This is a genomic window from Pseudomonas sp. NFPP24, assembly GCF_900112095.1.
GTDB classification, from domain to species: Bacteria; Pseudomonadota; Gammaproteobacteria; order Pseudomonadales; family Pseudomonadaceae; genus Aquipseudomonas; species Aquipseudomonas extremorientalis.
In genome coordinates, this window is record NZ_FOKD01000001.1 from 285,851 (window position 1) to 341,847 (window position 55,997).

At 62.7% G+C, this 55,997-nt stretch carries 54 protein-coding genes and 1 pseudogene (2 of these 55 running past the window's edge); 27 read left to right on the forward strand and 28 right to left on the reverse strand.

The window, feature by feature from the left end:
- A protein-coding gene (tssA, locus tag BM026_RS01255; protein ID WP_093527157.1) for a type VI secretion system protein TssA crosses the window boundary here: on the reverse strand, positions 1-500 show its start. 520 nt of this gene lie to the left of the window's left edge; only the first 500 of its 1,020 coding nucleotides appear in the window; the start codon lies at positions 498-500; its stop codon lies beyond the left edge, outside the window.
- Between the two features lie 394 nt (positions 501-894).
- On the opposite strand from tssA, the gene tagH reads away from it, so the two are divergent.
- The 13 genes from tagH (at position 895) to BM026_RS01320 (ending at position 18,364) form a co-directional block, all read left to right on the forward strand.
- Positions 895-2,223 (forward strand): type VI secretion system-associated FHA domain protein TagH, encoded by a 1,329-nt coding sequence (gene tagH / locus BM026_RS01260; protein WP_093120356.1) that lies wholly within the window; start codon positions 895-897, stop codon positions 2,221-2,223.
- A gap of 52 nt (positions 2,224-2,275) precedes the next feature.
- Complete coding sequence (gene tssJ, locus BM026_RS01265; protein WP_092241644.1) at positions 2,276-2,785, forward strand: type VI secretion system lipoprotein TssJ; 510 nt, start codon at positions 2,276-2,278, stop codon at positions 2,783-2,785.
- An 18-nt stretch (positions 2,786-2,803) separates the two neighbouring features.
- Complete coding sequence (tssK, locus tag BM026_RS01270) at positions 2,804-4,138, forward strand: type VI secretion system baseplate subunit TssK (protein WP_071488093.1); 1,335 nt, start codon at positions 2,804-2,806, stop codon at positions 4,136-4,138.
- A gap of 6 nt (positions 4,139-4,144) precedes the next feature.
- Positions 4,145-5,434, forward strand: a complete 1,290-nt coding sequence (locus BM026_RS01275) for a DotU family type VI secretion system protein (protein WP_071494633.1) — start codon at positions 4,145-4,147, stop codon at positions 5,432-5,434.
- On the forward strand, positions 5,431-8,931 hold the full coding sequence (gene tssM, locus BM026_RS01280) for a type VI secretion system membrane subunit TssM (protein WP_092241648.1): 3,501 nt from the start codon (positions 5,431-5,433) through the stop codon (positions 8,929-8,931). The genes BM026_RS01275 and tssM overlap by 4 nt, the downstream gene beginning before the upstream one ends.
- Positions 8,928-9,581, forward strand: a complete 654-nt coding sequence (gene tagF / locus BM026_RS01285) for a type VI secretion system-associated protein TagF (RefSeq protein WP_093120363.1) — start codon at positions 8,928-8,930, stop codon at positions 9,579-9,581. Before tssM ends, tagF begins: the two co-directional genes overlap by 4 nt.
- Positions 9,582-10,301: a PP2C family protein-serine/threonine phosphatase gene (locus BM026_RS01290; RefSeq protein WP_093527159.1), complete on the forward strand. Its 720-nt coding sequence runs from the start codon at positions 9,582-9,584 to the stop codon at positions 10,299-10,301. It abuts the gene before it with no gap.
- Entirely contained in the window at positions 10,298-13,264 is a 2,967-nt protein-coding gene (locus tag BM026_RS01295) for a serine/threonine-protein kinase (RefSeq protein ID WP_093527161.1), read from the forward strand. Before BM026_RS01290 ends, BM026_RS01295 begins: the two co-directional genes overlap by 4 nt.
- Positions 13,264-13,968: an ABC transporter ATP-binding protein gene (locus BM026_RS01300; protein WP_093527163.1), complete on the forward strand. Its 705-nt coding sequence runs from the start codon at positions 13,264-13,266 to the stop codon at positions 13,966-13,968. The genes BM026_RS01295 and BM026_RS01300 overlap by 1 nt, the downstream gene beginning before the upstream one ends.
- Complete coding sequence (locus BM026_RS01305) at positions 13,968-15,152, forward strand: ABC transporter permease family protein (protein ID WP_093527165.1); 1,185 nt, start codon at positions 13,968-13,970, stop codon at positions 15,150-15,152. The genes BM026_RS01300 and BM026_RS01305 overlap by 1 nt, the downstream gene beginning before the upstream one ends.
- Positions 15,145-16,854: a formylglycine-generating enzyme family protein gene (locus BM026_RS01310; protein ID WP_071488085.1), complete on the forward strand. Its 1,710-nt coding sequence runs from the start codon at positions 15,145-15,147 to the stop codon at positions 16,852-16,854. Before BM026_RS01305 ends, BM026_RS01310 begins: the two co-directional genes overlap by 8 nt.
- Before the next feature lie 84 nt (positions 16,855-16,938).
- The gene (tagQ, locus tag BM026_RS01315; RefSeq protein WP_071488084.1) at positions 16,939-17,865 is read left to right on the forward strand and encodes a type VI secretion system-associated lipoprotein TagQ; all 927 of its coding nucleotides are present in this window, start codon (positions 16,939-16,941) and stop codon (positions 17,863-17,865) included.
- A 124-nt stretch (positions 17,866-17,989) separates the two neighbouring features.
- Positions 17,990-18,364 (forward strand): helicase, encoded by a 375-nt coding sequence (locus BM026_RS01320; protein WP_093527359.1) that lies wholly within the window; start codon positions 17,990-17,992, stop codon positions 18,362-18,364.
- 101 nt (positions 18,365-18,465) lie between these two features.
- Here the strand turns inward: BM026_RS01320 and BM026_RS01325 are convergent, their stop codons facing one another.
- The 9 genes from BM026_RS01325 to exbB form a co-directional block, all read right to left on the reverse strand.
- Positions 18,466-19,866, reverse strand: a complete 1,401-nt coding sequence (locus tag BM026_RS01325; protein WP_092241659.1) for an aminoacyl-tRNA deacylase and HDOD domain-containing protein — start codon at positions 19,864-19,866, stop codon at positions 18,466-18,468.
- A 77-nt stretch (positions 19,867-19,943) separates the two neighbouring features.
- Entirely contained in the window at positions 19,944-22,019 is a 2,076-nt protein-coding gene (gene recG / locus BM026_RS01330) for an ATP-dependent DNA helicase RecG (protein WP_092242371.1), read from the reverse strand.
- A gap of 8 nt (positions 22,020-22,027) precedes the next feature.
- Positions 22,028-22,948, reverse strand: coding sequence for a hydrogen peroxide-inducible genes activator (locus tag BM026_RS01335; RefSeq protein ID WP_016975936.1), 921 nt, complete (start codon positions 22,946-22,948; stop codon positions 22,028-22,030).
- Between the two features lie 117 nt (positions 22,949-23,065).
- Positions 23,066-23,596 (reverse strand): iron transporter, encoded by a 531-nt coding sequence (locus BM026_RS01340; protein ID WP_071488082.1) that lies wholly within the window; start codon positions 23,594-23,596, stop codon positions 23,066-23,068.
- The gene (locus tag BM026_RS01345; RefSeq protein ID WP_092241662.1) at positions 23,593-24,435 is read right to left on the reverse strand and encodes an FTR1 family iron permease; all 843 of its coding nucleotides are present in this window, start codon (positions 24,433-24,435) and stop codon (positions 23,593-23,595) included. The genes BM026_RS01340 and BM026_RS01345 overlap by 4 nt, the downstream gene beginning before the upstream one ends.
- A 3-nt stretch (positions 24,436-24,438) precedes the next feature.
- Positions 24,439-24,783 carry a cupredoxin domain-containing protein gene (locus tag BM026_RS01350; protein ID WP_071488080.1) on the reverse strand — a complete coding sequence of 115 codons (345 nt, stop codon included), beginning with the start codon at positions 24,781-24,783 and terminating at the stop codon, positions 24,439-24,441.
- Between the two features lie 182 nt (positions 24,784-24,965).
- Positions 24,966-25,715, reverse strand: a complete 750-nt coding sequence (locus tag BM026_RS01355; protein ID WP_093527167.1) for a TonB family protein — start codon at positions 25,713-25,715, stop codon at positions 24,966-24,968.
- On the reverse strand, positions 25,712-26,137 hold the full coding sequence (gene exbD, locus BM026_RS01360) for a TonB system transport protein ExbD (RefSeq protein ID WP_003195519.1): 426 nt from the start codon (positions 26,135-26,137) through the stop codon (positions 25,712-25,714). Before exbD ends, BM026_RS01355 begins: the two co-directional genes overlap by 4 nt.
- A 6-nt stretch (positions 26,138-26,143) precedes the next feature.
- The gene (gene exbB / locus BM026_RS01365) at positions 26,144-27,124 is read right to left on the reverse strand and encodes a tonB-system energizer ExbB (RefSeq protein ID WP_092241664.1); all 981 of its coding nucleotides are present in this window, start codon (positions 27,122-27,124) and stop codon (positions 26,144-26,146) included.
- A gap of 186 nt (positions 27,125-27,310) precedes the next feature.
- Between exbB and BM026_RS01370 the strand changes: the two genes are divergently transcribed.
- A complete protein-coding gene (locus BM026_RS01370; protein WP_093527169.1) occupies positions 27,311-28,162 on the forward strand; it encodes an SDR family oxidoreductase in 852 nt (283 codons plus the stop codon).
- Between the two features lie 101 nt (positions 28,163-28,263).
- On the opposite strand, the gene BM026_RS01375 is transcribed toward BM026_RS01370, so the two are convergent.
- The 6 genes from BM026_RS01375 to BM026_RS01400 form a co-directional block, all read right to left on the reverse strand.
- Entirely contained in the window at positions 28,264-29,007 is a 744-nt protein-coding gene (locus tag BM026_RS01375) for a hypothetical protein (RefSeq protein WP_093527171.1), read from the reverse strand.
- A 56-nt stretch (positions 29,008-29,063) separates the two neighbouring features.
- Complete coding sequence (locus BM026_RS01380; RefSeq protein WP_003176922.1) at positions 29,064-29,444, reverse strand: RidA family protein; 381 nt, start codon at positions 29,442-29,444, stop codon at positions 29,064-29,066.
- A gap of 22 nt (positions 29,445-29,466) precedes the next feature.
- Complete coding sequence (spoT, locus tag BM026_RS01385) at positions 29,467-31,572, reverse strand: bifunctional GTP diphosphokinase/guanosine-3',5'-bis pyrophosphate 3'-pyrophosphohydrolase (protein ID WP_058424246.1); 2,106 nt, start codon at positions 31,570-31,572, stop codon at positions 29,467-29,469.
- A gap of 60 nt (positions 31,573-31,632) precedes the next feature.
- Positions 31,633-31,896, reverse strand: coding sequence for a DNA-directed RNA polymerase subunit omega (gene rpoZ / locus BM026_RS01390; protein WP_003176920.1), 264 nt, complete (start codon positions 31,894-31,896; stop codon positions 31,633-31,635).
- Positions 31,897-32,063: 167 nt separating this feature from the next.
- Entirely contained in the window at positions 32,064-32,684 is a 621-nt protein-coding gene (gene gmk, locus BM026_RS01395; protein ID WP_003213284.1) for a guanylate kinase, read from the reverse strand.
- 10 nt (positions 32,685-32,694) lie between these two features.
- A complete protein-coding gene (locus tag BM026_RS01400) occupies positions 32,695-33,558 on the reverse strand; it encodes a YicC/YloC family endoribonuclease (protein ID WP_093120383.1) in 864 nt (287 codons plus the stop codon).
- 185 nt (positions 33,559-33,743) lie between these two features.
- Here BM026_RS01400 and rph point away from each other — a divergent pair, with 185 nt between their 5' ends.
- On the forward strand, positions 33,744-34,466 hold the full coding sequence (gene rph / locus BM026_RS01405; protein WP_016975928.1) for a ribonuclease PH: 723 nt from the start codon (positions 33,744-33,746) through the stop codon (positions 34,464-34,466).
- A 22-nt stretch (positions 34,467-34,488) separates the two neighbouring features.
- On the forward strand, positions 34,489-34,860 hold the full coding sequence (locus BM026_RS01410; RefSeq protein ID WP_071488075.1) for a DUF4870 domain-containing protein: 372 nt from the start codon (positions 34,489-34,491) through the stop codon (positions 34,858-34,860).
- Between the two features lie 58 nt (positions 34,861-34,918).
- Here BM026_RS01410 and BM026_RS01415 read toward each other — a convergent pair whose 3' ends face one another.
- Positions 34,919-35,698: an exodeoxyribonuclease III gene (locus BM026_RS01415; protein ID WP_003195493.1), complete on the reverse strand. Its 780-nt coding sequence runs from the start codon at positions 35,696-35,698 to the stop codon at positions 34,919-34,921.
- 82 nt (positions 35,699-35,780) lie between these two features.
- On the opposite strand from BM026_RS01415, the gene pyrE reads away from it, so the two are divergent.
- Positions 35,781-36,425, forward strand: a complete 645-nt coding sequence (pyrE, locus tag BM026_RS01420) for an orotate phosphoribosyltransferase (protein ID WP_028618476.1) — start codon at positions 35,781-35,783, stop codon at positions 36,423-36,425.
- Between the two features lie 100 nt (positions 36,426-36,525).
- Here pyrE and argB read toward each other — a convergent pair whose 3' ends face one another.
- The 5 genes and pseudogenes from argB to coaBC form a co-directional block, all read right to left on the reverse strand.
- Complete coding sequence (gene argB, locus BM026_RS01425; RefSeq protein ID WP_058424243.1) at positions 36,526-37,431, reverse strand: acetylglutamate kinase; 906 nt, start codon at positions 37,429-37,431, stop codon at positions 36,526-36,528.
- A 19-nt stretch (positions 37,432-37,450) separates the two neighbouring features.
- Positions 37,451-38,872: pseudogene (locus tag BM026_RS01430) on the reverse strand (phosphomannomutase/phosphoglucomutase); the annotation flags it as partial.
- Positions 38,845-39,045 carry a hypothetical protein gene (locus tag BM026_RS01435; RefSeq protein WP_093527173.1) on the reverse strand — a complete coding sequence of 67 codons (201 nt, stop codon included), beginning with the start codon at positions 39,043-39,045 and terminating at the stop codon, positions 38,845-38,847. The gene BM026_RS01435 and the pseudogene BM026_RS01430, both read right to left, overlap by 28 nt.
- A 67-nt stretch (positions 39,046-39,112) precedes the next feature.
- Entirely contained in the window at positions 39,113-39,568 is a 456-nt protein-coding gene (gene dut / locus BM026_RS01440) for a dUTP diphosphatase (protein ID WP_093120397.1), read from the reverse strand.
- A gap of 5 nt (positions 39,569-39,573) precedes the next feature.
- Positions 39,574-40,782 carry a bifunctional phosphopantothenoylcysteine decarboxylase/phosphopantothenate--cysteine ligase CoaBC gene (gene coaBC / locus BM026_RS01445; RefSeq protein WP_016970585.1) on the reverse strand — a complete coding sequence of 403 codons (1,209 nt, stop codon included), beginning with the start codon at positions 40,780-40,782 and terminating at the stop codon, positions 39,574-39,576.
- Positions 40,783-40,934: 152 nt separating this feature from the next.
- Between coaBC and radC the strand changes: the two genes are divergently transcribed.
- Positions 40,935-41,609 carry a RadC family protein gene (radC, locus tag BM026_RS01450; RefSeq protein WP_092241676.1) on the forward strand — a complete coding sequence of 225 codons (675 nt, stop codon included), beginning with the start codon at positions 40,935-40,937 and terminating at the stop codon, positions 41,607-41,609.
- A 44-nt stretch (positions 41,610-41,653) separates the two neighbouring features.
- Here radC and BM026_RS01455 read toward each other — a convergent pair whose 3' ends face one another.
- Positions 41,654-43,246 (reverse strand): ABC transporter substrate-binding protein, encoded by a 1,593-nt coding sequence (locus BM026_RS01455; RefSeq protein WP_093514201.1) that lies wholly within the window; start codon positions 43,244-43,246, stop codon positions 41,654-41,656.
- A 458-nt stretch (positions 43,247-43,704) separates the two neighbouring features.
- Here BM026_RS01455 and rpmB point away from each other — a divergent pair, with 458 nt between their 5' ends.
- A complete protein-coding gene (rpmB, locus tag BM026_RS01460; protein WP_010207494.1) occupies positions 43,705-43,938 on the forward strand; it encodes a 50S ribosomal protein L28 in 234 nt (77 codons plus the stop codon).
- 11 nt (positions 43,939-43,949) lie between these two features.
- Entirely contained in the window at positions 43,950-44,105 is a 156-nt protein-coding gene (gene rpmG / locus BM026_RS01465; RefSeq protein ID WP_003176906.1) for a 50S ribosomal protein L33, read from the forward strand.
- Positions 44,106-44,175: 70 nt separating this feature from the next.
- On the opposite strand, the gene BM026_RS01470 is transcribed toward rpmG, so the two are convergent.
- Entirely contained in the window at positions 44,176-44,538 is a 363-nt protein-coding gene (locus BM026_RS01470) for a cupin domain-containing protein (RefSeq protein WP_092241680.1), read from the reverse strand.
- Between the two features lie 229 nt (positions 44,539-44,767).
- On the opposite strand from BM026_RS01470, the gene BM026_RS01475 reads away from it, so the two are divergent.
- A complete protein-coding gene (locus tag BM026_RS01475) occupies positions 44,768-46,261 on the forward strand; it encodes an aldehyde dehydrogenase (RefSeq protein WP_093514200.1) in 1,494 nt (497 codons plus the stop codon).
- A gap of 150 nt (positions 46,262-46,411) precedes the next feature.
- Positions 46,412-47,554 (forward strand): MFS transporter, encoded by a 1,143-nt coding sequence (locus BM026_RS01480; protein ID WP_092241682.1) that lies wholly within the window; start codon positions 46,412-46,414, stop codon positions 47,552-47,554.
- On the opposite strand, the gene BM026_RS01485 is transcribed toward BM026_RS01480, so the two are convergent.
- Both BM026_RS01485 and BM026_RS01490 read right to left on the reverse strand, forming a co-directional pair.
- Positions 47,551-49,116, reverse strand: coding sequence for a phospholipase D family protein (locus BM026_RS01485; RefSeq protein ID WP_092241684.1), 1,566 nt, complete (start codon positions 49,114-49,116; stop codon positions 47,551-47,553). The two genes, BM026_RS01480 and BM026_RS01485, sit on opposite strands and share 4 nt — an antisense overlap.
- 62 nt (positions 49,117-49,178) lie before the next feature.
- The gene (locus BM026_RS01490) at positions 49,179-50,603 is read right to left on the reverse strand and encodes an aminotransferase-like domain-containing protein (RefSeq protein ID WP_092241686.1); all 1,425 of its coding nucleotides are present in this window, start codon (positions 50,601-50,603) and stop codon (positions 49,179-49,181) included.
- 166 nt (positions 50,604-50,769) lie between these two features.
- On the opposite strand from BM026_RS01490, the gene BM026_RS01495 reads away from it, so the two are divergent.
- Positions 50,770-50,994 (forward strand): DUF1127 domain-containing protein, encoded by a 225-nt coding sequence (locus tag BM026_RS01495; RefSeq protein WP_092242375.1) that lies wholly within the window; start codon positions 50,770-50,772, stop codon positions 50,992-50,994.
- Here BM026_RS01495 and BM026_RS01500 read toward each other — a convergent pair whose 3' ends face one another.
- On the reverse strand, positions 50,995-52,287 hold the full coding sequence (locus tag BM026_RS01500; protein ID WP_092241688.1) for an NAD(P)/FAD-dependent oxidoreductase: 1,293 nt from the start codon (positions 52,285-52,287) through the stop codon (positions 50,995-50,997).
- Between the two features lie 115 nt (positions 52,288-52,402).
- On the opposite strand from BM026_RS01500, the gene BM026_RS01505 reads away from it, so the two are divergent.
- A complete protein-coding gene (locus BM026_RS01505; protein WP_092241690.1) occupies positions 52,403-52,756 on the forward strand; it encodes a YkgJ family cysteine cluster protein in 354 nt (117 codons plus the stop codon).
- Between the two features lie 68 nt (positions 52,757-52,824).
- On the opposite strand, the gene BM026_RS01510 is transcribed toward BM026_RS01505, so the two are convergent.
- Positions 52,825-53,313, reverse strand: coding sequence for an Lrp/AsnC ligand binding domain-containing protein (locus BM026_RS01510; protein WP_003176896.1), 489 nt, complete (start codon positions 53,311-53,313; stop codon positions 52,825-52,827).
- A 156-nt stretch (positions 53,314-53,469) separates the two neighbouring features.
- On the opposite strand from BM026_RS01510, the gene dadA reads away from it, so the two are divergent.
- From dadA to alr, 3 genes are all read left to right on the forward strand, one after another.
- A complete protein-coding gene (dadA, locus tag BM026_RS01515) occupies positions 53,470-54,771 on the forward strand; it encodes a D-amino acid dehydrogenase (protein WP_092241692.1) in 1,302 nt (433 codons plus the stop codon).
- Positions 54,743-55,096, forward strand: coding sequence for a RidA family protein (locus tag BM026_RS01520; protein WP_092241694.1), 354 nt, complete (start codon positions 54,743-54,745; stop codon positions 55,094-55,096). The genes dadA and BM026_RS01520 overlap by 29 nt, the downstream gene beginning before the upstream one ends.
- A 79-nt stretch (positions 55,097-55,175) precedes the next feature.
- Positions 55,176-55,997, forward strand: partial view of an alanine racemase gene (alr, locus tag BM026_RS01525; RefSeq protein WP_093120418.1) — the 5' portion only. It continues 252 nt past the right edge of the window; the window shows 822 of its 1,074 coding nt (coding positions 1-822); it begins with the start codon at positions 55,176-55,178; its stop codon lies beyond the right edge, outside the window.

Sequence of the window (55,997 nt, forward strand, 5' to 3'; positions counted from 1 at the left end):
GGGAAGCTCAATAGGCCACTGGCGTTGAGCGCCGCGCGCAGGCTCACGGGGCCGAAGGTGCGCGAGCGCGTGAGGATGCTTTCGCGCAGCAGGCGAATGTTGGTGTCGCAGGTCAGGCCGGTGAGGGCGTTGATGCGTACGGTAGGGTCGTTATCGTCGTCGGCGTCCAGGCGCGGGTGCAGGTCGGCCCAGTAATCGCGCAGCAGCGCATCGATCAGCGTCAGCGCTTCGGCCAGGCCGGCCACGCCTTGGAGGGCGAGGGCGCTTTGCAACAGGAAGTGGGTGATGCGCAGGTCTTTGCTGCGCGCGAGCAAGTCGAGGCTTTGCTGCTGGATGCTGCGCCATTCCGGCGGTTCAGCGGGCAGGATCGAGTCGCCCATGCTGCGCTCGGGTTGGCCCTTGGCATCACGCTCCAATTGCAGAAATTGCGCGTCATATTCCATGTCTTCGCCACAGGGCGAAGTCGCGGAAACGGCGGTGAGCAGCAACGGCACATCCACTGTATTTGATCTCCCTATCAGCCCGTTAGATAGCGGGCAATTCATGCATTAGTTGCGTAAGGAACTTTGCATGTTTTCTTGGTCATATAAGCAAGATGCCACTAATGTGCCATCACTGGTATTCAAGAAGTTGTGCATTTTTGGTGTAGTACTTATGCCTTGTCAAGGTAAGCTATTCGCCCTCTGTGACAGATGTGCGGTGCTTAACAACCTGCGCGACTGGTGGGTCGAACGACGTACCGGGACAGGATTTTTGTCATAGAGCCCAGCTAAGATCAGCGATCATGCTGGTATTGGCAGGTTTTGGTCGGTCGATTGCTCGACCTGATGGGGATATCCCGGGAAGCGCTGTCCCGGGAATCGACCGCGCGCGAAGTATCAGCAAGGAGGCGAGATGTCGCTGTGTTTGACTATCACTAGTTATCACAAGATTACCCCTGGGCAGTGCTCCGAAAAGTCCATGAATCAGGGCTCGATGGCTATCGGCCGCAGCTCGGACAATGACTGGGTATTGCCTGATCCTGAGCGTCTGGTCTCCTCGCAGCACTGCGTTATTCAGTACAAAGATGGCCGTTATTATTTAACTGATAACAGTACCAACGGAGTGGAGTTGGTTAACGCCGGCATTCGTTTGCGCAGGGGTAACAGCGAGCTGTTGCAAGATGGCGAGCTGATCCGCATCGGCGATTACGAGATCCAGGCGCGTATCGATTTCAACGTACAGGCCGTCGACAGCCAGCCGTTTGCCGGCGAGTCGCCGAACAGTTTCGAAGCGCTGATGGGCGCCGTGTCGAATAAGCCCGCGCCTGTTCCGGTGATTGCGCCGCAATTCCAGGGCGCTTCATCGATGGACACGCTGCCGGACCTGTTCGACTTCCTCAGTCCTACCGCCGTACCGCCGCCAACCGTGCCGGACCACGTGCCTTCCGAGCAACATGACTTCCGCCCGCCGACACCGGTGGCTGTGCCGGTAGTGGCACCGCCGGTGGTGTCGGGCGCGGTGATTCCCGAAGACTGGGACCTGTTTGGCGACACGCCAGCACCCGTCGTCAGCGCTGCGCCGCCACCTGCGCCGCCACCGGTCATCCAGCCGCCCCCGGTGGTCGAGCCCCCGCCGCCCGTGGCGGAAAGCCAGCAACCGGACCTTCTGCAAGCCTTCCTGCGTGGTGCGGGCCTGGACCAACTGCGCCTGGACAAAGCCCAGGCCGAGGCCCAGATGGAAAATATCGGCCGCAGCTACCGCCTGATGGTCGAAGGCCTGATCGACGTGCTGCGGGCCCGCGCCAGCCTCAAGGGCGAGTTCCGCATGCAGCAGACCATGATCCAGCCGGCAGAAAACAATCCGTTGAAATTCGCCCCGAATGCCGACGAAGCGTTACTGCTGCTCCTGCGCCACGGCAACCAGGCGTTTATGGCACCCGACCTCGCCGTACGCGACAGTTTCAACGACCTGCGCGCCCACCAGTTGGCGGTGATGGCCGGCGTGGAAGCGGCGATCAAGCACCTGCTCAGCCGCTTTGAACCGACGCAACTGGAAGAACGCATGGGCAAGCCCGGCGGGCTGTCGAGCCTTTTCAACGGTTCGCGCCAGGCCCAGTACTGGCAGCAGTTCACCGAGCTCTACAGCAATATTTCCCGCGAGGCCCAGGAAGATTTCCAGGACCTGTTCGGCCGCGAATTCAGCCGGGCCTACGAAGAACACAGCGCACGACAGCGACGCTGAACCGCAGCACATGGATTTAACGGATAGCTAAGTACGTCATTGAGGACGCAGGATGATTCCCAGGTTTTTACTCGCAGTCGCCACACTGCTTTTGCTGACGGCGTGTGCCAAAGACACCGCCAAGCCCGAAACAGCCGCCGAGGCCGAAGTGGATACGGCCGCCGTCGAGCTGCACTTCCATGCGATCAGCGGGCTCAACCCCGGTGCCAACGGCCAGGCCGCCCCGGTAAGGGTGCGCATCTTCGAACTGAAAAACGCCGCCACCTTCGCCCGCTCCGATTATTTCGCCCTGGCGGACCGTGCGCAATCCACACTGGGCCTGGACCTGCTGGACCAGGACGAAGTGATGGTGCAACCCGGCGAGCAACTGAGCATCCAGCGTGACCTCGACCCGTCCACGCGCCAGATCGGTTTGCTGGTGGGCTATCGCGAGCTGGACCGCGCGCAATGGCGCACGGTGATCAACGTGCCCGCGCGCCAGTACACCGAATACCAGATCAGCCTCGATGTGCGTGCCGTGCGCGCCGACGTCGTGGTCACCCCATCCAGCCCTGCCCAATAAGAAGCAATCGGAGCCCCCATGTCCTGGAACAATCGCGTGGTCTGGTCGGAAGGCATGTTCATCGGAACGCAGCACTTCCAGCAGCATGACCGTTACCTGGAAAACCTGATCGATGCCCGCAGTCGCCCGTTGTCCGCCGGCGCCTGGGGTTTTTCCGAGCTGCTGATCGACCAGGGCCTGCTGGCCCAGGGCAAGCTGGCGATCGTGTCGGCGCGTGGCCTGCTGCCCGACGGCACGCCGTTTAATATCCCCCAGGATGACCTGGCGCCAAGCCCGCTGAATATCGATGACAACCTGCGCGACGGCCTGGTGTACCTGGCCCTGCCGCTCAAGCGCGCCGGCGCCCGCGATACCGTGGATGAAGGCGAAGCCCTGGAGGCTGCGCGTTATGTGAGCCAGGTGCGCGAAGTACGCGATGACAACGCACCTTTCGAAAACCGCGCCCCGGTGGCCGTGGGTTCCCGCGCCCTGCGCCTGCTCACCGCCCAGGATGGCATCAGCGATTACGCCGCCGTGGGCCTGGTGCGCATCAAGGAAAAACGTGCCGACCGCGCATTGGTGCTCGATGACACCTACATCCCGCCGGTATTGGATGTGGCCGCGAGCAAACCGCTCACCGCCTTTCGCAGCGAACTGCTCGGCCTGCTGCACCAGCGCGGCGAAGCCCTGGCGGGGCGGGTGGTGGCATCGGGCGCCGGTGGCGCGTCGGAGATTGCCGACTTCATGCTGCTGCAACTGGTCAACCGCGCCCAACCGCTGGTCCAGCATTTGAGCCAGTTGAGCCCGTTGCACCCGGAGCGCTTCTTCAGCGAGCTGGTCAGCCTGGCCGGCGAGTTCTCGACCTTCTCCACCTCCGGTCGTCGCCCCCAGGAATACCCGCAGTATCAGCACGATGACCTGGCCCTGAGCTTCGCGCCGGTGATGGCGGCATTGCGTGAAGCGTTGTCGATGCTGATCGACAGCAAGGCCACACCGATCCCGATTGTCGAGAAAGCCTATGGCGTGCACGTGGCGATGCTGGCCGACAAGACTCTGCTCGACAACGCCAGTTTCATCCTGGTGGTGCGCGCCGATGTGCCCGGCGAAACCCTGCGCGCACGCTTCGGCCAGCAGAGCAAAGTCGGCTCGGTGGAGCACATCCGCGACCTGGTCAACCTGCAACTGCCGGGTATTGGCCTGTTGCCTCTGCCGGTGGCGCCACGCCAACTGCCGTACCACGCAGGCTCGACGTATTACGAGCTCGATCGCGGCAGCGAGCATTGGCAACAACTGGGCAATTCCGGCGGTTTTGCCTTCCATATCGCCGGGCAGTTCCCGGGCTTGAACCTGGCCTTCTGGGCGATCCGAGGATAATCCGCGATGCATCCCAATGATGATGACCGCACCCAGTTCATGCCGCGTCCGGGTGGCCGGGCGCCGGAGCCTGTGCGTGCCGAACCTTCGCCCCTGGCCATGCCGGCCGCACCGATGCTCACCGGCAAGAGCCACGGCCTCAACCCGCTGGAAAGTGCCGCCGGTCCGCTGTTGGCGCTGCTGACGCGCCTGCGCAACACCATCGCCCACCCGGCGCCAGCCAGCTTGCGCGCACAATTGCTGGCCTACCTGCGCCAGTTCGAAGAGCGTGCCGAAGCCGCTGGCATCGCCCGTAACGAAGTGCTGCTGGCGCGTTACGCGCTGTGCACTGCGCTGGATGAGGCGGTGTTGAGCACGCCCTGGGGCAGCACCAGTGACTGGGGCAAGCAGAGCCTGCTGATCACCGTGCACAACGAGGCCTGGGGCGGCGAAAAAGTCTTCCAACTGTTGGACCACTGCCTGCAAAGTCCACGGGAACGCCTGTACCTGTTGGAGCTGTTGTACCTGTGCATGTGCCTGGGTTTCGAAGGCCGCTACCGCGTAATGAACGACGGTCGCAGCCAGCTGGAGACCCTGCGCGAACGCACCGCCGCGGCCATTCGCAGTGCGCGTGGCGAGCATGAGCGTGAGCTGTCGCCGCACTGGCGCGGCGTGACCGTGGCCCGCGACCGCCTGGCGCAATTCATGCCGCCGTGGATCGCCGTGGCCATCGGCTTGGCGTTGTTACTGGCGTTGCTGTTTGGCTTGCGCATGAAGCTGGCGTCGGATGCCGAGCCGGTGTTCAAGAATATCCATGCCCTGGGCGAGATTCCGGTGCAAGCCATCGACCGTCCGGTGGCGCAGCCCAAAGTCATCGAGCGCCCGCGCCTGGCGGGCTTCCTGGTGGAAGACATCAAGGCCGGCCGCGTGGCGGTGGAGGATGCGGTCGACCGTTCCGTGGTGACCATTCGTGGCGATGAGCTGTTCGCCTCCGCCAGTTCCAGCATCGTCGACGACTACCAGCCGCTGATGCTGCGTATCGCCGACGCCATTCGCAAGGTCAAGGGCCAGGTGCGGGTGACCGGGCACAGTGACAACCGCCCGATTGCCACGCTGCGCTTCCCGTCCAACTGGGCGCTGTCCGAAGCGCGGGCCAAGTCGGTGCTGGAGATCCTGGCGGCCAAGACCGGCCAGGCCGAGCGCTTCAGTGCCGAGGGCCGCAGCGACACCGAGCCGGTGGCGACCAACGCCACTGCCGAAGGCCGTGCCCGCAATCGTCGGGTTGAAATCACCGTATTGGCGGAGGGCGTCGAGTGAAGGCGTTTTTCAGTTTCATGATTCGCTGGGTGATCCCCGTGCTGGGTTTGATTGCCCTGAGCCTGATCATCTGGTTTGTCGGGCCGTTGCTCGACGTGCTGGTACCGGAAGGCCGGCGCTGGGCGCTGATCGTCCTGGTATTCGCGGTATGGCTGGCCTACCGCGTGTTCCGCATCATCCAGGCCCGGCGTCAGGCCGCCGAAGTGATGCGCAGCCTGGCCGCCGAAACCCCGGCCGACCCCAACAGCGTCGCCACCGCCGAAGAACTCACCACCCTGCGCCAGCGCATGGACGAGGCCCTGGCCCTGCTGAAAAAGGCCAAGCTCGGTGGCGATGAGCGCCGCAACCTCTACGAACTGCCGTGGTACGTGATCATCGGCCCGCCGGGTTCGGGCAAGACCACCGCGCTGGTCAATTCCGGCCTGCATTTCCCGTTGGCCGCGCAACTGGGCGCCGGCGCCGTGCGTGGTGTCGGCGGTACGCGCAACTGCGACTGGTGGTTTACCGATCAAGCCGTGCTGCTCGACACCGCCGGCCGCTACACCACTCAGGACAGCAACTCCACGGTGGATAAGGCCGCGTGGCTGGGCTTCCTCGACCTGCTGAAAAAACAGCGCTCACGTCGCCCCATCGATGGTGCGTTTATCGCCATCAGCCTGTCGGACCTGCTGCTGGGCACTGACGCCGAGCGCGCTGCCCATGCCGCTGCCATCCGCCTGCGTATCCAGGAGCTGTACACCCAACTGGGCGTGCGCTTCCCGATCTACCTGATGCTGACCAAGCTCGACCTGGTGCCGGGCTTCATGGAGTTCTTCGACAACCTGAGCAAGGAGGAACGCGCCCAGGTGTGGGGCATGACCTTTGCCCTGGACGATGGCAAAAACAGCGACAGCCCATTGGCACACCTGCAAAGCGAGTTCGCCGGGCTGGAACAGCGCCTCAACGAACGCCTGGTCGAACGCCTGCAACAGGAGCGCGACCCGGCGCGGCGCGACCTGATCTACGGCTTCCCGCAGCAGTTCGGCGCGTTGAAGGACTGCCTGCAAAGCTTCCTCGAAGGCGTGTTCAAACCCAATGCCTTTGAAGAGCGCGTGTTGCTGCGCGGCGTGTACTTCACCAGCGGCACCCAGGAAGGCAGCCCGATTGACCGCCTGATCGGCGCCATGGCCCAGAGCATGAACCTGGACCGCCAGCATTTGGCGCGCCAGAGCGGCACCGGGCGCAGCTACTTCATCGAAAAACTCTTCACCGCCGTGGCGTTTGCCGAGCGTGGCCTGGTGGGGGTGAACCCGAAGGTCGAGCGGCGGCGCAAGTGGATTGCGCGGGGTGTGCTGGCCGCCACTGTGGCATTGGTCGTGGTGGTCAGCGGCCTGTGGTGGGTGAGTTACCGCGCCAACCAGGCCTACATCGCCCAAGTCGACCAGAAAGTCGCGCCGCTGGGCCAGGCCGTACAGAACCTGAGCCCGGCGCAGCGCGAAGTGCTCGCCGTGCTGCCGTTGCTCAACGCCGTGAAAAACCTGGCGGGCGATTCGCCGAGCTGGTCCGAAGGCCTGGGGCTGTATCAGGGCGATATGCTTGAAGCCGAGTCCGCCAGCGTCTACCGCAAGCTGCTGATCGCGGTGTTCGCGCCACGCCTGGTGACGCGCATCGAAGAACAACTGCACGGCGGCGGCAATTCCGACTTCCTCTACGAAGGCCTCAAGGCTTACCTGATGCTGGCTGACGCCGAGCATTACGACCCGGACTTCATCAAGGCGTGGATTGCCCTGGACTGGGACCGCAACCTGCCCCGCGACCTGCCGGCGGATCAGCGCCAGGCATTGGCCGGGCACTTGCAGTCGCTGTTCGAACGCCACCCGCCGAACGCGCGCCTGGATCAACGGCTGATCGACGACCTGCGCCGCCAGTTGCAACAACTTCCAGTGGCCCAGCGCGTATATGACCGGGTCAAGCGCCAGAAACTGCCCGAGGGCATCCCGGACTTTCGCCTCAACGAAGCCGCCGGCCGTGACGCCGCGCTGGTGTTCAGCCGCAAGAGCGGCAAGCCGCTGGGCGAGCCGTTGAGTGGCTTCTTCACCGCCAAGGGCTATCGCCAGGCGTTTCTGCTGAGCAGCCTGAACCAGACCGGCACCCTCGCTGAAGAACAGTGGGTGTTGGGCAACGAACAGGCTGACCAGCAGAACGTAGTGAGCCTGGCCGCCGATGTGCGGCGCCTGTATTTCCAGGATTACCAGCGCCAGTGGGATGCGTTGCTGGCGGACATCGACTTTGTGCCGATCACCAGCGTGGCCCAGGCGGCCGATGTACTGCGGGTGATTTCCGGCCCGACCTCGCCGCTGAAAAAACTGCTGGTGGCGGTGGCCAAGGAAACCGACCTGCAAGCCGAAGAGCGGCAACTGGCCGCCAAAGGCGTGCCGGTAGAAGGGGGCGTCGACAAGCTCAAGGAGCGCCTGGGCAGCCTGCTCGGCCAGGAGCAACCGACGGCCAATGCGCCTGCGGCGGCGGAGGATCCGGTGACCGCGCACTTCGCCCAGCTCAACAGCATTGTCAGCAAGAACGAAGGCGAACCGGCGGCTATCGACGGCCTGCTCACCGACATGAACGCGCTGTATGTGCAGGTCAGCGCCATGGTCGGCGCCAGCGGCGATGCGTTGCTCGGCGAGGCGAAGAACCAGGCGGCGGCTGCGGCGACTCGGGTCAGTCTGAATGCCGAGCGCCAGCCGCCGCTGGTGCAAGGCATGGTCAAGTCGGTGGTCAACTCCACCACCAACAGCATGATGGGCGGCGTGCGCAACCAATTGAACGCAGCCTGGGTCAGCGAAGTGGTCAACGTGTATCGCCAGTCCCTCGCCGGGCGTTACCCGATGTCGCCGGGCAGTGCACGGGACGCCACCCTGGATGACTTCGGCCAGTTCTTCGGCGTGGGCGGAGTGATGGACAACTACTTCCGCAAATACCTGCAGCCTTACGTCGATACGTCCGCGCAGACCTGGCGCTGGCAGCCGGGCGCGGCGCAGAAGCTGGGGATTGCTCCGGGCGTGCTGCAAACCTTCCAGCGTGCCGCGACGATCCGCGATGCGTTCTTCCGCTCCGGTGGCACCCAGCCAATCGTGCGGTTTGAACTCAAGCCAGTGTCGATGGACCCGACCATCACCCAGTTCCTGCTGGACTTGGACGGCCAGCAACTGAGCTACGACCACGGCCCCAGCCGCCCGGTGGCGATGCAATGGCCGAACCCCGGCAGCATTGGCGTGGTGCGGATTTCCATCATGCCGCCCTCGGCCAGTGGCCGTTCCGGCGTGACCCTGGACGGGCCGTGGGCGTGGTTCCGCTTGCTGGAGCAGTCGGATCTTACCGCCGGCAATTCACCGGACCGCTTCAACCTGCGCCTGCGCGTCGACGGTGCGAGCATTGCCTACGAGTTGCGCGCCAACAGTGCCTTCAACCCGTTCAAGAGCCGCGTGCTCAGTGGCTTCAGCCTTCCGGAGCGGCTATGACGACGCTGGGTTTCTACGGCAAGTTGGCCAGCCGTGGCGACTTTGTCAGCCGCGCCTTGCCCCAGAGCTTTATCGGCCCGTGGGACAGCTGGCTGGCGGCGGGTTTGCTGGCCAGTCAGAACAGCCTCGGCGGTGAATGGCTAAATACTTACCTGGTCAGCCCGCTGTGGCGCTTTGTGCTGGCGTCGGGCGTGTGCGGGCCGGATGCGGCGGCGGGCGTGGTGATGCCGAGCATCGATCGGGTGGGGCGCTACTTCCCGCTGGCGGTGGTGGCGTTGCTCGATCACGACACCAATCCGGCCTCCCTGGTGGGCGGGCCGGACACTTGGTTCGAGCAGGCCGAGGCGCTGTTGCTCAGCACCCTGGATACCGGTGCGACCTTTGAAGGTTTCAACGATGGCCTCGATGGCCTGGGCTTGCCGGCGAGTGAGCCGCGTGCCGTGGACAGCCGTTTCGCCGGCCTGCAACGGGTGGCCGCGACCGTGCCGCAGCAGCGCATGACGGCCCTGGCCGAACAGGCCTGCGACGGCGCGAGCCTGTGGTGGGGGCGTGGTTCGCAACGTATTTCCCCTGGTTTGCTGCGGTGTCAGGGCCTGCCTGCCGCCAGCGATTTTGCGCAGTTTTTGCTCGGACAAGAAGGTGTGGTGTAGATGGGGTCGACGTACAAATCCGCGAGCAAAAGCCATGTGGGCATGGTCCGCCAGGTCAACGAAGACGCCTGCCTGGACCTGCCGGAAAACCGCCTGTGGGTAGTGGCCGACGGTATGGGCGGGCATGCGGCGGGCGACTATGTCAGCAGCCTGATCGTCGACAGCCTGCGCAGCGTGCCGGTGGGGCGCTCCCTGGATGAATACACGGCAGCGCTGCGCAATGACCTGCTGCGCATCAACGCAGCCGTGCGCGAAGAAACCGCCAACCGTGGCGTGACCATGATGGGCAGCACCGTGGTGGTGCTGGCCGCCCGTGGCCTGCGCGGTGTGTGCCTGTGGGCCGGCGACAGTCGCTTGTACCGCCTGCGCGACGGCGTGCTCGAAGGCATCTCCCGCGACCACAGCTACGTCCAGGACCTGCAGGACAGCGGCCTGCTCAGCGAGGCCGACGCGCGTGCGCACCCGCGCGCCAACATCGTCACCCGTGCGATTGGTGTGGAAGCCCACTTGGACCTGGCGGTGGTCGACCTGCTGATCGCCCCCGGTGACAGCTACCTGCTGTGCAGCGACGGCCTGAACAAGACCGTCGAAGACCATGAAATCCGCGATGTGCTCAGCCACGACGCGCCGGACGAAATCGTGCGCAGCCTGGTGCACCTGGGGCTCAACCGTGGCGCGCCGGACAACATCACCGCCATTGTCGTGAAGGTATCGCCATGAACATCGTCATCCCCGGTTATGACATCGAAGGCGAGATCGGCGAAGGCGCCATGGCCAGCGTGTACCTGGCGACGCAGCGCTCGCTGGAGCGCAAGGTGGCGTTGAAGGTGATGGCGGCGGCGCTGGCGGCCGATCCAACATTCTGCGAGCGCTTCCTGCGCGAGGGCAAGACCCTGGCGCGCTTGTCGCACCCGCACACGGTGACCATCCATGACATCGGCAATGTCGGTGAGCTGTACTACATGGCCATGGAATACCTGCCCAACGGCACCCTCAAGGAGCGCATCGCCGCCGGCATGACACCGGAGCAGGGTGTGACGCTGATCCGCCAGATCGCCTCGGCGCTGGGCTACGCCCACGCCCAGGGCCTGGTGCACCGCGATGTGAAACCGGCGAACATCCTGTTTCGCGCCGATGGCACGGCGGTGCTGTCCGACTTCGGTATCGCCAAGTCGCTGGATGACCGCACGCAATTCACCCAGGCCGGGTTTGCCGTGGGCACCCCCAGCTACATGAGCCCGGAACAGGCGCGGGGCCAGGAGATCGATGGCCGCGCCGACCTGTATGCGCTGGGCGTGGTGCTGTACGAGATTCTGGTCGGCAAGCTGCCTTACACCGGCACCGATGCACTCTCCACGGCGCTGGCGCACCTGACCGAACCGCTGCCGGAACTGCCGGTGCACCATGGCCGTTATCAGGACGTGCTGCGCAAGCTGTTGGCCAAGGACCCGGCTGAGCGTTTCCCGGATGCGGCGGCGCTGTTGCGCGCCTTGGACAACCTGCCGGCGGACTCTCCGGAAGCCACCCTGGTGCGGCCGTTGCCGATTCCGATGAGTTTCGACCTGGCGGGCATTACCCCGGAGTCCATCGAGATTCCCAGTGATAAACCCCAGCCGGTGCGCCAACCGGTGGTGCCGCCGACCCAGCACAGCGAGCAGCGCCGTGGGCCGGTGTTGGCGCTGGCGGCGGTTGCAGTGGCGGTTGCACTGGCGATTGGCGGTGCGAGCTACTGGTGGTTGAGCGGTAGCGACGAGCCGGTGGTCAAACCGCCCGCTGCCGAGGTGCCGAAAGTCACGCCACCGCCGCCAGTGGTCGCCGAAGCGGATGGCGGCCAACGCCCGTTGCTCATGGCCGGCAAGAAGACCCTGTTCCAGCGCGTGCTCAGCAAGCCGGGCGCAAAGCTTTCGACCGATGCGGGCAGCGCGCCAGGCAAGGCCCTGCCGGCGTTTTCCGTGCTCTATGTGTACCAGCGCAAGGACGTCGACGGCAGCCCGTGGGTGCGTGTCGGCGCGGCCACCGATGGGCGCAGCGACGGTTGGTTGCCTGCGTCTCAAGTCAGCGACTGGAAGCAGAGCCTGGTGCTGAAATTCACCGAGCGCTCGGGCCGGGCGCCGGTGATGTTCCTGCGCCAATCCGGCGAAGTGGAAAAACTGCTGGCTGACCCTTCCGCCGCCAAAGGCGTGCTGGCCAAGGCGCAGAAAAACAGCGAAGACAACAGCCAGATCCTCGCGTTGGAGCCTGCCGCCAGCGCCGTCCCGCAGAACCAGTTCTACCTGTTGCCGATCTTCGACTCCAAAGAGAGCTTCGACGAAAACGGCCAACCGGTGCAGTTACTCAATGTCGCCTCCATCGACCCCGGCAGCAGCGCGGCCGCCAAACCCGCGACGCCGGTGATGAATGCCAACGCCGACGCCTTCCGCACGGCCGTGGTGCTGGTGGTGGACACCACCGTGTCGATGCAGCCCTATATCGACCAGATCCGCGATGTGGTGCACGAGTTGCAAACCCGCATCGCCGAGCGCGGCGAGTTGGACAGTGTCAGCTTCGGCATGGTCGGTTTTCGCAGCAGCATCAAGAAAACCCCGGGCCTGGAATACGTGGCCAAGACTCTGATCAGCCTCGATCAGGGCCGCGATCCGCAACGCTTCCTCGACATGGCGCGCCAGGTCAAGGCGTCCACCGTGTCCAGCCACTCCTTCAACGAAGATGCGTTCGCCGGGGTTATGCAGGCGGTAGACGGCATGGATTGGTCCGGTTATGGCGGGCGCATCATCCTGCTGGTTACCGACGCCGGTGCGCTGCGCAAGAATGACCCGTTCGCCGCCACCCAGATGAACGAAGCCGAAGTGCGCCAGGCCGCGCTGGGCAAGCAGATCAAGATCTACGCCTTGCACCTGCGCACCGACGCCGGCAAGAAAACCCACGCCGGTGCCGAGAGCCAGTACCGCATCCTCACTGCCGACGCCAACCCGCAGATTGGCGACCTGTACACCGCGGTGCCCGGTGGCGATGTGCGCAAGCTCGGCGAGCGGGTGGATGAGATCGGCACGGTGTTCGCCAACCTTGTGCATCAGGTGCGCAGCAACACGCCGCAGCCGGTGCCGTTGCTGAGCAGCGCACCGAGCCTGGCGGATAAGTCCGCAGCGGTCGGCTATGCCATGCACATGGATTTCCTCGGCCGCAAAACCGCGAGCCAGGCGCCGCAACTGGTCAGCGCCTGGACCGCCGACCGCGACCTGACCAACCCGGCACTGCCGGCGTTCCAGGTGTGCGTGATGCTGACCAAGTTGCAGCTCAACGATCTGCAGCAGTCACTGAAACTGATCGTCGACGCGGCGCGCAAGACCCAGACCTCGCCCAAGGACTTCTTCCAGGAAATCGCCAGTGCCTCGGCCTACATGAGCCGGGACCCGCAGGCCCTGCGCAAGGGCGGCAATCTGGCCGACGGCGGCATTCTCGGCGAATACCTCGAAGGCCTGCCGTACCGCAGCAAATCGCTGAACATGACCCAGGACCTGTGGTTGTCGTTGAGCGTGGCCGAGCAGGAAGACTTTATTGACGAGCTGGACTCGAAAATCCGCCTCTACGAAACCTTCCACAATGACCTGGCCAACTGGGTCCGTTTCGGCGATGCCGAGCCGGGCGATGCGTTGTACCGCGTTCCGTTGTCGACGTTGCCGTGATGCTCACCCTGAACGCGGTGCACAAGAGCCGGGGCGTCGGTAGCCAGCGCTATAGCCTGGTGATCCCGGCGCTGGCGCTGCGTGCGGGCGAGCAAGTGGCGATTGTCGGGCCCAGCGGTTGCGGCAAAAGCACCTTGCTCGACCTGCTGGCGCTGGTCTTGGCGCCGGATCAGGTCGGGCAGTTCGAGTTTTATCAGCAGGACATTGCCGGGCTGTGGCGCGCTGATCGGCAATCCGCATTGGCCGCGCTGCGCAGCCAGCACTTGGGCTATGTGCTGCAAACCGGCGGCCTGCTGGGCTTTCTCGATGTGCGCGGCAATATCGCCTTGTCCCGGCAACTGCTGGGCTTGAAGGACGATGGCAGCGTGGCGCGCCTGGCCGAGCAATTGGAGATCAGCGACCAGTTGGCCAAGAAACCGGCGACGCTGTCGGTGGGGCAGCGCCAGCGCGTCAGTTGTGCCCGCGCCCTGGCCCATGCGCCGCAACTGGTGCTGGCGGACGAGCCGACGGCGTCCCTCGACCCCCTGAATGCCGAGCGCGTGATGCACGCATTGCTGGCCCAGGCCCGTGAACACCGTGCAGCCTGTGTGATCGCCACCCACGACGAGCCCCTGGCCCGCGCCAGTGGCTTGCAGGTGCGACGCATCAGTTGCCGTCGCGACACCGATGGCGGCGTCACCGCCACCCTCGGGGAGGTGTGCTGATGCGCATCGGTCTGGTGGCGTCGCTGGCCTGGCAGGATTACCGCAACGATGCCTGGCTGTCGGCCTGTTCGGTGCTGGCGCTGGTGGCGGTGATCGCGCCGCTGCTGGTGTTATTCGGCCTGAAATTTGGACTGGTTAGCAGTTTGACCGAACGTTTGCAGACCGACCCCGCCACCCGTGAAATTATTCCGCTGGGCGGTGGTCGATTCAGCAGTGCGTTTATCGAGCAACTGGGCGAGCGCAGTGAGGTGGCGTTCGCCATACCGCGTACGCGGCAGATTGCGGCGACGGCGCAAGTGGGCACGTTGGCCCTGGAGATGCTGCCGACCGCGTCCGGTGACCCACTGCTGGCCGGCCTGCCGGTGCCCAAGGGCCTGGACCAGATTGTGCTGAGCCACACCGCCGCCGAAAAGCTGGCGGCGCGGCCTGGCGATTGGCTGGAAACCAGCTTTGCACGACAAGTGGCCGGGCGCGTCGAAGCCCAGCGCACGCGCGTGCAGGTGCTGGCGGTGTTGCCGCTGGAAGCCTTTGCTCGTGACGGTTTGTTTGCCGACCTGGGTTTGCTGGAAGCGGCGGAAGATTACCGCGATGGCCGCGCAGTGCCAGCCCTGGGTTGGGACGGGGAGGCTGCAGGCGTCAGTGAGCAGCGCGTGTACCCGGCGTTCCGCCTGTATGCCCGCAACCTTACCGATGTGGAGCCGCTGCGGGTGTACTTCGCGGGGCAGAACCTGTTGGTGTCGACCCAGGCGCAGACCATCGCGCAGGTGCAGTCGTTGAGCCGCAACCTGTCGATCGTGTTCTGGGTAATCTGCGGGCTGGCGTTGGCGGGGGCATTTGCGGCCATTTTTGCCGGTGCCCTGGCCTGCGTCGCGCGCAAGCGGCGTGAGTTATCAGTGTTGCGCCTGTTGGGGTTTTCCACCGGTGGGTTGTTGTTATTCGTGGTGGTGCAGGCGCAGTACAGCGCGGGTTTCGCCGCCGTACTCAGTGCCGGGCTGTATGGCCTGGCCGAGTCGGGCTTGAATGAATTATTCGTGCAGGTGCCGGGCGAATACGCCAGCCACCTGCTGGCGCGCCATTACGGCCTGGCCCTGGTTGCAGTCCTCGGCGTCAGCGCCGTGGCGGCGGCGTGTGGTGGTTGGCGAGTGGCGCGGATCCAGGCTTCTGAAGGAATCAGAGATGTATAAGTTGCTGGGCGCCTGTGTGGCGCTGACCCTGGCCTCGATGGCCTGGGCCGATGAGGCGAGTGACAAGCTCGACAACCCCAAGCCGTTGGAAGGCGACGTCAGCCTGCCGTTGCCTTGTGAAGGCAACATGGTGTTCCGCTACGCCTACGTGTTGGCCCAGGGCACCCTGGATGACCGCGAGATCAGCCTCGGCTACCCCTTTGCCGAAGGCGAGGCGGGTTATCAGCAATCGTTTATTTCCGGCTACCGTCGCGACTTCATCAATGGCCAGTTCACCCTCAAGGACCTGCCCAAGGACTGGAACAAAGTCATCGCGCCGTTGATGCCGAAGACCGACGCCAAGACTCCGCTCAAGCCCATGCTGTACTTCATCGGCAAGTACGAGGTGACCGCGCGCCAGTACGCCCAGGTGATGTCCCAGGCGCAGTCCCTGGCCAGTGGCGAACCGGCGCCGGCGTGCGATGCGCCGACCGGCATGGCCGGGCGCCTGCCCAAGGTGAAACTGTCGCGCTTTGAAGCCGAGCGCTTCTCGGCGGTGTACAGCGCCTGGCTGATGAAATACCACCGCGACTTGCTGCCGGTGAGTGGCCGTGGTTCCTCGGCGGATGACGGCGGACTGGGTTTTGTGCGCCTGCCCACCGAAGTGGAGTGGGAGTTCGCTGCGCGCGGCGGCCATGCGGTGAGCCGCCAGGACCTGGAAGGGCGCCTGTTCCCGCGCCGTGTCGACGGCAGCGACAGCGACGGCCCGCTCAGTGATTACGCGGTGTTCAACCAGGTCGCCGGTGGTACCGGCCAGGCTGCGCGCCTGATGCCCATCGGTACCAAATTGCCCAATCCGATTGGTATGTTCGACGTGATCGGCAACGCTGCGGAAATGGTCCAGGAATCGTTCCAACTGGTCCACGCCGGGCGCCGCCAGGGCACCTACGGTGGCTTTGTGGTCAAGGGCGGCAACTACCTGGAAGGCGAGGGCACGCTGTTCACCGGCATGCGCCGCGAATACCCCCTGTTTGCCGCCGATGGCACCGAGCAGAGCAACGAGACCACTGGTTTCCGCGTGGCGATCGGCGCGCTGTCGGCGCCACGTTCGCGCTACAAGGAGCTGTTCGCCCAATGGCAGAAAGAGGGCCGCCTGGCCTCGCTGACCGACGCCATCGACGACGCCCAGGACCCGACCAAGCGCCTGGACAGCATCATCGCCGCCAGCGTCGATCCCAAACTGCAAGCCGAGCTGGGGCTGGTCAACGAAGAGCTCAAGCGCAACGTCTCGCTGATCGCCCAGCAACGCGAAGAAGCGGCGGGCAACCTGATTCAGTCGGCCGCGTTGGTGGCCGAGACCATCGCCAACTACAACATCCGCCTGGCCAACCTGCAGAAGAGTCGCCAGCAGGCCCTGGACAACAAGGACGCGGCCAGCGCGCAACTGTTCGAGATGGCCATTACCAATGGCCGCAGCGCCCTCGACGGCGCAGTGGCGATCTATATCGACAACCTGGCCACCGGCACGCGCTACACCGATGCGGTGATCCAGGCGCAGTTTCAACGGATCAAGGAAGAGTTGGATCGCAAGCCGGTGCTCGGCAAGAGCCTGGTGACGCGCGCAACACTGTTCGTTCGCCATGTCGGCAACTACCGCAAGCAACAGCGGGCCGACCCGGCAACGATCTTGAAGGAATTGCTCGCAGCGAGCGGTCAGCGATGAGCGCTGGCTGTATAGCGAGCTTGGAAGGGACTCAGGCGGCGGTGGGCCGTGCTGGGCAAGTCAAACTTAAAAGAGAACACACCTATGCTTTTTTCCCGTAAGGCGGTTTCCAAGCGTCACTTGCTGCTGATCGCGGCTGGCTTCAGCACTGTGCTGACCGGTTGCGCCACATCGCCGGCCTCCAAGGTCGCGTCGAGCACCAAGGTCGAGTACTACCCCAACTGCTATGAGCCCGTGCAGCACTTGCGCGCCACCGACTCGAACATGACCAAGTCGGTCGTGACCGGTGCGGCCATCGGCGCTGCCGGCGGTGCCCTGCTCGGCGCCCTGACCGGCGACAAGGAAAAACGTGGCCGTAATGCGGCCATCGGTGCTGCGGGCGGCGCCCTGGCCGGCGGTGCAGCGGGTTACTACACCGAACGTCAGAAGCAGATCGCCGATGACAACCAGCGTATTGCCTCATATGCGGCTGATGTGAACAAAAGCGTCTCCGACATCGACCGCAGCACGGCGTACGCCAAGGCGTCCCAGCAGTGCTACCAGAGCGCGTTCACCAAGTTGGTGGCTGATCGCAAAGCCAAGACCGTCAACGACACCGAAGGCCGCAAGCGCCTGGCGGAAATCGTCTCGGGCCTGAAGGAATCCAATGACCTGATCGTTGCGGTCAACGGTAAAGCCGCCGAAGACCTGAACAACTACACCCAGGCCTACGAGAAAGACCTGCAACAGGTTGGCGTACAGCGTACTGACGTGGTCACCGTGGCCAAGGCCGACACAACACCTGTTGTGACATCGGGCAAGAAGAAAGGCACAGGCACCAAACCGCCGAAAAAGCCGGTTCTGCCAACCGTACCCACAGAAGCGGTGAGCACCGAGAAGACCTTCCAGACTGCCCAGGTCAAGCAAGCTGAAAGCAAGCAGGTCGCCAGCGCCGGTAAAGCTCAGCTCGAAGGCAGCTGCCGCGATCCGAACCTGGCCGACTGGGCGCCGGTTCCTTGCCCAAACGTTTAAGTAATATGCTGCTATAAGCGTCAAACGCCAGCCGATCTTCCGCTAATGCGCAAGATCGGTGGCGTTCTTTTTGCAAATCGTTAAACTGCTGCGGCCACTCAATAATTACACCGAGGCCGTGTGCATGAAATTCCGTCTTCTCCTGTGGGTGCTGGGCCTGATGATGGGCAAAGCCAGCCGCACCAATCCTGCCTTCCAGCAACAGTTGGGCGATAAAGACCTGGCGTTCCAGTTGCAGACCCTCGACGGCAAGGTTGCCCGTCACTTCATCGTCAAAGACCAGCGCATCACCAGCCGCTCGGGTGTTCACCCGGCGCCGGCGTTTGTCATCGCGTTCAAAGACGCCGCCTATGGCTTCGCCACGATGCAGGCGAAGAACAAGCAGCTGGCGTTCATGACGGGGATCCAGGACAAGTCGATCCAGATCAAGGGCAACCCGGCGCTGGTGATCTGGTTCCAGGGGTTGACCAAGTACTTGAAGCCGAAGAAAAAGAAATAGAGCGTGGTGGATTCATCGGGGGCAAGCCCCCTCTCACATGGGCATGCATTTCAAGTGTGGGAGGGGGCTTGCCCCCGATAGCGGTCTGACAGGCGACCGATTCAGCCCTGGCTGAACTGCGAGGCCAGTTCGCGCAACAGCACTTCAGCATCCAGCACTTTACCCACCACTTCTTCAGCCTTGTCACGGCTCAAGCCCAGGCGCTCCAGCAGCGCATCCGGAATCGCTTCATCCGGGCCGGAACCGATCCCGCGGCTACGCAACAAACGTACCGCCAGGCTCACCAGGTTCGGGTACTCGGCGTATTGCCCGTCGTAGGTCGGGTCGTGCTGGAAGCGCAGGGCGGTGGACAGTTCGTCCGGCATGTCCCAGTAGCGCATCAGCCAGGCACCGATCTGCTCGCGGCTGATGCCCAGCAGGTGTTGCTCGACATAGCTGTGGCACAGGTGCGGGTTGACCTCCAGGTGACGGCAGATCAGCGAGAAGTGCGGCGGGAACACGTGGGCCAGCAACAGATAACCGAAGTTGTGCAGCAGGCCGGCAAGGTAGGTGAGGCCGGCTTCCGGACGCTGTGCGCGGGGCATGGCGCGGGTCAGGCCTTCGATCACGGCGGCGGTGTAGATCGACTGGTGCCAGTACGGCGTCGACTGGTGCGGGTGGTCCTTGGGCAGGCTCAGGGTCTTGCCCAGGGCCAGGCCCAGCGCCAGGTTGATCACCAGGTCGAAGCCCAGCACACGCACGATGGCGTCTTCCACTGAACGAATCTTGCCCGGCGAGGCGTAGTACGGCGACGCGGCCCAGCTCACCACTTGGGCGGCCAGGGCCGGGTCGGTCTCGACCACGCCGGTAATGTCGTCGATGGTGGCGTTTGGGTCGACGCGCAGCTTGATGATCTTCTGCGCGGTGTCGGCCAGGGGCGGAATCTCGATGGTCGCTTCCAGGCGCTGCTGGATACGGCGGGCGGTGAACGCCTGCATTGCCTGGGTGATTTCCTCGCGGTCATCGTTGGGGCGGTCGAGGTTGGGGCGGATATTGCTCAACGGCTCGCCGAAGTGGCCGGCGCTGGCCTTGGTGAGCATCGTCTTGAAGGCGTCGCTGGGAATCTCCAGCAACAGGCCTGCTTCACCCGAATGCACCAGCAGGCTCGGCTCGTCGAGCAGGCTGCCTTCGTACAGGCAGGGCGAGCTGGTAAGGGGTGGCAAACCTGGCAACAGGCTCAGGTCATGTTTGTCGAGCATGCGCTTGACGCGATCCGGCGATACAGCGGTCAGGCGGCGGCCGGTGAGTTCGGCGAGGCGGTTGAGGTCGAGCAACTGGTTCTGCGGGAACAGCACCATCAGGGCGCCTACCGCATCTTCCAGCAGCACTGCCTGGACCTTCTGCGCAGGATTCAGGCCCGGGAGGTCGGCGACTTCCGTGTAGGGGATGGCGAGTTTTGCGAGCAGAGCCCGAATGACCGGCGGGGCGGTCAGTGGGGCTGTGGCGAGGGCAACTTCTGACATAGCCTGATCCAATTTCTTACAGTCACCGAAGTATAACCAGCTTGATACAACTGTTGGTCGCTTAAGTGCGTCAGGCGTCACACTTGGCCGTATTGCTGCCCGTGCCTGAGCCAGCGATTGAGCAGCGGGCTGACGTGGTCCGGCCAGCGCTCCAGCAGTGCCTGTGCGGCATCGCGCACGGCAGGCAGCAAGTCGGCGTCGCGCATCAGGTCGGCGACCTTGAATTGCAGCAGGCCGGTCTGGCGCGTGCCGAGCATTTCGCCGGGACCGCGCAGTTCCAGGTCCTTTTCGGCGATGACAAACCCGTCGTTGGTTTCGCGCATGATGCCCAGGCGCTGGCGACCGATCTGCGACAGCGGCGGGTGGTAGAGCAGCACGCAATGGCTGGCGGCGCTGCCCCGGCCCACCCGGCCACGCAACTGGTGGAGTTGCGCCAGGCCCAGGCGCTCGGGGTTTTCGATGATCATCAGGCTGGCGTTGGGCACGTCCACGCCGACTTCGATCACGGTAGTGGCCACCAACAGTTGCAGGTTGCCAGCTTTGAATTCGGCCATGACTGCGGCTTTTTCAGCCGGCTTCATGCGCCCGTGGATCAGGCCGACCTTGAGTTCGCCCAAGGCGCTGGTGAGGTCTTCATAGGTGGTTTCGGCGGCCTGGCAGGTCAGCTCTTCGGACTCTTCGATCAGCGTGCATACCCAGTACGCCTGGCGCCCTTCGGCACAGGCGCTGCGTACGCGTTCGATCACTTCCACACGCCGGGTGTCGGTGACCAGCACGGTGTTGACCGGCGTACGGCCAGGCGGCAGTTCGTCGAGGATCGAGGTGTCGAGGTCGGCGTAGGCGCTCATGGCCAGGGTGCGCGGGATCGGTGTGGCGGTCATGATCAACTGGTGCGGGTTCATCCGCCCGCCGACGCCTTTCTGGCGCAGCGCCAGGCGCTGTTGCACGCCGAAGCGGTGCTGTTCGTCGATGATTACCAGGGCCAGGTTCTTGAACTGCACTTCGTCCTGGAACAGCGCGTGGGTGCCCACCACCATCGGTGCGCCGCCGGCAATCTGTTCCAGTGCCGCCGCGCGGTTCTTGCCCTTGAGCTTACCGGCCAGCCACGCCACTTCCAGGCCCAGCGGTTCGAGCCAGCGCTTGAACGTGATGAAATGCTGCTCGGCGAGGATCTCGGTGGGCGCCATCAGCGCCACCTGGTAGCCGGCCTCCAGCGCTTGCAGGGCGGCGAGGGCGGCGACCACGGTCTTGCCTGCGCCCACATCGCCCTGGATCAGCCGCAGCATGGGCTCCTGCTGGCTCAGGTCATAGGCGATTTCATTGCCGACGCGTTGCTGGGCACCGGTTGGCGCAAAACCCAGGTTGGCCAGGTACTGCGCAGGCAAGCGCGTGGCCTTGGGCATTGCCGGTGCACGCAGGGAGCGCATGCTCTCGCGCAGGCGTTGCTGGGACAGTTGATGGGTCAGCAGTTCTTCGAAGGCCAGGCGATGCTGGGCCCAGTGATGACCGAGCGCGAGTTCGTCGACATCGGCGTCGGCGGGTGGGTGATGCAGGTAGCGGATCGCATCGTCCAGCGGCGCCAGTTGATAGTCGCGGGCCAGTTCCTGGGGCAGCCAATCAGGCAGGCTTTTCGGACCGAGCATGGTCAGCGTCTGCATGCACAGTTGGCGCAGGCGTTGCTGGGTCAGGCCTTCGGTGAGCGGGTAGATCGGCGTGAGCGTGGTGTCGACCGGCGGCGGTTCGTCACCGGTAATGGCGCGGTATTCCGGGTGATAGATCTCAAGGCCGGATGCGCCGGGTCGCGCTTCGCCGTAGCAGCGCACGCGGGTGCCGCGCTTGAGGCCTTCCTTCTGCGCGTTGCTGAAATGGTAGAAGCGCAGGCTCAGGCCGCCAGTGCCATCCTGCAGGCGTACGACCAGACTGCGGCGCTTGCCCATCACCACATCGGCACCGCTGACGGTGCCTTCGACCACTGCGTCCTGCCCAGGGCGCAACTGGCCGATGGGCACTACGCGGGTGCGGTCCTGATAGCGCAGGGGCAGGTGGAACAGCACGTCCTGGAGGTTCTCCAGGCCCACCTTGGCCAGCTTCTCGGCCATGGCTTCACCGACACCCTTGAGTGCCGTCACCGACACCTGCGACAGCTCAGTCATACCCTGGCTTAGCTCGCGGCAGTCGGCTTGGCGACCGAACACAGGCGGATCGAGTCGGCGAGGATCTCAATCGCTTTGGGCCGTGGGAAGCTGGCGCGCCAGGCGATCGCCACGGTGCGGAACGGCACCGGCGGCGTGAGTGGGCGCACTTCGATCACGCCGGGGGCGTAGTGATGGCTGTCCACCGCCGACAGCGGCAGGATCGAAATGCCCAGGCCGGACGCGACCATGTGACGGATGGTTTCCAGGGAGCTGGATTCCACGGTGGTGTGCTTGGCGCCGTCATTGCCCTTGGTCAGGGTCGGGCAGGCTTCCAGGACCTGGTCGCGGAAGCAGTGGCCTTCGCCGAGCAGCAGCAAGCTCTTGTCGTTGAGCAGGCCAGCGTCGATGGTGTCTTTCTGTGTCCACGGGTGCGAGGCCGGCATGAGCACGTAGAACGGCTCGTCGTAGAGCGGCAGGGTCAGCACGTCGGCTTCATTGAACGGCAGGGCAATGATGATAGCGTCCAGCTCGCCGTTGCGCAGTTTGTCGCGCAGCACGTGGGTGAAGTTTTCTTCGATATACAGCGGCATCTGCGGCGCGACGCGGTGCAGTTGCGGGATCAGGTGCGGGAACAGGTAAGGCCCGACGGTGTAGATGGCGCCGACCTTGAGCGGCGCGGTCAGCTGGTTCTTGCCGGCCTGGGCCAGTTCGCGAATGCTCTGCGCCTGCTCCAGTACCTTCTGGGCCTGGGCCACAATGCCTTCGCCCACCGGTGTGAGGCGCACGGCGCTCTTGCTGCGCTCGAAAATCAGCACACCGAGTTCGTCTTCAAGCTTTTTCACGCCCACCGACAGCGTCGGTTGGCTGACATGGCAACGCTCGGCCGCGTGGCCGAAGTGCTGCTCTTGGGCGAGGGTAACGATGTAGCGCAATTCTGTAAGAGTCATAGCGGGCGTCCATGAGGTTGCGGGCCAAGCATACCGGCTGCAATCGATAGACGCACGTTATCAGACACGATGGGGTTTGCGACACCGGCTAATCGGGTGCCGCAGGTGTTTTGCCGGTTATTTCTGCGGGTATTTGAAGGTGAAGGTCTCGGTGAAAGGACCCCACCATTCGGGTACGCCGGTTTCTTTGTCGACGTGGTGGAAGAAACCATTGATCTGCGGGCTCTCGTAGCGCAGCACCACGGTATAGGTGCCTGGGCCGTCCATCTTCACGTTATTCGCATAGTGGGCGCCGTCTTTGGCGACCATCGGCAGGAGCGTGCCGATTTGCTTGTAGTCCGGAGCGCCTTCCTTGACCAGGGAATAGGAGATGCTCAGGTAAGGTACCCATTCACCGTTGGACAGTCCGTACTTGTTGTCAGCGGTGGCATGCACATCGGTTTCAAGGTGCACCGAGTCCTTGTCCATGACCATGCCCGGTGGCATTGGCGCCATCTCGATTCCGGTGAGGTACGAGGAGGCGATTTCCATGTCGTGGGTCTGGACCGGGCCGCCGATGGGGTATTCACGGGCTTGGCTGAAGGCAGAAAAAGCCAGGGTGCTGGTCAGGACCAATGCAGCGGCCACAGGTTTGTGCAGGTGTTTCATGGGTGACGCTCCAGGGTGGGTGACGACGATTGAGTGGTGCGCGACTGCACAAGGCGGCTACCCAGTACCAACAGGGTAAGGGTGGTCACCCAGGCAAACAGTTGAACGCCCAGGGGGCGGTCGGTGTAGCCGGTCAGCGCTTGCAGCGCCCGACCGGTGAGGCTTGCGTCGGACACCAGCCAGGAGGTGTCCCACAACTCGTAGCCCCAGGCCGGGATCAGGTTGATACCGGCCAGGATCGCGGCGGCGCGGCCGGCCATTCCCGCCGCGAGTACGGCGATCATCCACGTGGTGACCGAGAACAGACGCTTGAGGCTGATCACCACCAGCCCGCGATACAGCAGCCACGACAGCACGCCGCCGCCGGCAATCCCGAGCATGCCGCCGATGAGCATCGTCAGGGGTTCGGTGTGGGTGGATGCAGCGATGCCATAGAGGAACAGCACGATTTCCGAGCCTTCGCGCAGCACGGCAACGGTGATCACGATGGCCAGTGCCCACAGGGTCTTCTCGCCGCGTTGCACCGCGGCGCCGCTTTCGCGCAGTTGAGTGGCGAGTTCGCGGCCATGGCTGCTCATCCACAGGTTGTGCCAGCCGAGCATGCACACCGCGACGATAAGGATGGCGGCGTTGAAGATTTCCTGGCCGAAACCGTCCAGGGCCTGGGTAATGGCGCCGGTGAACAGCGCGAGGATCGCCGCGCCGCCAACACCGGCAGCGATGCCGCCGATGATGTAGGTACTGCGCCGCGCCAGCCCCTGGGTGGCGGCCATGACGATACCGATGACGATGCCGGCTTCCAGCACTTCACGAAACACGATCAGCAGACAGGCCAGCATGACTTACTCCTTGGCCGCGACGACGGTGACGGTGCCTTTGGCCTGGTCGGGATGGTAGTCGTCGAAAAAGCTGTAGGTGCCTGGATGCATAGGGCCGGCGAAGACGGTAATAGTGTTGCCGGGCACGACGATCTTTTCGAACTTCATGTCGTAGCTTTCAAATTCGTCGACGGTGTCGTCGTTATTGGTGAGCTGGATGCGAAAGCGCTCGCCGGCCGGCACGGTGAAGCTGGCCGGCGTGAAGGTGTGGTTCTGCACGGTCAGGCTGACCAGTTGATCCGCATGGGCTGCGCAGGGGGCGCCAGCGATTGCGAGCAGGGCAAGCGTCAGGCGGGGAGGGCAGGACATGGCGAAAGGCCTCTCAAATGAGAATTGTTCGCGCATGATTGGTGGTGTATTGAAGTGTTACAAGTGAAGAACCATGACATTGGTTTCACATTCAGTCACGGTTCAGCTTGCGGGTCTGCAAGGCTTGAAATACGGGGGAGGGGAAATGCAATGGGCACCCGAGGGTGCCCATTGGGAGCGGCTCAGCGACGACGTTTCTCGATGTTGTACACGAACGGTGCAACGATCTCGATACTGCCACCCTTGAGCATGTCTGCCGGCGGCTTGGGCAGCGGCTGGGCACGCCGGATCATGTCCAGCGTGGCGCGGTCCAGGTCAGCGTTGCCGGAGCGGCCCACCAACTCGTAGGACAGCACGTTACCCTCGGCATCCACCACGAACTTCAGGCGGTTGAGGCCTTCCTTGCCACGTGCCTGGGCACCTGGCGGGTACTTCTTGTACTTCTGCAGGTGAGCCAGCAGGGTGCCTTCCCAGGACGCTTTGGCGGCGATCTGTTGCGGCGATGGGCCAGGAACGGGCTGGGCTGATTTTTCAGCCGGTGTCTGGGTCGGCGGAGCGTCGCTCGGCGGATCCTCGGAAGGTTTCTCCTTGGGCGGCTCGATTTTCTTCTCCACCGGCTTGGGCGGCTGCGGTTTGGGCTTGGGCTTGACCGGCTTGGGCACCTGGATCGTCGGCTTGGGTGCCTCGGCCAGTTTCGGCAGGGGCAGCTCTTCCACCGGTGCAGGCGGTTGCGGCGGCGTGACCACCTTGGGCGGTGCCGGCGGCGGTGGGGCTGGCATCGGTGCCAGGTCGATGACCATGGCAGCCGGTGGCAACTGCACCGTGCGCGGCGCCGACCAGTGAAGCGCGATAGCGATCGCGATGGCATGCACGCCCAGTACGACGGCGAGGCTGGTGCCATAACGCGTCAGTTTGTGGCGCGTCGTGATCATTTCTTGGCTGCCGTCTCGAGTCCGACCAGGCCTACCTTGAGGTAGCCGGCTGCCCGCAGGGCATCCATCACGCTCATCAGGTCGCCGTAGTCCACGCCTTTGTCAGCCTGGAAGAAGATCGTCGTGTCCTTCTTGCCCTGGGTCTTGGCGTCGAGCACCGGCCCCAGGGTTTCAGCCTTGACTTCTTCTTCACCCAGGAACAGGCGTTGGTCCGCCTTGACGCTGAGGAAGATCGGTTTCTCCGGCCGTGGCGCTGGTTTGGCGCTGGACGCGGGCAGGTCGACCTTGATGTCCACGGTGGCCAGCGGTGCCGCCACCATGAAGATGATCAGCAGCACCAACATCACGTCGATAAACGGCGTGACGTTGATTTCGTGGTTCTCGACGAGTTCGTCGTCGCCTTGATTCAAATGCAGGCCCATGGCCGATTACCCCACTTTCACCATGTGCGGTTGCGAGCTGCGCTCGGTAGGCAGGTGATCGAGGTCGCGGCTGACCAGCAGCAGGACTTCCGCCGACGCGTCCGATACCTGGGCCTTGTAGCCGGCAATCGAACGGGCAAAGACGTTGTAGATCACCACCGCAGGAATCGCGGCAACCAGGCCCAGGGCGGTGGCCAGCAGGGCTTCGGCGATGCCTGGGGCAACGACGGCGAGGTTGGTGGTCTGGGTTTTGGCGATGCCGATGAAGCTGTTCATGATGCCCCACACGGTACCGAACAAACCGACGAAGGGCGCGGTGGAACCGATGGTCGCCAGCACGCCGGTGCCGCTGCTCATGTTACGACCGCAGGCTGCCACCAGGCGCTCCAGGCGGAAGGCCACACGTTCCTTGATGCCTTCTTTTTCGCGGGTGTTGGCCGACAGGCGCATTTCTTCCAGCGCGTCGTGCACCAGGGTGTTGGCCAGGGTGCCTTTCTTGGTCGCGCTTTCGCTGGCTTCCTTGAGGGTGGTGGCCTTTTTCAGGTGGACGATTTCGGTGCGCAGACGACGCTTGGCGCCCAGCAGCTCGAAGCCTTTGGCGATCCAGATGGTCCAGGTGATGATCGAGGCGATGGCCAGGCCGATCATCACGGCTTTTACCACCACGTCAGCGTTCTGATACATGCCCCAGGGCGACAGGTCGTGGGCCATGCCCAGGGTGTTGTCTTCTTCCAGCACTACGCCGGTGTCGTCGGCGGCGGCAGGGTCAGCGGCCTGGGCCGGGTCGGTGGCAGCGGGTGCTGCGGCAGGTGCTGCCGGTGCCGCGGTGTTGTGCTCGGCAGCCGCGGGGGTGGCTGGTGCGGTGGCATCAGCGAAGGCGGCGGTCGGTGCCAGCAGTACGCTGAACAGCAGCGCAGCAATCGCGCGCCAGGCGCGGGATGGGCTGTGAAGCTTGGTTGGCGAAGCGGGGGTTGTATTACGTGTCATGCTGGCCGGACCTGAGTAAAAAAATGAGTGATCGTCCTTCCAGACCCAGGGGTCGAGGACAAATGGGTGGTTATTATTGCAAGTAATTCTTGTTAACAGAAGTAATACAGTAACTTTATTTGTGCTTTTTCTGGCCGTCTGTCATCTGCGAAGGCTAACCTAGACCTTTCTGTGCGGAGTTTTGTGATGTCAGCGCCTTCTGTTGTGATTGCCGGATGTGGCGATGTGGGGAGCCGGCTGGCCAGCCAATTGCTTGCCTCGGAATGGGAGGTATATGGCCTGCGCCGTGATATTTCGCGGCTTCCCGACGGCGTGATCGGCATTGCCGGTGACCTGTTCAAAAAGGATTGCCCCGACACCTGGCCGATTGGCGGGGTGGATTACCTGGTGTACTGCGCGGCTGCGACGGATCACGACGAGGCGGGCTACCGCGCCGCTTATGTAGAAGGGCTGAAACATGTGCTGGAGTGGCTGAGTGACTACGGCCAGGAACCCAAGCACCTGCTGTTCGTATCCAGCAGCAGCGTCTACGGGCAGCAGAATGGCGAGTGGGTCGACGAAACGTCGGAGACTCAAGCGAAAGGATATTCCGGGCAGGTGATGCTGGAAGCCGAGCAAGTGGCGCTCAATAGCGGCATCCCGGCGAGTGTCGTGCGGCTTACCGGCATCTATGGTCCTGGTCGCGAACGGCTGCTGACCCAGGTTCGCCAAGGCTATCGCGTGGCAATCGATCCACCTTTATATGGCAATCGCATTCATGCGGACGACGCGGCGGGGCTACTCGCCTTTTTGTTGCGCCATGTGGAAGAGGGCGGCTCGCTGGACAAGGTCTACATCGGTGTCGACGATGCACCTGCTCCACTGGCCGAAGTGGTGGGCTGGTTGCACGAATACCTGGGTGTGACTGAGTGGGCTGAGGATGCGAGTGTGCGGCGAGCGGGCAGCAAGCAGTGCAGCAATGCTCGGGTGAAGGCGTTGGGTTGGACGCCGACTTACCCGACCTTCCGCGAAGGCTACGCAGCAATTCTCAAAGGCTGAAACTCAAAACCCGATAGCAGCGTGTCAGACACCGTTGTAGTGGCTGATGCGCCGCCATCGGGGACAAGCCCCCTCCCACATTTGGATCTATGTTTGGTTGCTTATTGCTTTTCAAGCAGCCATTGGCGTGGGCCTGGTGTGAACGAGGGCACTTCATCCGCCTGCGCGGTGTTGATCGCCTGGAAGATTTCCAGCTGCTTGCCTTTGCGGGTAAAGATCCACGGGTTGCCCTGGCCGTTGAGCTGCAGCCAGATGCTGTCGTAGCCACCGCTCATTGAGGCGCAATCACCGGCCAGGCACAGCGAATACCGGTCCACATTGGGCAGGCCGGCGACCTTGCCGTCAGCCTGGAACTGCACGATGGCGCCGCTGCCGAAGCCGTCGCTGATCTTCCAGTCGCCGCCCAGGTAGGCTCCGTACAGCGCTCGCTCGAAGTTGGCACCCAAAGGTGCACCTTCCGGGGCCGAGTCTTTGGCGCGGGCAAACAGCTGTTCGGGCTCGTTGTCGTTGGCCACTTGCAGCAGTTGCTTGCCTTTGCGCTTGAGTTCGGTGGCGGAGCTGCCGTAGAAATCCACGCTCCACGCGCCGGACTGTTCACCCAGCAATTTGCCTTCCGCTACTTCAAAACCGTTGTAGTAGCGGGCCTGTGAAGCCTTGGTATTGACCTCCCACTCGAGGTTCGGGCCATAGCTCTGCAGGGCTTCACGCAAAGGGCCGCCCTTGGCTGCCGCATCGATGGCGACCTGGTTGATCCAGGTGCCGCTCACATCCCTGTCGGCAGGGTTACTGGCACAGCCGCCGAGCAACAGGGCGAGCATTGATGAGGCTACAAGCGCTTTGCGCATCATGAAATCCTTCTGAAACGAAGTCGGCGCAGCCTGTGGGGGCTGCGCCGGGTGTTTTACTCGATGACCAGGATCGCGTCCATCTCGACCTGCGCACCCTTTGGCAGGGCGGCAACGCCGATGGCGGCGCGGGCTGGATACGGCTGTTCGAAGTACTTGCCCATGATCTCGTTGACCTTGGCGAAGTGGCTCAGGTCGGTGAGGAAGATGTTCAGCTTGACGATGTCCTTGAACGAACCACCGGCTGCTTCAGCCACCGACTTGAGGTTTTCGAAGACCTGTACGGTCTGTGCTTCGAAGCCTTCCACCAGTTCCATGGTCTTCGGGTCCAGCGGGATCTGGCCGGACATGTAGACGGTGTTGCCCGCCTTGATCGCCTGGGAGTAAGTGCCGATGGCGGCAGGGGCTTTATCGCTGGTGATAACGGTCTTGGTCATGAATGACTCCTTGTAATGTGGGTTAGGCGCGCATGCGAGTGATGCGGATCACACCGGTCAAGGCACGCAGTTTCTTGATCACGCGGGCCAGGTGCACGCGGTCGTGTACGCTGACCACCAACTGGACCACGCTGATGCGGCCATCGCGCTCGTCCATGCTGATTTTTTCGATATTGCCGTCGGCTGCGTTGACGCTGCTGGCGAGCAGGGCGATCAGGCCGCGCTGGTGTTCCAGCTCCACCCGCAACTCGACGTTGAATTCGCCGGTGACATCCTTGGCCCACGAGAGCTGGATGCATTTTTCCGGGTTGTGGCGGATTTCGGTGATGTTGCGGCAGTTGTCCAGGTGCACCACCATGCCTTTGCCTGCGGACAAGTGGCCGACAATCGGGTCGCCCGGGATCGGCGTGCAGCACTTGGCGTAGCTGAGCACCAGGCCTTCGGTGCCGCGAATCGCCAGCGGGCCTTCCGGGCTTGGCAACTGTTCGCCTTCGCCGAGCAGGCGGCGGGCGACTACATAGGCCATGCGGTTGCCCAGGCCGATATCTTCCAGCAGGTCCTCGATGGTTTCCTGGCGGTACTCGTGGAGCATCGCTTGCACGCGTTCCTGCGGGATCTTGTCGAGGGCGCTGTCGAAACCGTTGAGCACCTTGTTCAGCAGGCGTTCGCCCAGGCTGATGGACTCGGAGCGGCGCTGCAATTTCAGCGCGTGACGGATGTGCGTGCGCGCCTTGCCGGTGACCACGAAGTTGAGCCACGCCGGGTTCGGGCGTGCGCCCGGTGCGCTGACGATCTCGACCGTGGAGCCACTTTGCAGCGGTTCGGACAGCGGTGCGAGACGACGATTGATCCGGCAGGCGATACAGCTGTTGCCCACATCGGTGTGCACCGCATAGGCAAAGTCGACCGCCGTGGAGCCCTTGGGCAGCTCCATGATCCGGCCTTTGGGCGTGAACACGTAGACCTCGTCCGGGAACAGGTCGATCTTCACGCTTTCGATAAATTCGAGGGAGTTGCCGGCGCGTTGCTGCATTTCCAGCACGCCTTTGACCCACTGGCGGGCGCGGGCGTGAGTGCCCTTGGGCTGCTCGTCGCCGCTGGACTTGTACAGCCAATGGGCGGCGATGCCGTTGTTGGCCATCTCTTCCATTTCGCGTGTGCGGATCTGGATCTCGATCGGCACCCCGTGCATGCCAAACAGCGTGGTATGCAGCGACTGATAGCCGTTGGCCTTGGGAATCGCGATGTAATCCTTGAAACGGCCCGGCAGGGGTTTGTACAAATTATGTACAGCGCCCAGCACGCGGTAGCAGGTGTCGACCTTGTCGACGATGATCCGGAACGCGTACACGTCCATGATTTCGTTGAAGGCCCGGCGCTTGCCGCGCATCTTCTTGTAGATGCCGTAGATATGCTTTTGCCGGCCGCTGACCTCGCCTTCGATCTCATCGATCGCCAGGCAATGGCTCAGCGACTCTTCGATCTTGTTGACGATTTCCTTGCGGTTGCCCCGGGCGCGCTTGACTGCCTGGTAGATGCGCGCCGAACGCATCGGGTGCATGGCCTTGAAGCCGAGGTCTTCGAACTCGATACGTATGGCGTGCATGCCCAACCGGTTGGCGATGGGCGCGTAGATTTCCAGGGTTTCCTTGGCAATGCGCCGGCGTTTTTCGCCGGACAGCACTTCCAGCGTGCGCATGTTGTGCAGCCGGTCGGCCAGTTTGACCAGGATCACGCGAATATCGCGGGCCATGGCCATGGCCATCTTCTGGAAGTTTTCCGCCTGGGCCTCGGCCTTGGTCTCGAAGTTCATCTGGGTCAGTTTGCTGACCCCGTCGACCAGTTCGGCCACGGTTTCGCCGAATTGCGCGCTGAGCGCTTCCTTGGCGATGCCGGTGTCTTCGATCACGTCATGCAGCATCGCGGCCATCAGGCTCTGATGGTCCATGTGCATGTCGGCAAGAATGTTTGCCACCGCAAGGGGATGGGTGACATACGCCTCGCCGCTACGGCGGCGTTGGCCGTCGTGGGCTTGTTCGGCGTAGAAATACGCTCGGCGGACCAGGTTGACCTGGTCTGGGCCGAGGTAGGCCGATAAGCGATCGGCGAGGGCGTCTATGCTCGGCAAAGTGTGAACTCCTGCCGTTGGCTGTGACCCCGCGCCGTGCTACGTCGACCAGGCATAGGCTTAGACGGCCTCGTTGGACTCGTCCTCGAACGCTGCAAACAGCGGTTCGTCTTCAACGATTTCAGCGTTGGCGATGAACTCGTAGCTCATCAGGCCTTCGGCGATTTCACGCAGGGCCACAACGGTAGGCTTGTCGTTTTCCCACTGGACCAGGGGCTCTTTGCCGCCAGTGGCCAGTTGACGGGCACGCTTGGTAGAGAGCATGACCAGCTCAAAGCGGTTATCCACGTGTTCTAGGCAGTCTTCAACGGTTACGCGGGCCATGGTATTCCTCGGAGCGAATGCAAGATGCGCGCTGCCCGGTTGGGCGAGCGGACTAAACAGTTTAAAAAATCACCAGCGTTTAGGGAAGCGCTGATTTTTCGCAGGCCCTCGCAAAACCGCTACAAGCGCCAATGTAAAGCCCTTGCAGCGGTTTTGGGAAGAGCCAATCAACCGAGCAGTTCGGCGAGTAATTTGCCGAAACGCTGTTGCTGACGCTTTTGCTGGAGCTGATTGGCGCGGAAAATCGCCTTCAAATCGTCCAGCGCGTGGGCAAAATCGTCGTTGATGATCAGGTAGTCGTAGTCGACGTAGTGGCTCATTTCGCTGACGGCTTCACGCATCCGGCCTTCGATGATCTCGTCGCTGTCCTGGCCGCGGTTGGTCAGGCGCTGATGCAAGGCTTCAAGCGACGGCGGCAGGATAAAGATCGAGCGTGCCTTGGGCATCAGCTGGCGCACTTGTTCGGCACCTTGCCAGTCGATTTCCAGGATCAGGTCGTGGCCTTCGTCCAGGGTCTGCTGCAAGTGGCTTTGCGAAGTGCCATAGAGGTTGCCGAACACTTCGGCGCGCTCCAGGAAGTCGCCGTGTTCGATCATCTTGACGAACTCGGTGCGCTCGACGAAGTGATAGTGCACGCCGTTCACCTCGCCCGGGCGCATGGCGCGGGTGGTGTGGGAGACCGAGATGCGGATCTGCTCGTCAGCGTCGGTCAGGGCCTTGACCAGGCTGCTCTTGCCTGCGCCAGAAGGCGCGGAAATGATGTAAAGGGTGCCGGTGCTGTGGGTCATGGAGGTTGCCTTACTCAATATTCTGTACTTGTTCGCGCATCTGCTCGATCAACACCTTGAGGTTGACCGCAGCCGTGGTGCTGCGCGGATCGAAAGCCTTGGAGCCCAGTGTATTGGCTTCGCGGTTGAGTTCCTGCATCAGGAAGTCCAGGCGCCGACCGGCGGCGCCGCCGGACTTGAGCACGCGGCGTACTTCGAGGATGTGGGTGCTCAGGCGGTCCAGTTCTTCGGCCACATCGCTCTTCTGCGCCAGCAGCACCATTTCCTGCTCCAGGCGCACCGGGTCGAGATCGGCCTTCATGTCGGTGAAGCGGTCGAGGACCTTCTGGCGCTGGGTGGCAAGCATCTGCGGGACCAACTCGCGCAGGGTGACCACGTCTTCTTCGATCGAGGTCAGGCGCTCGCTGATCAGGCGGGCCAACTCGGCGCCTTCACGCTCGCGGCCGGCCTTGAGCTCCTTCAAACCCTGATTGAACAGGGCGAGGGCTTCGGCGTTGAGCGCCTGCGGGTCGGTGGCGTCGGCCACCAGCACGCCGGGCCAGGCCAGCACTTCCAGGGGGTTGAGCGCGGCCGGCTGCTTGATCAGACCGGCGATGGTTTCGGCGGCGGCGACCAATTGCGCGGCGCGGTCGCGGTCAACCTGCAGCGGCTTGCCGGTGGTTTCTTCGGTAAAGCGCAGGGTGCATTCCAGCTTGCCGCGGGAAATGCCCTGGCGCAGCGCTTCACGCACAGCGCCTTCGAGGTCGCGGAACGATTCCGGCAGACGCAGATGCGGCTCCAGGTAGCGGCTGTTGACCGAGCGCAGTTCCCAGCTCAGGGTGCCTTGTGCGCCGGCTTTTTCGACGCGGGCAAAGGCGGTCATGCTGTGCACCATGGAGGTACCTCGCGTTGCAGCCCTTTAAATGCGGGCTGATGATTGGGAAGGCGCAGGATTGTAGCGCAGTGGGGCGAGTGCGCCCAAACCCGGGCATTCGTAACTGGATTTTTTAGCAGTGCCCCGAATCGGCCCGCGGCTCTATAATGCTCGGCAGTTTTTCGTCCTCAGTACAGGTGTTCCCTATGAAACGTCCAAGTGGTCGCGCTGCCGATCAGCTCCGCTCGATCCGCATCACCCGCAACTACACCAAACACGCCGAGGGATCCGTACTGGTCGAGTTTGGCGATACCAAGGTGATCTGCACCGTCAGCGTCGAAAACGGCGTGCCGCGCTTCCTTAAAGGCCAGGGCCAGGGCTGGCTGACCGCCGAGTACGGCATGCTGCCGCGCGCCACCGGCGAGCGTAATCAGCGTGAAGCCAGCCGTGGCAAGCAAGGCGGCCGCACCCTGGAAATCCAGCGCCTGATCGGCCGTTCACTGCGCGCCGCCCTGGACATGTCCAAGCTGGGCGACGTGACCCTGTACGTCGACTGCGATGTGATCCAGGCTGACGGCGGTACGCGCACTGCGTCCATCACCGGTGCCATGGTGGCCCTGGTTGACGCGCTGAAAGTGATCAAGAAGCGTGGCGGCCTCAAGGGCGGTGACCCGCTCAAGCAAATGATCGCCGCTGTTTCGGTGGGCATGTACCAGGGCGAGCCAGTGCTGGACCTGGACTACCTGGAAGACTCGGCCGCCGAGACCGACCTGAACGTGGTGATGACCAGCACCGGTGGTTTCATCGAAGTGCAAGGCACCGCCGAAGGCGCCCCGTTCCAGCCGGCTGAATTGAACGCGATGCTGGCCCTGGCCCAGAAAGGCATGACAGAGATCTTCGAACTGCAGAACGCCGCCCTGGCTGACTGAGCCCACCTCAAGGAGAAGCGCCATGAATGACAGCAGCCAAATGCCTGTGCCGACGCCTTCCTACGAAGTGCGCCAGGGCGCAATGTTGTGTCATCTCGCGGCGTTTCTGGGTTTCGTGTTCCCCTTCGGCAGCGTCGTGGGGCCACTGATCCTGTGGCAGATGAAGAAAGAAGTGGACCCGTTCATTGATGATCAGGGCAAGGAAGCCCTGAACTTCCAGATCACCGTCGCCATCGCCTGGATCGCTTGCATTGTGCTGGCCTTCGCAGTGATCGGTTTTTTCCTGATGGTTGCCCTGGCAATCGCCACGGTGGTGCTGACCATCATTGGTAGCATCAAGGCCAACAAGGGGATCGCTTACCGCTACCCCTTGACCTGGCGAGTGATCAAATAGTGAACAGGCACAAAAAAACCGACAGCGATGTCGGTTTTTTTGTGCCTGGGAAAAGACCTCAGATGGTCAATGTCCAGTCGTAGTCCACGATCAGCGGCGCGTGCTGCGAGAATCGCGGCTGGCGCGGCAGGCGTGCGCTGCGAACGAACCGGCGCAGGCCCGGGGTCAGCAGTTGGTAGTCGAAGCGCCAGCCCAGGTTGAGCATCTCAGCCTGTTCGTTATCCGGCCACCAGCTGTACTGGTCGCCTTCGCGGCTGACTTCGCGCAGGGCATCCACATAGCCCATGTTGCCGACAATCTCGTCCATCCAGGCCCGTTCCGGCGCCAGGAAACCCGGGGATTGCTGGCTGTCGCGCCAGTTCTTGATATCCAGCTTCTGTTGCGCCACGTACAGCGAGCCACAATAAATGTACTCGCGACGTTTGCGTCGCTGTTTATCCAGGTAACGGGCGAAATCGTCCATTAGCTTGAACTTCTGGTTCAAGTCTTCATCGCCGTTCTGCCCCGAAGGAAGCAGCAAGGTCGCGATGCTGACCTTGTCGAAATCGGCTTGCAGGTAGCGCCCGTAGCGGTCGGCTGTCTCGAAGCCGAGGCCGCTGATGACCGCCTTGGGTTGCAACCGCGAATACAAAGCCACGCCACCTTGGGTGGGCACTTCGGCATCGCAGGCATAAAGGAAGTAGCCATCCAGTTGGAAGGCTGGGTCGTCCAGTTCAAAGGCGGAGGCGCGGGTATCCTGCAGGCAGATGACGTCGGCATTCTGGGCTTGCAGCCAACTGAGCAAACCACGCTCGACTGCAGCCTGAATACCATTAACGTTCACACTGATGATCCGCATAAATGGCCCCAAAAATCGCGTGCGTGTATGATACACGCCGTCTACCTAATTAGCTAAATCCGTGGTATCTGAGGCTTTTTTCATGCAGGCGTATCAACGCGATTTCATTCGTTTTGCCATCGATCGCGGGGTTTTGCGCTTCGGTGAGTTCACCCTCAAGTCAGGGCGCACCAGCCCGTACTTCTTCAATGCGGGCCTGTTCAACTCGGGATCGGCCCTGGCTCAGCTGGGTCGTTTCTATGCGGCTGCCATCGTTGAAAGCGGTATTTCCTTCGATGTGCTGTTTGGCCCGGCCTACAAGGGTATTCCCCTGGCGGCCGCGACCGCCGTGGCGCTGGCTGAGCATCACGGGCAGGACCTGCCTTGGTGCTTTAACCGTAAAGAGGCCAAGGCCCACGGTGAAGGCGGCAGCCTGGTCGGGGCTCCACTCAAGGGCGATGTGCTGATCATCGACGACGTGATCACTGCTGGCACCGCCATCCGTGAAGTCATGCAGATCATCGCTTCCCAGGACGGCGCCAAGGCCGCTGGCGTGCTCATCGCGCTGAACCGCCAGGAGCGTGGCAACGGTGAGTTGTCGGCCATCCAGGAAGTGGAGCGCGATTTCGGCATTCCAGTCGTGAGCATCGTGTCGTTGAACCAGGTGTTGCAGTTCCTGGAAGATGATCCGCAGCTCAAGCAGCACCTGCCGGCGGTGCGTGCATATCGCGAGCAGTTTGGCGTCTGACCCACCGCCTTCGCGGGCAAGCCCGCTCCCACAGGGGAGCAGCGTGCATAAAAAAGGCCCCGCTCAATCATATTGAGCGGGGCCTTTTTGTTTTCAGTGTTTAGGGACGCTTGCGATTACTGATCAGCGTACCCATGCCGGTATCCGTGAAGATCTCCAGCAGTACCGCATTCGGCACTCGACCATCGATGATCAACGAGCTACCCACCCCGCCTTGCACCGCTTCCAGCGCGCAGCGGATCTTCGGCAACATGCCGCCGTAGATGGTGCCGTCGGCGATCAGGTCGTCCACCTGTTGGGTGGTCAGGCCGGTCAGCACCTTGCCTTGCTTGTCCATCAGGCCGGCGATGTTGGTCAGCAGCATCAGCTTTTCAGCCTTCAGGGCTTCGGCCACCTTGCCGGCTACCAAGTCGGCGTTGATGTTGTAGGACTCGCCATTGGCGCCCACGCCGATCGGCGCGATCACCGGGATGAAGTCGCCCTTGACCAACAGGTTCAGCAGGTCAGTGTTGACGCCTACCACTTCGCCCACCTGGCCGATGTCGATGATTTCCGGCTGGGTCATCTCCGGTGTCTGCCGGGTCACAGTCAGCTTTTTCGCGCGGATCAGCTCCGCGTCCTTGCCGGTCAGGCCGATGGCGCTGCCGCCATGGCGGTTGATCAGGTTGACGATGTCCTTGTTGACCTGGCCGCCGAGGACCATCTCCACCACGTCCATGGTCTGCGCGTCAGTGACGCGCATGCCATCGATGAAGTGACTCTCGATCGACAGGCGCTTGAGCAGGTCGCCGATTTGCGGGCCGCCGCCGTGCACCACCACCGGGTTGATCCCCACGGCTTTCATCAACACGATGTCGCGGGCAAAGCCGGTTTTCAGCTCGTCGCTTTCCATGGCATTGCCGCCGTACTTGATCACCAGCGTCTTGCCGACGTAGCGTCGGATGTAAGGCAACGCTTCGGACAGGACCTTGGCAGTGTTGGCAGCGGCTTCGCGTTCGAGGGTCATTCAGGGCTCCGGTAAAAAATCAGAACGGTAATTGGAGATCAGGGGCAACACGTTTCAACTGGGCGTGGAACACGTCCTTGATGCGCTGCAACTCAGCCTCGGTATCCGCCTCGAAACGCAGGACCAGCACCGGTGTGGTGTTGGACGCGCGGACCAGGCCCCAGCCTTTGGCGTAATCGACTCGCACACCATCAATGGTGGTCAGGTTGGCGCCTTCGCCCCATTGCGCATCTTGCAGTGCGTCAATGATGCTGAATTTGCTCTCCTCGGTCACATGGATATTGATCTCTGGCGTCGAAATATCGTTCGGGAAGGTCTGAAACAGCTCCTGGGCCGTGGATTTTTCCTTGCTGAGGATCTCCAGTAGGCGAGCGGCGCTGTAAATACCGTCGTCAAAGCCGAACCAGCGTTCCTTGAAGAACACGTGGCCGCTCATTTCGCCGGCCAACAGGGCGCCGGTTTCCTTCATTTTCTTTTTGATCAACGAGTGACCGGTCTTCCACATTAGCGGGCGACCGCCGTATTCCTTGATCAGCGGCGTGAGGCGGCGAGTGCACTTCACGTCGAAGATGATCTCGGCGTTGGCATTGCGCGCCACCACGTCGCGGGCGAACAGCATCAGCAGGCGATCGGCGAATACGTTCTCGCCGGTGTTGGTCACCACACCCACGCGGTCGCCGTCGCCGTCGAAGGCCAGACCCACGTCAGCCCCGGTTTCTTTGACCTTGGCGATCAGGTCCACCAGGTTCTCCGGCTTGCCTGGGTCTGGGTGGTGGTTGGGAAAGTTGCCGTCGACCTCGCAGAACAGCGGGATCACTTCGCAGTTCAGGGCTTCGAGCAACTGCGGGGCGATCACGCCGGCTGCGCCGTTGCCGCAGTCCACCACCACTTTCAGGCGGCGCGCGAGTTTCACGTCGCCGGTGATTTGGTCAGAGTAGCGCTGCAGGATATCGACTTTGGTGACGGTACCCTTGCCGCTGGTCAGGTCGTTGTTCTTCAGACGGTCGTGCAGGGCCTGGATCTGTTCGTTGGCCAGGGTGTCGCCGGCGATGACGATCTTGAAACCGTTGTAGTCGGACGGGTTGTGGCTGCCGGTGAGCATCACCCCGGACTTGCCGGCCAGTACGTTGGCCGCGTAGTACAGTGCCGGCGTCGGCACCAGGCCCACGTCACTCACATGGCAACCGCTGTCGGCCAGGCCCTGGATCAGTTGCTCGACCAGCTCCGGGCCGGACAGGCGACCGTCACGGCCGACCGACACGTTTGGCTCGTCCTGGGCCAGGCTCTGTGCGCCGATGGCGCGGCCAATCCAGTAGGCGGTTTCGGCAGTCAGGGTCTTTGGCACCACGCCACGGATGTCATAGGCGCGGAAAATGCTGTCGGGGAATGTCGGGGCTACTCGGGCTGCGGTACTCATCGCGGGGGGAAACTCCATCTGAAGGGGGCAAGGCTGGCCTTAATGTGGCTGACCGGCAGGCTCAAACTGAAGGGTATGACGGTGTTTTCGGCAGAGAGTTCGTGGTGCAAAAGTGCCATCGGCGTGCTGGCGCTGCTTTTCTTTCTGCTTAATGCTTTGATTTCAATAGAGAAATCTCGCTGATAAGGTCCGCGCATTCTTCGTCCTGAAAAGCCTTGCGGTGGCGTCGAGCCGGGCAAAGGCGCCCGGCCGGATTCAGCTTAGTCAGTGACTGCCGGAATGCCCAAAACCGCCTGCGCCGCGTTGGGTTTCATCAAACTCCTGTACCAGTTCGAAGTGCGCCTGCACCACTGGCACCAGTACCAACTGGGCAATGCGTTCGCCGACAGCGATGTTGAACGCGGTCTGGCCACGGTTCCAGCACGACACCATCAATTCGCCCTGGTAGTCCGAGTCGATCAGGCCGACCAGGTTGCCCAGCACGATGCCGTGTTTGTGGCCCAGGCCCGAGCGCGGCAGGATCAGCGCCGCCAGGCCAGGATCGCCTACGTAGATCGACAAGCCGGTCGGAATAAGAATGGTCTGGCCCGGCTCAAGGACAGTGTCTTGCTTGAGCATGGCGCGCAGATCGAGGCCGGCGGAGCCTGGGGTGGCGTAGGCCGGCAGTGGGAATTCGTTGCCGATGCGTGAATCGAGGATCTTGGCTTGCAAAGCGTGCATGGAAATTAAACCTGGTTCAGCCGTTGGGCGATAAAAGAGATCAGTTGGCGGGCAATCTTGCCCTTGCTGGTCTGGGCGAAAAGGGTGGCGTGCAGGTCGCGGTCGATCACGCTGCAGGCGTTTTCCTCGCTGTTGAAGCCGATGCTCGGGTTGGCGACATCATTGGCAACGATCAGGTCGAGGTTTTTGTCTTTCAATTTGCGTGCGGCGTAGTCCAGCAAGTGCTCGGTCTCGGCGGCGAAGCCGACACTGAACGGACGGTCCGGACGCGTGGCGATGGTGGCCAGGATGTCCGGGTTGCGCACCATTTGCAGGAGCAGGCCGTCACCGCTCGTAGGGTCTTTCTTGAGCTTTTGCGGGGCGACGACTTCCGGGCGGTAGTCCGCAACCGCCGCCGAGGCGATGAACAGGTCGCACGGAATGGCTGCCTCACAGGCCGCCAGCATGTCGCGGGCGCTGACCACGTCGATTCGCGTGACCCGATCCGGGGTCGGCAAATGCACCGGACCGGTGATCAGGGTGACGCGTGCGCCTGCCTCGACCGCCGCTTCAGCCAGGGCAAAGCCCATTTTTCCTGAGCTATGGTTGGTGATGTAGCGCACCGGGTCGATGTTTTCCTGGGTCGGGCCGGCAGTGATCAACACGTGCTTGCCAGTGAGGGCCAGGTGCTGAAAGCACTCGGCGGCGCACAGCGCCAGGTCGGTGGCTTCAAGCATGCGGCCCATGCCAACGTCGCCGCAGGCCTGGCTGCCGGATGCCGGGCCGAACACCTTGAGGCCTCGGCTTTGCAGAAGCTGGGTGTTGGCCTGGGTCGCAGGGTCGCGCCACATGGCCTGGTTCATGGCCGGGGCGATGGCGACAGTGGCGTCGGTGGCCAGTACCAGAGTGGTCAGCAGGTCATCGGCGATGCCTTGGGCCAGGCGCGCGATCAGGTCGGCGGTGGCCGGAGCGATCAGCACCAGGTCGGCCCATTTGGCCAGTTCGATGTGCCCCATGGCGGCTTCGGCCGCAGGGTCCAGGAGATCCAGGTGAACCGGGTGCCCGGACAAGGCCTGCATGGTCAGCGGGGTAATGAACTCACTACCACCGCGCGTCATGACCACGCGCACTTCGGCGCCCTGGTCCAGGAGCCTGCGGACCAGCTCTGCGCTCTTGTAGGCGGCAATGCCGCCGCCAACGCCGAGAACGATGCGTTTCCGATACAGACGCTGCATTGGTTTGCCTTTCCAGTTCAGTGTTGCCAGTTCAATGACGCCTGCGATGCCCCCTCCCCAGGGGAAATCGCCTGCAAAAAAGAGGGCCTACGATAACACAGCGTCCGCAAGGCAACAGCGGCACGCATGGCATACAGGGAGAGGGAGGAGGGATGAGTATTCGTGATTGGCCGGCGGCAGAGCGGCCGCGAGAGAAGCTTCTGGAGTGGGGGGCGGCGAGTCTGTCGGATGCCGAGTTGCTGGCGATCTTCCTGCGTACCGGGGTTTCCGGCAGGAGCGCGGTGGACCTGGCGCGCCATCTGCTGGCGCAATTCGGCGGCTTGCGCCCGTTGCTGGAGGCCAGCCAGACGCTGTTCAGCCAGCAATTGGGCCTGGGGCCGGCGAAGTTTGCCCAGTTGCAGGCGGTGTTGGAAATGGCCAAGCGTCATATGGCCGAGCGCCTGCGACACGACTCGGTGCTGGAAAGCCCGGTGGCGGTGCGCGATTACCTCAAGGCCATGTTGCGCCATGAGCCCCACGAGATATTCGGCTGTCTGTTCCTTGATTCAAGGCACAGGGTGCTGGGTTTTGAGGCGTTGTCCCAAGGCACCATCGACGCGGCGATGGTGTATCCCCGGCAAGTGGTCAAACGCGCATTGGCCTACAACGCGGCGGCGTTGATCCTGTGCCACAACCATCCTTCCGGGAGCCTGGAGCCGAGCGCCGCTGATCGAAAATTGACCAAGTTGCTGCAGAAGGCCTTGGAGGTGGTGGATGTGCGGGTACTGGATCACATCATTGTGGGGGATGGAGATCCGTTGTCGATGGCGGAGTATGGGTGGATGTAGGCGGAAAGCAGCTGCAAGCCTCAAGCGGGCTTGCAGCTTTCAGCTCAGGGCTTGACGCTGACTTTCGAGAAATCCTGGCGGCCGAACGGGCTCACCTGGTAGCCCTCGACAGTCTTGCGGGCCAGGGCGAACGCCGTCGGGTGCGCCAGCGGCAACCACAAGGCCTGCTGCTGGATCTGTGCCTGGGCCTGCTGGTACAGCTTGCTGCGCACACCTTGCTCGCTGGTGGTCTTGCCAGCGCTGATCAGCTTGTCCAACGCAGGGTCGCAGTAGCGGGCGAAGTTGGTACCCGACTTTACCGCCGCGCAGGAAAACTGCGGGGTCAGGAAGTTATCCGGGTCGCCGTTGTCACCGGCCCAGCCCATGAATAGCAGGTCGTGTTCGCCGGCTTTGGCGCGGCGGATCAACTCGCCCCATTCGATCACGCGGATCTCGGCCTGGATGCCGACCTTGGCCAGGTCAGCCTGCAGCAGTTGTGCACCAAGGTTCGGGTTGGGGTTCAGCAGGCTGCCGGTGGGGCGGGTCCAGAGGGTGGTCTTGAAGCCGTCCTTGAGTCCGGCGCGGTCGAGCAGCACCTTGGCCTTGGCGAGATCCTGTGGATAACCCGGCAGGTCCTTTGCGTAGCTCCAGGTGTTCGGCGGATAAGGGCCGTTGGCGGCCTCGGCGGTGCCTTCAAACACGGCTTTGAGGTAGCTGCCCTTGTCGAACGCCAGGTTGATCGCCTGGCGGACTTCTGGCTTGTCCAGGGGTGGGTGCTGGCTGTTGATGGCCACGAAGGCGGTCATGAAGGCCGCGGTCTTCTCCACCTTGAGCGCCGGGTCCTTTTCGGCCTCGCCTACGTCCAGCGGCTTGGGTGACAGCGCAATCTGGCACTCATCGCGGTGCAGCTTCTGCAGGCGTACGTTGGCGTCGGGAGTGATGGCGAAGATCAAGTTATCCACAGCCGGTTTGCCGGCGAAGTAGTCCGGGTTGGCCTTGTAGCGCACCACGGCATCTTTCTGGAAGCGGCTGAAGATAAACGGTCCAGTGCCGATCGGCTGGCTGTTGAGCTTCTCCGGCGTGCCGGCCTTGAGCAGTTTGTCGGCATATTCCGCCGGGTAGATCGACGCGAACCCCATGCTCAACGCGGCGAGGAAGGTGGAGTCGGCGTGATCCAGGGTGAAACGCACGGTCAGTGGGTCGAGAGCGTCGATCTTTTTTACCAGCGTCGGCAGTTGCAGCGACTGAGCGTGAGGGAAGCCGCTCTGGGCGATCTTGTGCCAGGGGTTGGCCGGGTCGAGCATGCGCTCGAAGCTGAAGCGCACGTCTTCGGCGCTCAGGGTGCGGCTTGGGGTGAAGTACTCGGTGCGGTGGAACTTCACATCCGGGTGCAGCTTGAAGGTATAGGTCAGGCCATCCGGCGAGACGTTCCAGCTGTCCGCCAGGCTGGGCACCAGTTGGCCGCTGGTCGCGTCATAGTCCACCAGGCGGTTCATCAGCACATCGGCCGAGGCGTTGGTGGTGGTCAGCGAGTTGTATTGCACCACATCGAACCCTTCGGGGCTGGCCTCGGTGCAGACGCTCAAGTTGCTGGCGGCCGAGGCCAGCGGGGCGATAAATAGAGGGGCTAGCAATAACGGTAGGGCAGCGAGGCGCATGTTCGGTTTCCTTTGCAGATCGAAGGCCCATCTGCGAGTGCAGTCTGGAAAAGTCCTACCGTAGTGGTCTGATAGGTAAATGACTAGCCCATTTTTGCCTGTGCTTTTGCGCCAAATGCTGTTTTGATGGCGTCTCGGCGCGTTTCGTCGTGCACTTCACTGTGCCCGCGCGCGCTGTAAATCATTCTGTGCGACGAGCGGTCGGCTGTGACAGCGGCCCCTCCTGGCAACGGTTCAGGCGTCTGCCGCCAAGATTTACGCCAGTAAAAACACGCGGGCTGTTGTTGCACTGGGGTCTTTCTGGTATAAAGCAGCGCTCTTTTCTAGGGGCCCGGTTCCTTCGCTTGTAGGTGTAGCCGGTAAGACCCTAAAGAAACGCGGCGCCTGGCGCCAAATGACTGAGAGATTAAGCGGCCAACCCATGCCGGGTTGGGCATGTGGTTTTAGAGGGCTGAGGCATGTCGAGAGTCTGTCAAGTTACCGGTAAGGGTCCGGTGACTGGGAATAACATTTCCCACGCAAATAACAAAACCCGTCGTCGTTTCCTGCCGAACCTGCAGCATCACCGCTTCTGGGTTGAAGAAGAGAAACGTTTCGTCCGTCTGCGCGTATCTGCCAAAGGCATGCGCATCATCGACAAGCGTGGCATCACTGTCGTGCTGGCTGAATTGCGCCGCGCTGGCACAATCTAAGGAGCTATATCATGCGTGAATTGATTCGAATGATCTCTAGCGCCGGTACTGGTCACTTCTACACTACCGACAAGAACAAGCGTACTACCCCGGACAAGCTCGAAAAGAAAATGTTCGACCCGCGCGTTCGCAAGCACGTGATCTACAAAGAAGGCAAAATCAAGTAATTGATTTTCCTCCTGAAAAAAAGCCCGTATCTCACGATCCGGGCTTTTTTTTGCCTGTTGATTTGGCTGATCAGGCTTTCTGTTCGAACACCACGTAGATCTTGCGGCACGCCTCCAACACTTCCCAAGTGCCGCTGAAGCCGGCGGGAATCACGAATCGGTCGCCAGCGCGCAAGGTCTTGGCATTGCCGTCGGCGTCACGCAGCACGGATACACCTTGCACAATCTCGCAGTACTCATGTTCGGTGTAATTGACCGTCCACTGTCCGACTTCACCTTCCCACACGCCCGCGCTCATCTGGCCGCAGGGGCTGTTGTAGTGGTTGTAGATCGTTTGCTCGGGATCGCCCTTGAGGATTTTCTCGGCGGCAGGGCGGTAGCGCTCGGCGGCGGTCTTGGCTTGGCTGAAGTCGACGATGTCCTGGATGCTCATGTGCGTGTCCCGTCTGGCCTGCGGTTGGAGAGCCCAAAGTCTATGTTTATTAAAATGAACATCGCAAGGGCGTTTGCCGGCGTTATGTCAAATATATTGAAACACCCCCAGCCGCTGGTTTAGGGTGGCAGCTGCCTTGCGCCGAACCATTGGCTGGCGGGCAAGAATTCTTTAAGGCTGCCGTGGGACATCCCATGGCCCTTGTATTCAATAAGAGGAGGACACTCGCATGACCACCCTGACCCGTGCCGACTGGGAACAACGTGCCAAGGATCTGAAGATCGAAAGCCGCGCCTACATCAATGGCGAGTACACCGCCGCTGTTTCCGGTGACACCTTCGAATGCATCAGCCCGGTCGATGGTCGCCTGCTGGCCACCGTTGCCAGCTGTGACGCCGCCGACGCCCAGCGCGCCGTCGAAAACGCCCGCGCCACCTTCAACTCCGGCGTGTGGTCACGCCTGGCGCCGGCCAAGCGCAAATCCGCCATGATTCGTTTCGCCGCGTTGCTCAAGGCCAATGCCGAAGAGCTGGCGCTGCTCGAAACCCTGGACATGGGCAAGCCGATCAGCGACTCCCTGAACATCGACGTGCCCGGCGCGGCGAATGCCCTGAGCTGGAGCGGCGAAGCGATCGACAAGATCTACGACGAAGTCGCCGCGACCCCGCATGACCAATTGGGCCTGGTGACGCGCGAGCCGGTTGGCGTGGTTGGCGCTATCGTGCCGTGGAACTTCCCGCTGATGATGGCCTGTTGGAAACTGGGCCCTGCGCTGTCCACCGGCAACTCGGTGATCCTCAAGCCGTCCGAAAAATCCCCGCTGACCGCTATCCGCATTGCGGCCCTGGCCGTGGAAGCCGGTATTCCAAAAGGCGTGTTCAACGTACTGCCGGGCTATGGTCATACCGTGGGTAATGCGCTGGCGTTGCACATGGATGTCGACACCCTGGTGTTCACCGGTTCCACCAAGATCGCCAAGCAACTGTTGATCCGCTCTGGTGAGTCGAACATGAAGCGCGTCTGGCTGGAAGCCGGCGGCAAGAGCCCGAACATCGTGTTCGCCGATGCCCCGGACCTGCAAGCCGCTGCCGAATCCGCCGCCGGCGCCATCGCCTTCAACCAGGGGGAGGTCTGCACCGCCGGTTCGCGCCTGCTGGTGGAGCGTTCCATCAAGGACAAATTCCTGCCGCTGGTGATCGATGCCCTCAAGGGCTGGAAGCCAGGCAACCCGCTGGACCCGGCAACCAATGTGGGCGCACTGGTGGACACCCAGCAGATGAACACTGTGCTGTCGTACATCGAAGCGGGTCACGCAGATGGCGCCAAGTTGGTCGCCGGCGGCAAGCGGACCCTGGAAGAAACCGGTGGCACCTATGTTGAACCGACGATTTTCGACGGTGTGACCAATGCCATGAAGATTGCCCAGGAAGAAATCTTCGGCCCGGTCTTGTCGGTGATCACCTTCGACAGCGCCGAGGAAGCAATTGCCATCGCCAACGACACCCAATACGGCCTGGCTGCAGCGGTGTGGACGGCTGACATCTCCAAGGCCCACCTGACTGCCAAGGCGCTGCGTGCCGGTAGCGTGTGGGTCAACCAGTACGATGGCGGCGACATGACTGCACCGTTTGGTGGCTTCAAGCAGTCGGGCAACGGTCGCGACAAGTCGCTGCATGCGTTCGACAAATACACCGAGCTGAAGGCCACCTGGATCAAGCTCTAAGCAACACCGCAGGCTAAATGTGGGAGGGGGCTTGCCCCCGATAGCAGTGTGTCAGGCGCCAGCGGTGCTCACTGATCCACCGCAATCGGGGGCAAGCCCTCTCCCACACTGGTTTGTGTGAACTTGAAAATGATCCACAGGAGTGTGGAAATGCGTTGGGCGACTTATTTCGCCGTCCTGGCCTCAGTGCTCAGCGTCGGTCTGGCCCTTGGCGTCAGCATGCCGCTGGTATCCCTGCGCCTCGAAAGCTGGGGCTACGGCAGTTTCGCTATCGGCGTGATGGCAGCAATGCCGGCCTTTGGCGTGTTGCTCGGGGCGAAGGTTTCCAGTCGCCTGGCCTCTTGGCTTGGCACCGCCAACCTCATGCGTCTGTGCCTGTGGGCGGGCGCGGTGTCCATCGGCCTGCTGGCGATCCTGCCCAGCTACCCGGTGTGGCTGGTGCTGCGCCTGATGATCGGGGTGATCCTGACCATTGTGTTTATCCTCGGCGAGAGTTGGATCAACCAGTTGGTGGTGGAGCAGTGGCGTGGTCGGCTGGTGGCGTTGTACGGCTGCAGCTATGCCTTGAGCCAGCTGTCGGGGCCGCTGCTGTTGGGCCTGATCGGCACCGAGCATGACTACGGTTTCTGGGTGGGCGTCGGCCTGTTGATGGTCGCGCCGCTGTTGCTGCTGGGGCGCTCCGGTGCACCGAGCGCCGAGTCCTTCAGCGTGACCTTCGCGCAACTGTGGCGCTTCTGCCGGAGCCTGCCGGCGATTGCCTGGGCGGTTGCGCTGTTTGCTGCGTTCGAGGCGATGATCCTGACATTGTTGCCGGTGTACTGCCTGCAACAAGGATTCACCGCCGAGATCGCCTTGGCCATGGTCAGCACGGTGGTGGTTGGCGACGCGTTACTGCAATTGCCCATCGGTGCACTGGCCGACTACTTGCCTCGGCGCACGTTGTTCCTGGGGTGTGCGCTGCTGTTGCTGGTGTCGAGCCTGGCGATTCCCCTATTGATGCACACACCAATGATCTGGCCGATCTGGGTCGTGTTCGGCGCGAGTGCCGGCGGCTTGTTCACCCTGTCGTTGATCCTGATCGGCGAGCGTTACCGCGACGACGCGCTGGTGCGCGCCAATGCCCACGTGGCGCAGTTGTGGGGTATTGGCTGCCTGATCGGCCCGCTGGTGGCGGGGGCGGGTAGCCAGTGGATCAGCGGGCATGCGTTGCCGCTGCTGATGGCAGCGGGTGCGCTGGGCCTGGTGATGTTGCTGCTGCGCCAGGGTGCATTCGGCGCGGCGCAGCCGGCCTAGAGCATGCGCTCAAGGCCGACGCTGGTGGCAAACCACGCATTGAACCGTCGCCACCAGCTCCCCGGCTCGCGGGTCAGGGTGTGCAACTGGCCGTTGTCTTCGGTCACCCACACCACTTGGCCGTCCTGCAATTTCGCTTCATAGCTCAGGGGCGGCGCCATGCCTTGCAGTGCAAGGTTGCGCACGTGTTCCGCCAGCTCGGGGCTGTCGACCAGCACACCGACTTCGGTGTTCCACAGTACCGAGCGTGGGTCGAAGTTGAACGAGCCGATAAAGGATTTCTCCCGATCAAAGATCATCGCCTTGCTGTGCAGGCTGGAATCTGAGCCCCGGAAGGCGCCTCGGCGAAACAGGTGCGGGCCACTGCCGCCGCCATCCCCGGGCTGGCGGCGCAACTCATAGAGCTTGACCCCATGCTCCAGCAGCGCCTTGCGGTACGGCGCATAACCCCCGTGCACCGCGGGCACGTCGGTGGCTTCCAGGGAGTTGGTCAGCAGGCTCACCGACACGCCCGCATCGGCACGCCCCGTCAGGTACACCAGGCCTGGCTGTCCCGGCACGAAGTACGCCGAAATCATCATCAGTTCGTGATTGACCCCTTCCAGTTCCGGCGCCAGTTGCGTGGTGAGCAGCAACCTGGGGTCAGGGTCCTCCTTGGCCAGCACCTTGCTCGGCGCATCCCACAGCGCCTGGTTCCAGGCCCAGATCAGCTCGCGGCGCCAGGTGTCCATGCGGGGTTGGGTCTGGTAGGTGCGCAGGCGGTTGTACAGTGCGTGGTTCTGCTGGCGTGACTCGGCCAGGGACGCTTCCAGGCGTACGCGCGCGGCGGCCAGGTCACCCTTGGACGGTGCGTTGGAGACGAAATTATCGATGGGCTTGCTCAGTGCGCTGTTCCAGTACTGGTCGAAACTGTGGCCCAGTTGCTCGGCCACCGGGCCGACGCTGAGCATGTCGATATCGGTGAAGTTCAGGTTGGGCTCGGCATCGAAATACTCATCCCCCAGGTTACGCCCGCCAACGATGGCCACGCTATTGTCCGCCAGCCACAGCTTGTTGTGCATGCGTCGATGTTGCAGCGACAGGTTGAACAAGCGGCCCATGGCCCGCGTTACGCCGGTGCTGCGCCCGAGGTGCAGCGGGTTGAACAGGCGGATCTCGATTTTGGGATGGGCGGCGAGGGTGGCGATGATCTGGTCCAGGCCGTCGCTGGTGGTGTCATCCAGCAAGATGCGCACACGTACGCCACGGTCGGCGGCCTTGAGCAGTTCGTCCACCAGCATGCGGGTGCTGATGCCGTCGTGCACGATGTAGTACTGCAGGTCGAGGCTGGTCTGGGCGTTGCGGATCAGCTCGGCACGGGCCATGAATGCCTCGCTGCTGTTGGGCAGCAGGCGAAAGCCCGAGCGCCCTTGATAGGGCGCGGCCTGGGCCTGGATCGAGCGGCCGAACGATGACTGTGCGGCGGGCAGGGCGTCACTGGGGACGCGTGGCGTGCTCACGCTGGCGCAGCCGCCCAGGATCAGGGCTCCCAGCAGGCAAAACGGTAATAGCCGTTGAATCATCAAGGGAGCGGCTTCCAGATCAGGGCGGTTGTCGATATATGACGGCAATTTCCCGTGAAAGGTCAGTCGGCCGTGTCTGCCAGCATCTTGATCGCCGCAGCCCCGACCTTGCGCACGGCTTCTTCAATCTGCGCGGTTGGCTTGGCAGCGTAGTTCATGCGCAGGCAGTTCCTGTACTTGCCCGACGCCGAGAAGATGCTGCCTACGGCCACCTGGACACCTTGTTCTACCAGGACACGGTTGAGCTTCAGCGTATCAAAGCCTTCCGGCAGTTCGATCCACAGCATGAAGCTGCCTTGAGGGCGGCTGGCGCGAGTGCCTGTGGGGAAGTAGCGGCTGACCCAATCGAGCATCAAGTCGCGATTGCGCTGGTATTGGGTGCGCATCCTCCGCAAATGCGGTTCGAAGTGACCACCTTTGAGGAATTCCGCAATCGCGATTTGCGGCTGCGTGGCGGTGCTGCCAGTGCTGATGTATTTCATGTGCAGCACTCGCTCCAGGTAACGTCCGGGCGCTACCCAGCCGATGCGCAGGCCGGGCGCCAGGGTCTTCGAGAACGAGCTGCACAGCAGGACGCGTCCGTCTTCGTCGAAAGACTTGATGGTGCGCGGGCGCGGGTAGCTGAAGGCCAGTTCGCCGTAGACATCGTCTTCAATGATCGCCACGTCAAAGCGCTGCGCCAAGGTGAGCAATGCCCGCTTGCGCGCCTCCGGCATGATGTAGCCCAGGGGGTTGTTGCAGTTGGGGGTCAGTTGGATGACTTTGATCGGCCACTGTTCCAGCGCCAGCTCCAAGGCTTCGAGGCTGATGCCGGTGATCGGGTCGGTGGGGATTTCCAGGGCTTTCATGCCCAGGCCCTTGAGGGTCTGCATGGCGCCGTGAAAGCTCGGCGAGTCCACCGCAACGATATCGCCCGGCTCACAGATGGCATGGATGCTGGCGGACAGCGCCTCATGGCAGCCGGTGGTGATCACGATGTCCTCGGCCGTCAGCTGGCAGCCGGAATCCAGGGACAGGCGCGCAATCTGTTCGCGCAGTTCCATACAGCCCAGGATGTTGTCGTAATACAGCCCCGGCAAATCCTGGCGGCGACTCACGCGGGCCAGGCTGCGCAGCAGGGGCTTGAGGGTGGGCGACAATACATCCGGCATGCCGCGGCCCATCTGTATGACATCCTTGCGCGGCGTTGCGCGTATCAATTCCAGCACCTGGTCCCATTGGGAAATTTCTACGGGGCGCTGAGCCGGACGACCGACTTCCGGCAGGGCCGGCAACTCGCGGCCCACCGGAACAAAGTAGCCGGATTTCGGCTTGGGCATCGCCAGACCGTTGTCCTCCAGCAAGCGATAGGCCTGCTGCACGGTGCTCAAACTGACCCCGTGTTCCACGCTCAACGCCCGTACGGAAGGCAGTCGATCACCGGGGCGATAGAAGCCTTGTTCGATGCGGGTGCCCAGCAATTCGGCGAGGTTCATGTACAGGGTCATGGCGGTCGCTCCAGAGGGACCATTACAGATAGGCAGAAAATACAGGATTCAGCGGTATATAGGCAGTATCTGTATGGATTTAATAAAGGTGGGTTGAATCTGTAATGGTTTTAGCTGCGCGCTCATGCTGGTCACTCAAGGCAACAAGCAACTGAGGGGCAGCAAAATGAACGGCATGGGCGATGTGCGGCTGGCGTTACACAGTCAGGAACTGGTGGCTGGGCAGGAGCGGGCGACGGCGCGGCGCGATATCAGTCGCTGGGGTCTGTTCTGGCGCCGTCGCCACACCCGCAAAGCTTTACTGCACCTGACCCGCGAGCAATTGCGCGATGTCGGGCTGACCGCCGAGCAGGCGCGCCACGAAGGCCTGAAACCGTTCTGGCGCGATTGATCAGACCAGCTCTTTGAGGCGGTGCCAGAGCATTCCCAGCGCCAACAGCGGCGAGCGCAGGTGCCTGCCGCCGGGGAAGGTGATGTGCGGCACCTGGGCGAACAGGTCGAAGCGCCCGTGTTGCTGGCCGCTGATGGCTTCGGCCAGCAACTTGCCCGCCAGGTGGGTGGCGTTGAGGCCATGGCCGGCGTAGGCCTGGGCGTAATACACGTTGGGCTGGTCGGCCAGGCGGCCTATCTGCGGCAGACGGTTGGCGCCGATGCCGATCATGCCGCCCCATTGGAAGTCGATGTTTACATCGGCCAGTTGTGGGAACACCTGCAGCATCTTCGGGCGCATATAGGCGCCGATGTCCTTCGGGTCTCTACCGGAATAATGACAGGCACCGCCGAACAGCAGGCGGCGATCGGCGGACAGTCGGAAGTAGTCCACCGTGACACGCTGGTCGCACACCGCCATGTTCTGCGGCAGCAGGTTGGCGGCCTGGGCTTCGCCCAACGGTTCGGTGGCGATGATGTAGCTGCCGGCAGGCAACACTTTGCCGCTGAGGTGCGGGTTGAGGCCGTTGAGGTAGGCATTGCAGGCCAGCACCAGGGTCTTGGCGCGCACGTTGCCTTGGGCGGTGTGTACGTTGACTTCGGGGCCGTAGTCGATGCGGGTGACTTCGGACTGCTCGAACAGCTTCACGCCCGATTGCTGCGCGGCGGCGGCTTCGCCGAGGGCCAGGTTCAGCGGGTGCAGGTGGCCGGAGCCCATGTCGATCATGCCGCCCACGTAGCGCTCGGAGCCGATGACGCTGCCCATTTCGTTGGCTTGCAGCAGGCGTATGTCGTGACGATAGCCGAGGCTGCGCAGTTCTTCGGCATCTTCGGCCAGGCCGTGCAGGTCGCGGGGTTTGTTGGCGAGGTCGCAGTAGCCCCAGGTCAGGTCGCAGGGGATTTGGTAGCGCGCGACGCGCTCACGCACAATCTCCACCGCTTCCAGGCCCATCAACTTCATCTGGCGTACGCCCTCGGTGCCGATCACGCTGGCGAACTGGTCCAGGCCATGGCCGACACCGCGAATCAGTTGGCCGCCGTTACGCCCGCTGGCGCCCCAGGCGATCTTGCGCGCTTCCAGCAACACTACGCTGAAACCGCGTTCGGCCAACTCCAGCGCGGTGTTCAGCCCGGAAAAACCGCCGCCGACCACGCACACATCCGCCGTCAGTTCGCCGGTCAATACCGGGTAATCAGTTTGCGGCACGCTGCTGGCGGCGTAGTAGGAAGCGGTATGCCGGGCGCTGGCAGTCATGGGGAGCATCCCTGTTTGGAAAATTTGACGCAGGATACAGCGGTCGGACGAAGCTGTCTGCGCGGGGCGTTTTGCGGCAGAATCCACGCCTATTCGCCGTTCGGTACGTGTTTCGATGAGTTGCAACAGTCAGAAAATCAGTGCGCTGCGCCGGCAGATTCCTTCGTTCGAGTGCGTCCCCGGTTGCCATGACTGCTGTGGGCCGGTGACCACCTCGCCCGAGGAAATGTCGCGCCTGCCGCGCAAGACCGCCGCCGAGCAGGACGCGGCCATGGAGGAGCTGAACTGCGTGCACCTGGGGCCGAACGGCTGCACGGTGTACGACGAGCGCCCGTTGATCTGCCGGCTGTTCGGCACCACCAAGACCTTGCCGTGTCCGAATGGGCGGCGCCCGGTGGAGCTGATTCATCCACGGGTGGAGAAGCAGATCCACGAGTACATGGCGAGCACCCGGCAGGTGCTGGTTTAGCGGTTTTACACCGTCCAAATGTGGGAGGGGGCAAGCCCCCTCCCACATGTTGACCCGAGTGTGTCAGGTCAGTCCGGGATCGGCAGGTTCAGGCTCTCTTTCACCTCTTCCATCACGATATAGCTCTTGGACTCCCGCACATGGGGCAGCTTGAGCAGGATGTCGCCGAGCAATTTGCGGTACGACGCCATCTCGGATATCCGCGCTTTCACCAGGTAGTCGAAGTCGCCAGAAACCAGGTGGCACTCGAGCACATGGGGCAGTTTCAGCACCGCGCGGCGGAATTCCTCGAAGGTGTCGCCGGACTTGTAATCCAGGCTGATCTCGACAAATACCAGCAAACTGCCCTTCAAATGCTGGGGGTTGAGCCGCGCGTTGTAGCCCATGATGATCCCTTCACGCTCCAGCCGCCGCACACGCTCGGTACAGGGCGTGGTCGACAGCCCGACCTTTTCCCCCAGCTCCGTAAACGAAATGCGCCCGTCGGTTTGCAGGATGCGCAGGATGTTGCGGTCGATCTTGTCCAGCTCCCGCTTGGTCTGGGTGTTGGTACGCATAGGGGATACGCCTCTGTGAAAAGGGTTTTTGCCGAGAATTGTCGCCAAATATAGGCAGTTATATAGTGAAATGCACTGGTCATTGTTTTTTACACTGCGCTCATCATTGCTCGAACAACACACGTCAGCGGCCATGCCCGCGATGAGGATATAAAAATGCGCGTTCTGGTCTTGGGTAGCGGCGTCATTGGTGTGACCAGTGCCTACTATTTGGCGCGGTCCGGCTTTGAAGTGGTTGTCGTCGACCGTCAGCCTGCCGCTGCCATGGAAACCAGTTTCGCCAACGCCGGGCAGGTGTCTCCAGGCTATGCCTCGCCATGGGCCGCACCGGGTGTGCCGCTCAAGGCCATCAAGTGGTTGCTGCAACGCCATGCGCCGCTGGCGATCAAGGCCACCGCCGACATCGACCAATACCTGTGGATGGCGCAGATGCTGCGCAACTGCACCGCCAGCCGTTATGCGGTGAACAAGGAGCGCATGGTGCGCCTGTCCGAGTACAGCCGCGACTGCCTCGACGAACTGCGCGCCGAGACCGGCATTGCCTACGAAGGCCGTAGCCTTGGGACTACCCAACTGTTCCGCACCCAGGCACAACTCGATGGCGCCGCCAAGGACATCGCCGTGTTGAAGGAGTCCGGCGTGCCGTTCGAGCTGCTCGACCGCGCCGGTATCGCCCGGGTCGAGCCGGCCCTGGCCAGCGTCACGGATATCCTCGCCGGCGCACTGCGCCTGCCGAATGACCAGACCGGTGACTGCCAGATGTTCACCACCCGCCTGGCCGAGATGTGCAAACAGTTGGGTGTGGAGTTCCGCTTTGAGCAGGACATCCAGCGCCTCGACTACGCCGGTGATCGCATCAACGGCGTGTGGATCGACGGCAAGCTGGAAACCGCCGACCGCTACGTGCTGGCCCTCGGCAGCTACTCGCCGCAGTTGCTCAAGCCGTTGGGGATCAAGGCGCCGGTGTATCCGCTCAAGGGCTACTCGCTGACCGTGCCGATCACCAACCCGGCGATGGCGCCGACCTCGACCATTCTCGACGAGACCTACAAGGTCGCGATCACTCGTTTCGACAACCGCATCCGCGTCGGTGGCATGGCTGAAATAGCCGGTTTTGACCTGTCGCTGAACCCGCGCCGGCGGGAAACCCTGGAGATGATCGTCAACGACCTTTATCCTCAGGGCGGCGATTTGACCGAAGCTACCTTCTGGACCGGCCTGCGCCCGACTACCCCCGACGGCACGCCGATTGTCGGTGCCACCCCGTTCAAGAACCTGTTCCTGAATACCGGCCACGGCACCCTCGGTTGGACCATGGCCTGTGGCTCCGGTCGTTTGCTGGCCGACCTGATGGCCAAGAAAACGCCGCAGATCAGTGCCGAAGGCCTCGATATTTCCCGTTATGGCAACCACCAGGAGTCTGCAAAACATGTCAATCCAGCGCCAGCTCACCAATGAGCGCATGAGCCAGATCGTTGTCCACAGCGGTACCGTGTATCTGGCCGGGCAAGTCGGCGACGACATGAACGCCGGGATTGAACAGCAGACCCGTGAAACCCTGACCAATATCGAGCGTTTGCTCGACCTGGCCGGTACTGACAAGACCCGGTTGCTGTCGGTGACGATCTACCTGAAGGACATCGACGCAGATTTCGCCGGCATGAATGCGGTGTGGGACAAGTGGCTGCCAAAAGGCGTTGCCCCGGCCCGTGCCACGGTTGAAGCCAAGCTGTGCGAACCGCAAATCCTGGTGGAGCTGTCCGTCGTGGCCGCGCTGCCTTAAACAACGATCCCTCTCCCGGTGCCGAAGCCGTTGGTCGGTGCCGGTTTTTCTTCACTTTGCCGCCTAGAAGCCTGCCGCCATGCGTCCTGCCCGTGCCCTGATCGACCTCCAAGCCCTGCGTCACAACTACCAATTGGCCCGTGAAGTCACGGGTGCCAAGGCCCTTGCCGTGATCAAGGCCGATGCCTACGGCCATGGTGCCGTGCACGTTGCCCAGGCGCTGGAAGCCGAGGCGGACGGGTTTGCCGTGGCTTGCATCGAGGAAGCATTGGAGCTGCGCGCCGCCGGGATTCGTGCGCCGGTGCTGCTGCTGGAAGGTTTCTTTGAGGCGGATGAGCTGCCGCTGATCATCGAACATGATTTCTGGTGCGTGGTGCACTCGCTGTGGCAATTGGAGGCCATCGAGCAGGCCAGACTGAGCAAGCCGCTGACCATCTGGCTCAAGCTCGATTCCGGCATGCACCGTGTCGGCCTGCACCCCAAGGATTATCACGAGGCTTACCAGCGCCTGCTGGCCAGCGGCAAGGTGGCCAAGATCGTGTTGATGAGCCACTTCGCCCGCGCCGATGAGCTCGACTGTGTGCGCAGTGATGAACAGGTGGCTGTGTTTGACGCGGCGCGCCAGGGTTTGTCGGCCGAGGTCAGCCTGCGCAATTCGCCATCGGTGATGGGCTGGCCGGCTGTGTCCAGCGATTGGGTGCGCCCTGGCATCATGCTCTACGGCGCGACGCCGTTTGCCGAGGACCAGGCCGTGGCCGCGCGTTTGCAGCCGGTGATGACCCTGGAATCCAAGGTGATCTGCGTCCGTGAACTGCCGGCCGGTGAGCCGGTGGGTTACGGCGCCAAGTTCATCACGCCCAAACCCATGCGTATCGGTGTGGTTGCCATGGGCTATGCCGAT

Bases quoted from the DNA above. Each gene is read 5' to 3' on its own strand.
- tagH (WP_093120356.1), top strand. From the start codon at position 895: ATGTCGCTGTGTTTGACTATCACTAGTTATCACAAGATTACCCCTGGG.
- tssJ (WP_092241644.1), top strand. From the start codon at position 2,276: ATGATTCCCAGGTTTTTACTCGCAGTCGCCACACTGCTTTTGCTGACG.
- tssK (WP_071488093.1), top strand. From the start codon at position 2,804: ATGTCCTGGAACAATCGCGTGGTCTGGTCGGAAGGCATGTTCATCGGA.
- BM026_RS01275 (WP_071494633.1), top strand. From the start codon at position 4,145: ATGCATCCCAATGATGATGACCGCACCCAGTTCATGCCGCGTCCGGGT.
- tagF (WP_093120363.1), top strand. From the start codon at position 8,928: ATGACGACGCTGGGTTTCTACGGCAAGTTGGCCAGCCGTGGCGACTTT.
- BM026_RS01290 (WP_093527159.1), top strand. From the start codon at position 9,582: ATGGGGTCGACGTACAAATCCGCGAGCAAAAGCCATGTGGGCATGGTC.
- BM026_RS01295 (WP_093527161.1), top strand. From the start codon at position 10,298: ATGAACATCGTCATCCCCGGTTATGACATCGAAGGCGAGATCGGCGAA.
- BM026_RS01300 (WP_093527163.1), top strand. From the start codon at position 13,264: ATGCTCACCCTGAACGCGGTGCACAAGAGCCGGGGCGTCGGTAGCCAG.
- BM026_RS01305 (WP_093527165.1), top strand. From the start codon at position 13,968: ATGCGCATCGGTCTGGTGGCGTCGCTGGCCTGGCAGGATTACCGCAAC.
- BM026_RS01310 (WP_071488085.1), top strand. From the start codon at position 15,145: ATGTATAAGTTGCTGGGCGCCTGTGTGGCGCTGACCCTGGCCTCGATG.
- tagQ (WP_071488084.1), top strand. From the start codon at position 16,939: ATGCTTTTTTCCCGTAAGGCGGTTTCCAAGCGTCACTTGCTGCTGATC.
- BM026_RS01320 (WP_093527359.1), top strand. From the start codon at position 17,990: ATGAAATTCCGTCTTCTCCTGTGGGTGCTGGGCCTGATGATGGGCAAA.
- BM026_RS01325 (WP_092241659.1), bottom strand. From the start codon at position 19,866: ATGTCAGAAGTTGCCCTCGCCACAGCCCCACTGACCGCCCCGCCGGTC.
- recG (WP_092242371.1), bottom strand. From the start codon at position 22,019: ATGACTGAGCTGTCGCAGGTGTCGGTGACGGCACTCAAGGGTGTCGGT.
- BM026_RS01335 (WP_016975936.1), bottom strand. From the start codon at position 22,948: ATGACTCTTACAGAATTGCGCTACATCGTTACCCTCGCCCAAGAGCAG.
- BM026_RS01340 (WP_071488082.1), bottom strand. From the start codon at position 23,596: ATGAAACACCTGCACAAACCTGTGGCCGCTGCATTGGTCCTGACCAGC.
- BM026_RS01345 (WP_092241662.1), bottom strand. From the start codon at position 24,435: ATGCTGGCCTGTCTGCTGATCGTGTTTCGTGAAGTGCTGGAAGCCGGC.
- BM026_RS01350 (WP_071488080.1), bottom strand. From the start codon at position 24,783: ATGTCCTGCCCTCCCCGCCTGACGCTTGCCCTGCTCGCAATCGCTGGC.
- BM026_RS01355 (WP_093527167.1), bottom strand. From the start codon at position 25,715: ATGATCACGACGCGCCACAAACTGACGCGTTATGGCACCAGCCTCGCC.
- exbD (WP_003195519.1), bottom strand. From the start codon at position 26,137: ATGGGCCTGCATTTGAATCAAGGCGACGACGAACTCGTCGAGAACCAC.
- exbB (WP_092241664.1), bottom strand. From the start codon at position 27,124: ATGACACGTAATACAACCCCCGCTTCGCCAACCAAGCTTCACAGCCCA.
- BM026_RS01370 (WP_093527169.1), top strand. From the start codon at position 27,311: ATGTCAGCGCCTTCTGTTGTGATTGCCGGATGTGGCGATGTGGGGAGC.
- BM026_RS01375 (WP_093527171.1), bottom strand. From the start codon at position 29,007: ATGCGCAAAGCGCTTGTAGCCTCATCAATGCTCGCCCTGTTGCTCGGC.
- BM026_RS01380 (WP_003176922.1), bottom strand. From the start codon at position 29,444: ATGACCAAGACCGTTATCACCAGCGATAAAGCCCCTGCCGCCATCGGC.
- rpoZ (WP_003176920.1), bottom strand. From the start codon at position 31,896: ATGGCCCGCGTAACCGTTGAAGACTGCCTAGAACACGTGGATAACCGC.
- gmk (WP_003213284.1), bottom strand. From the start codon at position 32,684: ATGACCCACAGCACCGGCACCCTTTACATCATTTCCGCGCCTTCTGGC.
- BM026_RS01400 (WP_093120383.1), bottom strand. From the start codon at position 33,558: ATGGTGCACAGCATGACCGCCTTTGCCCGCGTCGAAAAAGCCGGCGCA.
- rph (WP_016975928.1), top strand. From the start codon at position 33,744: ATGAAACGTCCAAGTGGTCGCGCTGCCGATCAGCTCCGCTCGATCCGC.
- BM026_RS01410 (WP_071488075.1), top strand. From the start codon at position 34,489: ATGAATGACAGCAGCCAAATGCCTGTGCCGACGCCTTCCTACGAAGTG.
- BM026_RS01415 (WP_003195493.1), bottom strand. From the start codon at position 35,698: ATGCGGATCATCAGTGTGAACGTTAATGGTATTCAGGCTGCAGTCGAG.
- pyrE (WP_028618476.1), top strand. From the start codon at position 35,781: ATGCAGGCGTATCAACGCGATTTCATTCGTTTTGCCATCGATCGCGGG.
- argB (WP_058424243.1), bottom strand. From the start codon at position 37,431: ATGACCCTCGAACGCGAAGCCGCTGCCAACACTGCCAAGGTCCTGTCC.
- BM026_RS01435 (WP_093527173.1), bottom strand. From the start codon at position 39,045: ATGCGCGGACCTTATCAGCGAGATTTCTCTATTGAAATCAAAGCATTA.
- dut (WP_093120397.1), bottom strand. From the start codon at position 39,568: ATGCACGCTTTGCAAGCCAAGATCCTCGATTCACGCATCGGCAACGAA.
- coaBC (WP_016970585.1), bottom strand. From the start codon at position 40,782: ATGCAGCGTCTGTATCGGAAACGCATCGTTCTCGGCGTTGGCGGCGGC.
- radC (WP_092241676.1), top strand. From the start codon at position 40,935: ATGAGTATTCGTGATTGGCCGGCGGCAGAGCGGCCGCGAGAGAAGCTT.
- BM026_RS01455 (WP_093514201.1), bottom strand. From the start codon at position 43,246: ATGCGCCTCGCTGCCCTACCGTTATTGCTAGCCCCTCTATTTATCGCC.
- rpmB (WP_010207494.1), top strand. From the start codon at position 43,705: ATGTCGAGAGTCTGTCAAGTTACCGGTAAGGGTCCGGTGACTGGGAAT.
- rpmG (WP_003176906.1), top strand. From the start codon at position 43,950: ATGCGTGAATTGATTCGAATGATCTCTAGCGCCGGTACTGGTCACTTC.
- BM026_RS01470 (WP_092241680.1), bottom strand. From the start codon at position 44,538: ATGAGCATCCAGGACATCGTCGACTTCAGCCAAGCCAAGACCGCCGCC.
- BM026_RS01475 (WP_093514200.1), top strand. From the start codon at position 44,768: ATGACCACCCTGACCCGTGCCGACTGGGAACAACGTGCCAAGGATCTG.
- BM026_RS01480 (WP_092241682.1), top strand. From the start codon at position 46,412: ATGCGTTGGGCGACTTATTTCGCCGTCCTGGCCTCAGTGCTCAGCGTC.
- BM026_RS01485 (WP_092241684.1), bottom strand. From the start codon at position 49,116: ATGATTCAACGGCTATTACCGTTTTGCCTGCTGGGAGCCCTGATCCTG.
- BM026_RS01490 (WP_092241686.1), bottom strand. From the start codon at position 50,603: ATGACCCTGTACATGAACCTCGCCGAATTGCTGGGCACCCGCATCGAA.
- BM026_RS01495 (WP_092242375.1), top strand. From the start codon at position 50,770: ATGAACGGCATGGGCGATGTGCGGCTGGCGTTACACAGTCAGGAACTG.
- BM026_RS01500 (WP_092241688.1), bottom strand. From the start codon at position 52,287: ATGACTGCCAGCGCCCGGCATACCGCTTCCTACTACGCCGCCAGCAGC.
- BM026_RS01505 (WP_092241690.1), top strand. From the start codon at position 52,403: ATGAGTTGCAACAGTCAGAAAATCAGTGCGCTGCGCCGGCAGATTCCT.
- BM026_RS01510 (WP_003176896.1), bottom strand. From the start codon at position 53,313: ATGCGTACCAACACCCAGACCAAGCGGGAGCTGGACAAGATCGACCGC.
- dadA (WP_092241692.1), top strand. From the start codon at position 53,470: ATGCGCGTTCTGGTCTTGGGTAGCGGCGTCATTGGTGTGACCAGTGCC.
- BM026_RS01520 (WP_092241694.1), top strand. From the start codon at position 54,743: ATGTCAATCCAGCGCCAGCTCACCAATGAGCGCATGAGCCAGATCGTT.